The organism is Pantoea coffeiphila (assembly GCF_016909495.1).
Lineage (GTDB): Bacteria > Pseudomonadota > Gammaproteobacteria > Enterobacterales > Enterobacteriaceae > Erwinia > Erwinia coffeiphila.
This window is the reverse complement of record NZ_JAFBFW010000001.1, coordinates 460,466-517,080: the sequence shown is the minus strand read 5'-3', so window position 1 is coordinate 517,080 and position 56,615 is coordinate 460,466. Positions and strand designations below refer to the sequence as shown.

Genomic DNA, 56,615 nt, shown 5'->3' with positions numbered 1-56,615 from the left:
ACTTAACGCCGCTTTGCAACCTCCCGACGCTATCTTCATCACTCTGCGGTGAAGCCATTCTGTAACCGCGTATCGAACCCGGTTTCATATTTTGGTTAATTATCACTCATTCCTTTTTTATTTTTTTATTATCAATTGGTTGCCTGGCAATGGCGGGCTGGCGCTTCTGCTCTATTGCACACTTCAATGACATCGCAACGTTTTCTCAGCGAAAAAGTTCCGCGACAAATTGTAAATAATTATTAATTTGAGATTGATAATGGTTATCATTTATATATGATGTCGCAAAATATAAAGATTCACCTGCAATACCCTTTTAGATTCGTTACACACCCGTTTGTACAGGAAGCCGATGCCGGGCAAATACCAATAAAATAGATCAGGGTATTTGACATGCTCAAATTTTCATCCCGCAGGGGATTGCTGCAGACGTCTCTCGTTATGGGAACGTTTTTTACCGCTGCCGTTAACGCCGCAGAAGCGCCTGCTGCGCAAAACGACGTAGCGACCAGCGCTAACACCAGCCAGAAACAGAATCTGGTCAAACCGGTTAAAAACAACGAGCCGGTAATGACCGTGACCGCCCCGGAGATCAAAAAAGTCGCCGGGACCAAAACCACCATCACCGCTGACGAGCTGCAAAAGCGCGGCAGCAACGATTTCGGATCGGTGATGCGTAACCAGCTGGCGATTAGCGCCACCGGTTCCAGCGGCGGTTCTTCCGACGGTAAAAGCGGCTTCGACCGCGGCGGCTACACCGGCTACAACATTCGCGGCCTGGAAAGCAACCGCGTGGCGCTGGACGTTGACGGCATTCCACAGCCGGATGCGACCGGCCGCAGCTACGCCAGCCGTGCGGGCGTGAACACCTTCGGGATTGGCCGCGACTACATCGATCCTTATGTCTACGGGCAGATCGATATCGTTGCCGGTGCCACCGAAACCTCCTACGCCAACAACGCCATGGGCGGTTCAGTCTCCTTCCAGCCGAAATCTGCCGATGATTATCTGCAGCCGGGTAAAGATACCTATTTCGGCTATCAGAGCGACTACGATTCTTCCAGCCGCAGCTGGCACAACGGCATTACCGCTGCCGCAGGCGATCAGACCCTGCGCGGCCTGATTGCCTACAGCCGACGCGATGGTCAGCAGACCCGCAACAACAGTGATGAACATGATGCCTACCCGGCTAACTGGCACTCCGACGCGGTGTTAACCTCGGGCATCTGGCAGCCGAACGACGAGCACAAATTTACCGGCGTGCTGGATTTCTACAGCAAGGTTAAGCACACCAACTACGACAGCTGGAACAGCAGCGGTTCTGCGATCCTCGGCCCGGCCAACCAGCAAAGCAATACCCGCCGCTGGGGTGCTTCGGTGAAGGATGAGTGGACGCCGTCGAGCCAGTGGGTCGACAGCCTGACCACCAAAGCGTACTGGCAGAGCACCGAAGCCCATGACAACACGCTGATGCCGGATGAAATGACCGGCAACATGCAGCGCGTCTACTCCGACTACAATGTGAAAACCTACGGTCTGGAAACGCAGCTGGCGAAAACTCTGGGCCGTCATAACCTGAGCGCCGGTCTGAACGGCCGCATCAGCGATGCAGAACGCCCGTTCAGCCAGTCTCCGGCACCGGGTCCGTTTAGTGTGGTGATGAAGCCGCAGGGCGACAGCCGCACCACGGTACTGGGTGGCTTCGTGCAGGACGATATCCAGTTTGACCTTAGCGGACACAACTTCTCGGTGGTGCCAGGCGTACGCGTGGCCCATCAGGAAACCAAACCGCAGAATCTGGATAATCTGACCGCCAACAGCACCGCGCTGAACGGCGCGTCGGTGGAAACGCTGTACGGTAAAACCAATAAAGATACTCAGGTGCTGCCGTCAATCAGCTTCAACTACGATCTGACGCCAACCCTGATGACCTATATCCAGTACAAGCGCGGCGCGCAGTTCCCGAACGCCAGCCAGCTTTATGGCTCATGGAACCTGGGTTCAAGCTATGCCGGTCCGCAGCAATATGCATTAATTGGCAATACCGATCTGGATACGGAAACCAGCAACAATTTCGAGTGGGGCGTGAAGGGGGAAGCGGTTGAAGGCGTAACGCTGAACACCTCGCTGTACTACAACAGCTATAAGAACTTTATTGCCTATTCCCGCTACCGTCGTGCGGCGAACCCGGACAAGTTCGTTAACGTACCGTCTAACATCTACACCACCTATCAGGCTGAAAACCGCGATAAAGCCTATATCTGGGGCGGTGAGATCAGCACCAAAGTTAACTTTGGTACCTGGTTTGAAGAGGTTAACGGCCTGAGCGCTAACCTTGGCCTGGCGTACAGCAAAGGTCAGTCGAAGTCGAGCTACAGCGGCGACAAGTACATCGACATGGAAAGCGTTGCACCAATGAAAGCGATTGTTGGCGTGGCGTGGGATGACCCGGCCCAGCGTTACGGTGCTGCGGTGACCGCTACCTTTGTTAAAGGCAAGCAGGCTGAAGCCACCAACCGCGAAAGCTATACTAACGTGGGTACGCCAATCACCGATTCCACCGCAAAATATATGCGCGTGCCGGGCTACGGCATGGTGGATATGACCGCATGGCTGCGCGTGAGCAAAAACGTGAAGCTGAGCGGCGGCGTATATAACCTGACCGATCGCAAATACTGGGATTATCTCAGCAGCCGTGAGCTGACGGAAAACACCGCGCAGGATGGCTACGACAATGCGCTGGCCGTGATGCCGGGCCGCAGTTTCCAGCTGGGCGTAAACGTCGATTTCTAATCGTTGTTAGTACCGCATTAATACTCAACCCCGCGTTTACACGCGGGGTTTCTTTTTGTGGGGCAAAAAATAGAAATAGTTAATTGTGTGGCGTTAACATATAACTGTGCGGATAATCTTAATTTTTTAAAAATCCTGTACAAGACGGAACCCAGAGGGTAGTTTTTCACTTTTCACGGAGACGCTTACCTTCAGGGTCAATTCATCATCAGTCTCTGTCAATAAGGACTGAAAAATGAAACCCCGCTCAAAAATCACCCTCGCTATTTCTGCCGTTATTATTATTTCCGCTGCATCAGCGATAACCTACAAAATCAAAGCAGACAATAAGCAGCGCTATATTTTTCAGCAGGCTGAATCCGGCGTATTGAAATATCAACTTGCGCTGGGGAATCGGTATTTAAACGACCATGATATGCAGCATTCAGCGTACTGGCTGAACAAAGCTGCGAAGCAGGGAAGTCATGAGGCGATGGATCAATTGGGGATTATTGCCTATTACCTCAAGAGCAAGACCCATCCTTCAACGGAAGATAAGCAGCTTTTTACTGACGTGGAGCAGACGCTCAACGCCAGCCGTCGGCCGCAAACCATGCTGGACGTTTATCAGCAGCGGGCCGAAGACGGCGATATGGAAGCGGTGCTTTCTCTCGGGCTTATGTATAAGCGCGGTAATGGCGCACCGGAAGACTATGCTCTGGCGCGAAAGTATTTCGAACGCTATGCGGCAGCGGATAACACCGCTAACCCCGGCAACGGTGAATACTATCTTGCTTCGATGTATCTGGCAGGGAGTGGTGTTGCGGTTAATGGCAAAAAGGCGCTGGCATTACTGCAAAAATCCTGCGATTTGAAATTCAAACTCTCCTGCTATGAACTCGGCGATCTCTATTATCAGGGCGGAGAGTCCTGGGCGAAAGATTATAGAAAAGGAACGGAACTGCTGGATGTCTACGCTGAGGGAAACAGCCCTGATTCCCGCGCCATGACTTACATTCAAAGTTTATTTACGATGTATCGCGAAGGGGGATATGGCATTACGTCTAATCCGCAGCGAATTCAAGCGATTAAAACCCAGCTGTGCCGCTCCGACGATCTTTACGGGAATGATTGTGAGGGGATAGCACAGCAGTAGAATTAACAGTGGCAGTGGCAGTGGCAGTGGCAGTGGCAGTGGCAGTGGCAGTAATTGTGACGCAGGCTCGCCTCTAAAAGCCGGGTATTTATCCACCCGGCTTTAACGCCTGAGCGACGTATTATTCCGCAGGTTTGGCGTGCTGATCGATATGGCCGAGATCGCGTTCCGGGAAGCAGATAGCCCGCAGCCGACGCTTAATCTCGGCGGCATCCGGGAAGCCATTATCGGTTTTACGGTTCCAGATAACCTCATCGTTGACGGTAATCTCATAAATCCCACCGGTGCCCGGCACCAGAGTAACGGACGCCAAATCGGTGCTGAAGGTGTGCAGCAGCTCCTGGGCCATCCAGCTGGCGCGCAGCATCCAGTTACACTGGGAACAGTATTGAATTTTAACAGCGGGCAGGGTGCTCATGGTTGCGGGCCTTCCAGTCGGTAAGAGATAAGGTGAAGTGGTTACCGGCATAATTTTATCCCGAAGCCTGGGTTTTGTCCTGCTGATTGTTATTTCAGACAGCTCTTAAATGGATTGAATAGACTATTGGTTAATATCAAAGGAGAGTGTTCAGGGAAAGAAAAATGAAACCATTTAATCAATCACTGTTATTAATCGCCTGTCTGGCGCTGTCTTCCTGTTCTACGATGCATAAATACGCCACCGGTCGCTATTACGAAATATATCGCGCGGATGATTTGCACGCCTGTGAGTTTAAAACCAGATTTAACGCCTGCGCTGAACCTTACACCTTCGATTTGAAAATTTCCGATGATACCAATCGCATTGCGCTGGCTGAATATTTCAGCCCGTCGCAAAATTCCAGCTATTTTGGTTTTATTCGCGGCGACTATGACAGAGAGACGCAGCCCATCCGCGACTTTATCATCTGGTCGAAGGCGAACAGCGCAGGCGGCAAGCGAGTTACCGTCAAACGCAAGGCGGGAAATGCCGTAGGTTACCTGTTTGAACACAGCGATGTGGTTTACGTTTTCGACTATATCCACTCGAGGGAAGATATACCGATGCTGATGCTGAATATTGAAGGCAGAGGGCGCTACTTTGGTTTTACCACTGAACAGGCGGAGAAACTACTGCAGGTACTGGATGCCTGGTACGCCGGGAAGTTCACCGGTGAAAAGCTCACCGGTTAAACGCTCACTTGTTAAAACCTGACGCGCTGGTGAGGGTTAAAACTTCTGGAATCTGAAGCTACCGTCGTCGCAGTTTTTTAGCTGTAAATCGGTGACCGGTTTTTTATCGTAGTATCCTTTTTCGGTCTTATAGACTTCATAAACAAACACCTCGCCGGTTTTATATGATCCGGTCACGTAGTAATAAGAAGTCAGATTGGGCTTAAACGAAACCGTATGGAAACTGCCGTTATCGGCAATCATACGGATAGCGATACTACCTTTGGCGCTGACCCAGAACTCGCGCCGCATCACTGACGTTTCCGGGATCTCCGGGAAACCAAGCAGCTTGTTATTCAGCCTCGTCTGGAAGCCAATCGCGTTATTCGTATAGCCATTATCTGGGGAGTCAAGATTAATGCACTCTGCAGTATTCGGATATACGCGCATATAGTCGAGATTTCTGTTATCAAAACTTATTCCCACGCGATCGCCGGATTCAACGTCCTGCAGTTTGTGGCTATAAGTCGCCACGGAACATCCGGTTAATGTGGTGAGAAACATTCCCACAAGTAAGGTTTTTTTTATCATAACTATTCCGCTGTCATATTGATAAGGGTGTGAATAATAACGGTAGGAGGATTATTGCTGGCCGTTATTAATATGTATAGCAAAAGATGATCGAGGGATATTCTTGCACCAGAAAGTGGATTCAAAAATAAGATGTCTCTGATTACAGAGGTCATGGTCGGTAGACGACGACGCTTTTATGCGCTTACCGCTTCTTCAGGGATCGCCGATCGATAATTAAATGCTCCGTTAAATGGCGCCCGAATCCAGGCGCTGTGTATAACTCAGGGATACTGTTCGTCGCTGACGTGCTCCAGCCAGTCCACCACTTTACCGTTTTCGGCTTCAGCAATGGCGATATGGGTCATTGCGCTGCCTGCCGATGCGCCGTGCCAGTGCTTAACGCCGGGGCGTATCCAGATGATATCACCGGTCGCGATCGGCTGAACTTCCTTATCCCACTCCTGCACCCAACCCTGACCGGCGGTGACGATCAGCGTCTGGCCAAGTGGATGCGTATGCCATGCGGTGCGTGCACCGGCGCTAAACGACACGGTCGCGCCGCCTACACGAGCAGGTTCGGTCGCCTGGAAAGGGGCATTAATGGTGACTGAACCGGTGAAATAGTCGGCGGGTCCGGCTGCGGGGGCTTTGCTGCCGTTTTTAATGATATCAATCATGGCGATTCCTCTGCTCGAATGAAAATCGGGCATCCGTTAACGGATACCCGACAATAATAGGCCATTTAGCCGCAGAGATTGAGGCGGCAGCCCACATAGCAGTTATGAGTAAATCTCATTAATAGCGAGGTTAAATCGCTTCGTACTCACCTGTACCGTCTGGCCACGGCGTCAGCAAATCAAACCCGGTTTCGGTGACCGCCACGGTGTGCTCCCACTGTGCCGACAGCGAGCGATCTTTCGTCACGACCGTCCACTCATCGGCCAGCACGCTGACCGCCGCTTTACCGGCATTAATCATCGGTTCGATGGTAAAAATCATGCCCGCCTTCAGTTCCGGCCCCTGGCCCGCAATACCGTAGTGGAGGATCTGCGGGTCATCATGATAAATCTGACCGATGCCGTGGCCGCAGTATTCGCGCACCACGCTGAAACCCGCACCTTCGGCGACTTTCTGGATTGCTGCGCCAATGTCACCCAGGGTACTGCCGGGGCGCACGGTCCTGATTCCGGCCACCATTGACTGATAGGTGACTTCCACCAGACGTTTAGCGCGAATTGACGGGGTGCCAACGTAGTACATGCGGCTGGTGTCGCCGTACCAGCCGTCGCAGATCAGCGCCACGTCAATATTGACGATATCGCCATCGCGCAGCGCTTTTTTCGAGTTCGGAATGCCGTGACACACCACATGATTCACCGAGGTGCAGGTGGTTTTGGTGTAGCCGTGATAGCCGATATTGGCCGGGATGCATTTGAGCGTATTCACAATGTAATCATGGCAGATATCATCGATTTGCTCGGTAGTGATACCGGGTTTAACGTGCTCACCGATCATCGCCAGCACTTTTGCCGCAAGGTTTCCGGCGATCCGCGCCTTCTCAATTCCCTCGGCCGAGTGAATTTTAATATTTCGCATAACGGTTCCTGAAGTTAAGTATCTGATAGCTATTCTAGTTTCCGATCAGCGATGAAACAATCACTGACGTAATGAATCTCGTTTCAATCGGCAACGGTTTCTGTTTATCCAGCCGTGCTGCACCGAATACGTCAGCACGACAGGCGGCTACCGGATGGTTTATTCTGGTTTCTACCTAGTCACATCACGCTCATCGAGAAAATTTATGAACGAATTTATTGCCCCTGTAGCGCTGGAAAAAGCCTACCGCCTGATTAACCATGGCCCGACTGTGCTGGTTTCAGCCCGTCACGATGGCGTACAAGATGTGATGGCCGCCGCCTGGGCCACCGGGTTGGATTTCTCACCGGCCAAGATCCTGGTGGTACTGGATAAGATTGCTAAAACACGGCAGCTGGTCGAGGGAAGTGAAAGCTTCGTCATCCAGGTTCCTACCGTGGCGCAGATAACGCTGACTCACGCGGTGGGCACCCGCAGTCTGTTTACCGAACCCGATAAGCTGGCGAACTGCGGTGTTGAGCTGTTCTCGTTTGACGGTTTCGATTTGCCGTTTGTCGCGGGCTGCTCGGCGTGGCTGGCCTGCCGGTTGATTAACGAACCGCATAACCAACAGGCCCACGATCTGTTTATCGGCGAAGTGGTCGGTGCATAGGCCGACAGCCGGGTGTTCAGCGAAGGGCACTGGCATTTCGATCGTGCCGACCCGGCGCTGCGCAGTCTGCACTATGTTGCAGGCGGGCAGTTTTACGCGACGGGTGAGTCGCTGAACGTGCTGGACGGCTGCGAAGGGAATTAACTGGCGGGCGGTTCACAAACAGGGAGTGCCGTTCAGTGGTTCAGCACTCCCGTTTCAAGAACGATGTGCCCAACTGGCCGCAGCGATAAATTCGTGATTCAGGCTCTGCTCAGTTCGCCCAGCTTCGTTTGCGTAATACGTTGCCAGGCCGCGGCGACGTCCTGCGGGATAGCAACATGGCCGATAAACCCGGCACCTTTCGGCCCGTAGCCGCTGGCATCATTATTCAGCCGACGCATCTCGCCCAGCGCCATTGAAATAAAGCGTTCGACATCCCAAATCCCCGCGCTCTGCGCGCCGGTAATTAACGTGCTACCGGCAACAGAGACGAGGCGGGGGACAAAGACCGGCCAGTTAATAAACCCGGCCTTCATTTCTCGCTGTTGCCAGCTAAATTCGAACGTTTCCCGCGTGCGGCGCTGCATCAGCGGGTCCTGCGACAGGATAATTTTTTCCGCCTTCAGCCCCAGGTCGGCAATCATATCGCGAGTAAAATCCGCGTTCTGCCCGCAGTTTGCTGAGCGGTTCTCAACGTAAAGCTGCGAAGGGGGAATAGCGAAGAACTCGGTGGCCAGGGCGAAAAAGATATCTGCTTCGCCCTGCTGGTCGAAGGTGGCGTTTCGGGTTAACGCGTTTTCAGCCAGCGCCTGCTTCAGTAAAACCGTAGAGTGCCCCACGCCGCCGGTAAACAGTAGCGGAATGCCGGTTGAGGCCGCCAGCTGCAACACGCCCAGGATCGCCGGTACTACGGCATGCCCGGCGAGCACGATCAGATCGGCATCAAAGTGGCCCGCCAGCGGCAGTTCATCCCACGAAAGCCACTCGCTGATAAGGTTGATATCGCTGTGAGTGCGGTTATCTTTCTGCATTGGTACTTCCCCGATTAACTTGAAAGCCGCTGAACAAACCGCCACGCCAGCCGCGATCGCTCCGGCGGTCCGGCGGGATCGTTAATCTTATTCAGCAGCAGCATGACCGCCTGGCGGCCAATCTGATGCGAGGGCTGCTCGATGGTGGAAAGCTGCGGGGAGGTCATCTCGCCCAGTTCGGTGCCGTCAAAACCAATCACGGCAATATCCTGCGGGATGCGCAGCCCGGCCTCGTCAATGGCGCGAATCGCCCCGGCGGCCAGCGTATCGGAAATGGCGAATACCGCATCGGGCCTGACTGGCTGTGCCAGCAGGTTCTGCATCGCTGCTTTTCCGGCGTTAAAGCTCAATTCCTCTGCGTATTCCACCGGGAAGCCGTCGAGCTGATGTTCGTGCAGCATATCGCGATAGCCCTGTTCGCGCTGGCGGGCATATTTGTAGGTTAAATCGTGGTTGATCATCGCCACGTTACGGCGGCCGCCCGCAATAAACTGACCGACCACATGGCGCGATGCCTGATAATCGTCAATGCCAACGCTGGATACCGACGAGTCTTCATCATACTCCGCACACTGCACCCAGGGCGCATCGGCAATCAGCGTGCTGAGCTGCGGCAGGGCGGAGATGGCATCCATAGTAATGACGCCGTCAACCATCTTGCCGGAGAGCAGCTGCAGGCTGGACTGCGAACGTTTAACGTCGGAACCGGAGTTGCACAGCAGGATACGATAGCCGTTGCTTTCCGCTTCGGCCTCAATGCCTTTCACCACGTCGGCACAAAACGGGTTGCTGATATTGGACACCATCACCAGCAGCATATTGCTGCGCGCGGTGCGCAGCTGGCGGGCGAGCAGGTTGGGCTGGTAATTACTCTCTTTGATTGCGCTAAGTACGCGCTCGCGATTCTGCGGTTTGACCGTACCCTGGTTATTTAACACGCGGGAAACGGTGGCTACGGATACACCGGCAAGGCGCGCAATTTTCTGAATCGACATCCCATCACTGTCCACGCTGATCGTTATTCGGCACAGATTAACACAGTTTCAGCAGGCTGTGCCGGGGCGGCATCACCCTGGGTGCCGGATGGAGAATCTGTTTGAACAACGGAAATAATCACCTCACGGTTTAGCGATGGTGTACGCCTTAATCCAGCCTCATTTCTACATTGCACGCATTCATTCTCAGGCGGGAAAGATTTATGCGCACCATCATTGCGCACCAAATTTTTGCACTGCATCACATTTATTCCTTGGTGAAATCTCTTTCTTACTGATTTTTATCATCTTTTAAAACTGGCACGCTTCCTGCTTTATCGCTCTGTATACACAGCGGTGTATCCAGATGAAGACAGCAGGGATTTGGCATTAACAGGCATCGATTGGGAAGTGTGCGAAACAAATAAGCGCCCGTAAGAACAGTGGCCTGACCACGGCGGGATAACAGAGCGTAATTTTGGAGATATATCAATGACCTCGATAAGCGAACCGGTGGTAATAGCGAAACACAGTAAGTGGGTACAGCTCCTGCTTGGGTTACTTTGCATGGCGGCGATTTCCAGCCCGCAGTACGTCTGGACACTGCTGACCAAGCCGATGATTGCCAAACTCGGAGTCGGGCTGGCTGAACTACAGGTCACGTTCTCGCTGCTGATTATCCTGCAAACCTTTTTCTCTCCGTTCCAGGGGCGCCTGGTCGAACGCTTTGGTCCGCGTCTGCTGATTTCCATCGGTACGCTGATGGCCGGTTTCAGCTGGGTGATCGCCGCCCGGGTGGACAGCCTGACGTCACTGTATCTGGTGTATGGCTGCCTTGGCGGGCTGGGCACCGGTATTGTTTACATCGGCGTGGTGGGGCTGGTGATGAAGTGGTTCCCACAGCAGCGCGGTTTTGCCGCCGGAACCGTGGCGGCGGGTTACGGCATGGGGGCGATTTTTACCACCTTCCCGATCTCTATTTCTCTCGGCAGCTACGGGCTGGAACAGACGATGACGATATTTGGCCTGATCTTCGCCGCCGTCGGTTTCCTCGCCAGCCAGGGGTTGAGGCTGCCTGAAACCAGCGCGATGATGCCGGTCAGCACAACGCCGTCACCGGTGTCGGGCCAGCGCCAGTTTAAATCCGGGGAGATGCTGCGCCAGCCGCTGTTCTGGCTGATGTTTTTGATGATGACCATGATGTCGACTTCAGGGCTAATGGTGACCTCGCAGATGGCGATTTTTGCCGAAGACTTCGGCATCAGCAAAGCGGTGATCTTCGGTATGGCCGCGCTGCCGCTGGCGCTGACCATCGACCGCTTCACTAACGGCCTGACCCGCCCGCTGTTTGGCTTTATCTCCGACCGCTACGGCCGCGAAAACACCATGTTTATTGCCTTCGCGCTGGAAGGCGTGGCGATGACGCTGTGGCTGGCCTGCCGCGAAGATCCGCTGCTGTTTGTACTGCTTTCCGGCGTGGTTTTCTTCGGCTGGGGTGAGATCTTCTCGCTGTTCCCGTCCACACTGACCGACACCTTCGGCAGTGAAAACGCCTCAGCGAACTATGGCTGGCTGTATATTTCGCAGGGTATCGGCTCAATTTTTGGCGGCCCGCTGGCGGCGCTGATGTATCAGCATACTCATAACTGGCATCTGGTATTTGGCTGCGCAATTACCTTTGACTTTATCACCGCCGGTCTGGCGTTGTGGATTCTCAAGCCCTGGCGCGCCCGCTTTATGCGCGCGCAGAAATAATCTCACGCATTGATTAACGAGTAAGGAATTTCGGTAAATGGCATCAGAACTGACCAGGCTTCTTCCGCATTCTGTCCGCGTTTATCGCCAGCTCAGGCAGGAGATTTACGAGTTTATTCTGATGCCGGGTGACCGCTTCACCGAAGTGGATATCGCCAGCCGCCTTGGGTGCTCGCGCACGCCGGTGCGCGAGGCGCTGCTGACTCTGCAGAACGACGATCTGATCCGTCGCTGTTTTCGCAACGGCTGGGAGGTTTGCCCGATTGATTTCGACGTTTACGAAGATCTCTATGCCACGCGTATCCTGATTGAGGTCGACACGGTGGCACGCCTGTGCAGCTCCGACTCGGCAAAAACAGACCGCAGCGTGCTGGCCAGGCTGCGGGCGCTGTGGATCATTCCGCCAGAACAGCAGGAGCAGGCGGGAGAGAAAATTGCCACCATGGATGAACAGTTCCATATCGCGCTGACCGAGGCCGCGGGCAACCGCGAGCTGACGGCCATCCTCAGCAATATCACCGACCGGATACGGATTATGCGGCGGCTGGATTTTGAATATGACACGCGCATTGCACAAACCTACGCCGAGCACGCAGAACTGCTGGAGGCGATTGAAAACCGTGAGCAGGAGCGGGCGGTCGGCCTGATGCGCGAACATATTGAAGATGCACACACCGGTGCCTGCGCCATTACCCTTCGGCGTCTGCAAAAAGTCAGGGCAAGAAATCTGCCCTGATGTAACGTGCAATGCGCTGGCGAGCGGGGCAATCAATCCAGCGTGGCCACCTCCACCCAGCGCTGCTGCTGATGGCTTTGCAGCATCGCTTCAACGATCAGCAGCACGCTTGCTCCCTCATGGAAGGTGGCGAAGTTAGCGGCATCCACGCCAGGCCGTTTACCCTGTTGAATAAAGCGGTAGTAGTTCAGCATCATATTTTTAAACGCATCCGGCCAGCCCTCAATATGTCCTCCGGGGAAGTGCACGGCGGCCGCCACGTCGCGGTTTACCAGCGAAGGATCGTCACTCAGCGTCTGATTCGCACTGTCGCGATGCCCCAGCCACAGCTGCTGCGGTACTTCCTGATCCCAGGCTATCGACATCTCGCTGGCGTTCACCTCAAACGCCAGGCGGTTTTTACGCCCGGCGCTGACCTGCGAAACCGTCAGGCTGCCCCGGCTACCGTCGTCAAAGCGCAGCAGGATCGAGGCGAAATCTTCGGTGTCCACGGCCACCTGGTCATACCCGGCATTCTCCTCAGCGGCGGCAAAGGTGGTACTGGCTCCGCGCGCCACCCGGCGAACGGGATGAACGATTGAAAAATCCGCCATCACCGCACTGATGCGTCGCCCGGTAACGAACTGTAGCGTATCGCACCAGTGGGAGCCGATATCCGCCACCGCCCGGGATGCGCCACCCTGGGTTGCGGATACGCGCCAGTTGAAATCGCTGTCGTACAGCATCCAGTCCTGCAAATAGCTGCCGTGTACGGCAAAAATACGACCCGCCTGCTGCTGGCGGATCAGGCTGGCTGCCTGCTGCACCATCGCGAACTGGCGATAAACAAAGCTGACGCCGTGCACCACGCCAGAGTCCTCCGCCAGCTTCACCAGCTCGCGCGCCTCCTCGCCAGTCATGCACAGCGGCTTTTCTGAAAACAGATGTTTGCCCGCCGCCAGTACCTGGCGATTGATCGCCGCGTGCAGATGATTAGGGGTGCAATTATGCACCACCTGTAGCCCGTCGTGGCGCAGCAGTTCCGCCACATCGGCATAAGCGTGGGGCACGTTAAGCTGCCGCGCTTTTTCCTGTGCTTTTTCCAGCGAGCTGTCGCAGATGGCCACTACCTCGACGAACCCCAGACGGCGGATTGCTTCAAGGTGCGCCGGGCCGATAAAGCCCGAGCCGATAATCGCCGCCTTAATCATTTTTTGGCTCTACATCCAGCCCCAGCATAGTGCGGATACTGTTGTCTTCGCTGCCGGTGGCGGCAAAGTCATCAAACGCGCGTGCGGATACCGGAATAATGTGCTCGCTGATAAACTGCGCGCCTTCCCGTGCGCCGCTCTCTGCATCCTTCAGACAGCATTCCCACTCCAGCACCGCCCAGCCGTCATAGCCGTACTGCGCCAGCCGGCTGAAAATGCCTTTGAAATCGATCTGACCGTCCCCCGGCGAGCGGAAGCGGCCGGGGCGCTCGCTCCATGGCTGATAGCCGCCATACACGCCGCTGCGCCCGGAAGGGGTGAACTCGGCATCCTTAACGTGGAACGCTTTAATGCGCGGGTGATAGAGGTCGATAAAGGTCAGGTAGTCCATCTGCTGTAACAGCATATGGCTTGGATCGAACAGAATATTGCAGCGCGGATGATGGTCGACCGCCGCGAGGAAGCGGTCGAAGGTCACGCCATCGTGCAAATCTTCCGACGGATGCAGCTCGTAGCACACGTCGACGCCGTGGCGGTCGAAGCAGTCAAGAATCGGCTTCCAGCGGGCGGCCAGCTCGTTAAAGGCCGTATCGATCAGCGCCTCTTTGCGCGGCGGCCACGGGTAGAAGTAGGGCCAGGCCAGCGCACCGGAGAAGGTGGCATGGGATTTCAGCCCCAGCTTTTCCGATGCCGCTGCCGCCTGCTGGAGCTTTTCAGCTGCCCAGAGCTGGCGCGCTGCCGGATCGTCACGCAGCGCCGCCGGGGCGAAGTCGCGGAACGCCAGTTCGTAAGCCGGATGCACCGCCAGCAGCTGCCCCTCAAGGTGGGTAGACAGCTCGCTAATCACCAGCCCGTAGCGCGCCAGCAGGGCAGTGACCTCATCACAGTACGACTGGCTGCTGGCCGCCTTCTCCACATCAAAAATTGCCGGATGATTACAGGGGATCTGCAACGCCCGGAAACCCAGCCCCGACGCCCATCTGGCGAGGTTTTTCAGGGTATTAAACGGTGGCATATCACCGATGAACTGGGACAAAAACAGGCCAGGCCCTTTTAACGTTTTCATTGCTTACTCCTGAAGTTGATCAAAAACTATTCCTGCTCTTTGTACTTGAAGGTGAAGAGGAATATGACCGCGATAACCGCAGCGGCAACCGCCGGGATCAGCCAGAACGTGGTCCAGTTTTCCGGTTGATGCACGCCGCCGTGGTTAATTAACTGGTTGTACAGCGCGCCGGAGATCTGCGATCCCAGCAGCATGCCGATACCGTAGGTGAACATCACAATCAGGCTCTGCGCCTGGCCTTTTACCTGGCTACCGGCGATGCGGTCGGTATAGATAAAGCCGATAACAAAGAAGAAGTCGTAGCACACGCCGTGCAGCAGGATGCCGATGTACAGCAGCCAGCGCGTTTCTTCATTCACGCCGAAGGCGAACAGCGCGTAGCGCACGAACCAGGCCGCCATGCCGATCAGCAGCATGTATTTCACCCCCAGCCGACGGAACAGCAGCGGGATAATCAGCATAAAGAAGATTTCGGACATCTGGCCGAACGACATCGCGGTACTGACGTCCGCAATGCCCACGTCAGACAGGAACGACGCGGTAAAGGCGTAGTAGGTGCCCAGCGGGATGGAGATCAGCGTGGCGCAGATGGCGAAGATCAGGAAGTGGCTTTTCTTCAGCAGCGCGAAGGCATCGGCGCACAGCAGATCGCGCAGGGCAAACGGCTGGCCCTTAGCCGGAGCTGGTGTGTGCGGCAGCGTCAGGCTGTAGGCGGCCAGCACTGCGGAACATGCAGCAGCGAGGCGGAAGATATCGGTGCTGGCGGCAATCCCGCTGACGCCGATACAGATCCCGGCGACGATCCAGCCGATGGTGCCGAACACCCGCACCACCGGGAAGCTTTTCTCGCTGTTGCTCAGGCTGTGGAAGGCGATGTTGTTGGTCAACGCCAGGGTGGGCATGTAGCACAGCGTGTAGGCAAACAGCAGGGCGATCAGCAGCGAGCCGTTCTCGGCCAGCAGCGCCTGCGGTACGAACCACAGAATGACCGCACCGGCCAGATGCAGCAGGGCTACCACCTTCTGCGACGGGAAGAAGCGGTCAACCACCATTCCCAGCACGAACGGCGAGAGGATCGAGGCAATCGGCCCGGCCGAGAAGGCATCGCCGATGATGCTGCCGAGATTATGCTGTGTCATCACCAGGCCCAGCGTGACCGACCAGGTTCCCCAGATAAAGAACTGTAAAAACATCATTAATGACAGCCGTGGAACCAGCATCACATGCTGCTGCCGCGAGCCGTTGCCAGCGGTAAGTGAAGAAACCATCGTCAGACCCCTTCCTGAAAAGTAATCGATTACATTATTGTGTCAGATGAATGTAATCGATTACTTTTCAGGTTTCCTGGATCTTTTATCGATCTGCGAGGTGGCTCACAAGCTTAATTTTTTACAGAAGGATCGTCCGCTACGGCTCAGACTTGCCGCCCTGGAAGGTACGCCGCCATTCGCTGGGGCTGACGGTATAGCGCTGCTTAAAGCTCTGGCGGAAAGAAATCACCGACTGGTAGCCGCTGAGAGTGGCGACGGCCTCAATGGAATGTTCGGTCAGCTCCAGCAGCTGCTGGCTGTTGTGCAGGCGTTCGGCGTTCAGCCATTCACCCACCGACATGCCGGTGGCGCGCAGAAAGTGGCGGGTAAAGGTGCGGCGGCTCATCATCACCCGGGCCGCCAGCGAATCGAGATCGTGCTGGCAATCAAGACTATCGCGCAGATAGCCGAGCAGGGCGTTGATGCGCTCATCCTGGGTAGTTTGCGGAATAGGGTGAGAAATATACTGAGCCTGACCGCCGTCGCGGTGCGGCGGGATCACCATTCGCCGTGCGACCCGGTTAGCCACGGCGCTGCCGTAAAACTGGCGCAGCAGGTACAGGCAACAGTCCATCGCTGCGGCGGTCCCGGCGGAGGTGATCAGGCGCTGCTCGTCAACATAGAGCGCGTTGGTATCCAGCTGCACCTGCGGGAAGCGCGCACTGAAGTCCTGCTCGAACTCCCAGTGGGTTGAGGCCCGCTTTCCTTCAAGCAGACCGGCGTACGCCAGCACATAGGTGCCGAGGCACAGACCCGCCACTCTGGCACCGCGCTGCCATGCCTCATTTAATGACTGACATAATGCCGCAGAGGGCCGCTCGCCGGGATGCGGCCAGTAGGGCACGATAATTAAATCGGCCTGCGCCAGTGCTTCCAGCCCGTGCGGAGTTTCAATGCTCATGCCCATCAGCGATTTCAACGTGCCGGGCTGCTCGGCGCACAGCGTCAGCTCAAACAGCGGGCGATCGGCCAGCACCGGGCCAAAAATCGTGCAGGGCACCGAGAAATGGAACGGGCTGAATCCTGGCGTCACCAGCACGGCAACGGACGGTAACGACATGTTTTTCTCCTGATGACGGCGCAAGGACGGCTATCTTACCACTCAGAACGCCCGGCTTTCGCCATCTTCCGCTACCCACAGGCGATGGGCGAAGCCGTTGCGCTGCGCATAATCGCGCAGCTGCTGGCGGCCAAGCAGGCAGTGATTAATCGCCTCCATATGGCTGGCAACGATATGGCTTTCCGGCAGCAGGCGGTGAACGCGCAGCGTATCCTCCTCGCCCATGATAATTGCGCCAAAGCAGTCAATCTGTGCACTTCCGGCATTCAGCACCACCACGTCGGGTTTGAACGCTGCCAGCGCCTGCTCAACGGCCGGAACCCAGACGGTATCCCCGGCGATAAACAGCGTGGGTTCTTCGGGGTGCTGGAACACCAGCCCGCAGGCCTTGCCCAGCCTTTTTGCCAGCGGCGGCAGCGCGTAGGCGGCGTTGCTGCCGTGCTGGCCGTCGGTTTTCCATACGGTGATGTCGCCAATCTCTGTGCGATCGTCCAATACCGTCACCGCGCTGAAGCCCTGCGCGCGGATCTGCTCGGCATCCTGCTGATTCTGGCTGAACAGGGGAATAGTCGAAGCAATCAACCGCCGTGCCGCCTCATCCCAGTGATCTTCGTGAGTGTGGGTAACGATGACCGCATCGGCGTTAATGATGTCTGCAACCGGCAGCGGCAGCTCGACCAGCGGGTTGCGCAGATGGCTGCGGGCGGTGCCGGGGAAACCGGGCAGCGCACCTTTATCCGCCAGCATCGGGTCAATCAGAAAGGTTTTACCGGCATAGTCCAGTTTGAGCGTGGCATTGCGAATTTGGGTGAGTTTCATCGGTGGCTCTCCATCTGAGCGGCAGCGGAATACCGCCGTACCGCGCCAGTATAGAGAGGCGGGAAAACCGCAATAAGTAGCCTGATGGACAATAAACGATGGGATTGGGACAAACTTATCCCTGGGCCGCGTCGATCGGAGGGGACAGTGTCTGCCCCTCAGGCGTAGCGACGAACGGCGGGCGCGCGCAGCTGGGCGAGAATACAGGCGCAGTTCTCGTACAGCGTGCGAATACGGCGCTCCAGCACCTCCGGCGGATGGGTTTCCACTTCCGCATACATACTGAGAATTTCGCTTTTGCAGTGCGAGCGGCAGCTGCGCTTTTTCTGCCGGGCGTCCAGCCAGCGCAGCAGCATCAGCTTTTTCTCTGCATCACGATGCAGCATGCTGCCTCTGATGCTGCGAATGGCCTGCAAAAAATCCTGATAGAAGTCGGTGATATCCTGCATTTTATCGATATTCATCATCGTTGCATCATCCTGCCCGGTTAAGCGGCAGCCGGATTGTTCGCGGCTGCCGGGTCGTCAGTCAGCGGCACGTGCCGCCGTTGATGGAGTCATGATTGTTCTGCTGCCGTTCAGCGCTTTGCGGGCGGCTCGATGGCGTATCCGGCTTTGGTCAGCGAAGATTTCAGGCTGGCATAGCCAATTCGCGCGTATTCCAGCGGCGGAGCCAGCGCCGGATCCTGCTCGGCCTCGACCACAAACCAGCCCTGATAGCCGATACCGGCCAGCCGCGCGATCACCGCATCGAAGTCAATGCTGCCGTCGCCTGGCACGGTGTAAACGCCTTTCAATACCGCATCAAGAAACGAGTCGCGCTGCCAGTCCAGCCCGGCGCGCACGTCCGCTCGGATGTCTTTGGTATGCACGTGGTTGATGCGTTTGCCATGCTTGCTCAGCACGCTCAGCGGATCGACCCCGGCAAACACCAGATGCCCGGTATCAAACAGCAGCCCCACCTGCGGGCAGGTAGCCGCCATCAGCAGATCGATATCGCGTTCGTCTTCAATCACCGTGCCCATATGGTGATGGAAGGCCAGCGGTACGCCGAAATCCCGGCACCAGCTGGCGAACAGGTTCAGCTTCGCGCCGTACTCGCGGATCTGCTCCTCCGTCAGCCTGCGGCGCTGGCTCAGCGGCACCTGCTGTTGGTTCTGAATGGTGCCCGCCGTTTCGCCGTAGACCAGGCAGGCCGCACCGCACTCTTTAAACAGCTGCATCTGCGGCGTCGCTTTGGCGATTTCACTCTCCAGATCGTTATCCAGCAGGGTGCCGGAGTACCAGCCGGAGACCAGCTGTAGCTGATATTCCGCCAGCTGCGGCTGCAGTTCAGCGCGGGTTCGCGGGAACTTGCCGCCGGTTTCTACGCCGGAAAAACCGGCCAGCCGGCTTTCGGCCAGGCAGACGGAAAGCGGTGTGTCGCCGCCGAGCTGCGGCAGATCGTCATTGGACCAGGCGATAGGGGCAATCCCCAGTTTTGCGTGCAACGTCATGTTCTGATTCCTCTGGCTGAAAGTTAAATACCTGTACGCTGTTTTTTACGGCCCGCAACGTGTTCGGCCCGCGCCTGATTCACGCTTTCGCGCTGGCTGACTTCCGGCACGCCGACGTCCCACCAGGCATCGCCCGGCGTCCATTCGTGTGGGTGCGTGTCGATGCAGATGACCGTGGTGCGATCGTTACCCTTCGCCCAGTCCACGGCGTCGGCCAGTTCATCCAGGCTGCTGACCTTGCGGGCGAGCGCGCCCATCGACTGCGCGTTGGCAACAAAATCAACGTGGAAAGGTTCGGTAACCCGGCAGTCCTTGAGCAGGTTGTTAAACGACGCGCCGCCCTTGGCGTTTTGCAGACGGTTAATCACCGCGTAGCCGCCGTTGTCGCACACCAGCAGGATCAGCTTGTGGCCGGAAAGCACGCTGGAATAGATATCGGAATTCATCATCATGTAGGTACCGTCGCCGATCAGCACGAATACATCGCGATCCGCGTCGATCATTGCCGTACCCCAGCCCGCAGAGATTTCATAGCCCATGCAGGAGAAACCAAACTCACAGTCGAAAGTACCGGGATTTTTTACCTTCCAGCCCTTCACCAGCTCGCCCGGCAGGCCGCCCGCCGCGCTGATCACGTAGTCTTCGGCAGCGGCGCGTTCATTGACCACGCCAACCACCTGCGCGTAGGTCGGCACGCCGGTTGTTACCGTGCGCTGCTGGCGTGCGGCGATCAGCTGATTCCACGCGGCAAAGGCGGTTTTGCCGCTATCCAGCCAGCCCGCATCCGCCGCATAGTTGCCGAGTGCGGCATTGAGTTCGCGGATACCTTCGCGGGCATCGGCGACCAGCGGCAGCGAGAAGTGCTTATGGGCGTCAAAGCGCGCGGCGTTAATGGCAATAAAACGCGCCTCGGGTGAAAACACCGTCCAGGAGCCGGTGACGAAATCCATCAGTCGGGTGCCGATGGCGATAATCACATCGGCTTTTGCCGCCAGCGCGTTGGCGGATGTTGACCCCAGAATACCGACCGGGCCGATATGCAGCGGGTGATCGTGGGTCAGCGTGCCTTTTCCTGCAATGGTTTCCACCACCGGGATGCCGCGCTGGCGGGCGAAGGCTTCCAGCTCGGCCTCAGCCCGCGAGTAGCGTACGCCGCCCCCGGCGATAATCAGCGGATGCCGGGCGGAAGCCAGCAGTTCGGCCGCCTGCTCCAGCAGCTGCTGGTCCGGGCGAGGGCGCGGGATAGTGTGAACGCGGCGGGCGAAAAACGCCTCGGGATAGTCGAAGGCCATCTCCTGCACGTCCTGGCACAGGCCGATGAAGGCCGGGCCGCAGTCCGCCGGGTCAAGCATGGTTGCCACCGCCTGCGGCAGGGAAGAGAGGACCTGCTCCGGCCAGGTGATGCGATCCCAGTAGCGGGTTACCGCTTTAAAGGCGTCGTTGACCGTCTGGCTGGGATCGCTGAAGTGCTCCACCTGCTGCATGACCGGGTCCGGCACGCGGCGAGCGAAGGCATCACCGCAGATCATCAGCATCGGCAGGCGGCTGACGTGAGCAACACCGGCCGCCGTCAGCAGGTTTGTGGTTCCCGGGCCGATAGAGGCGGTCACCACCATAATCTGCTGGCGCAGGCGCGCTTTGGCAAAACCGACGGCGGCGAAGGCCATCGACTGCTCGTTCTGACCGCGCCAGGTCGGCAGCACGTCCTGTACGCTTTCCAGCGCCTCACCAATGCAGGTGACGTTGCCATGGCCGAAGATGCCGAACACGCCCGGGAAAAGCGGCACTTCTTCACCGTCTACGTGAATAAACTGATTGCTCAAATAACGGACCACCGCCTGCGCAGTGGTGCAACGATAGGTCGACATAGTTTCTACCTGCTGTAGGGCCCGTAATCAGGCTGGTTATAGAAATTAATTTGCTAAAAACACAAACAAGCAATTTTAGTTGCAAATCCGGACGTAGCCCTCCCCAAAGGGAGAGCGTTAAACCGGACTGCGGCTATTTATGGCTGCTTTTCTTACCTTCCTCGCGGATTTGCGTGCGTTCCGTCAGCGTGGCAATGCGCGGCTGTTCCTCTTCAGGATGCAGCTCGGCGGCCAGTGCCAGCGCGATGCACTGGACCAGGCACACCGGTGCGGCCAGCGAACGGGAAAAACTGTATTCCTCTTCCGGGATGGTAAACAGCACCCGGGCGTCCTTTGCCAGCGGAGACAGCACGCTGTCGGTAATCGCAATCAGCGGCACCTTTTTCTGCCCGGCAATGTCGGCAATCTGCACCACTTCCTGCGCGTAATGGCGGAAGGAGACGGCAATCAGCGCATCGCGTGGAGTCATGTTCATCGCCATATGCGGGGCCAGTCCGCCGGACATATCCAGCAGCACGACCTTGCGGTTAAGCATGGTCAGCAGGTAGCGTAGCAAAATAGCCACCGGCTCAGAACGCAGCTGCCCGGCGATAAAAATCGTGTCGGCGCGGCCCATCAGCTGAGCGCTGTGGTCGAGATCGGCGGCGGTAACGCTTTCCAGCATGCCCTGGAGCGTGGCGATATCCCGCACCACTAAATCCTGCAGAAAACCGAGGTTGCCGAGCTGCTGGTTTTTTTGCAGATCGTTTTCCAGCGCCACAATGCGCTCGTTATAACCGGGCGCGGTGGTCGCCAGCCGGGTCTGAAACACCGCCTGCATCTGTTTAAAGCCGCTGTAGCCAAAGTGCTGGGCAAAGCGCACCAGCGTTGACGGGTGCAGCGCGCAGCGGGCGGCAATGGCATTAATTGACTCCAGCGCCACGGCGTTAGGATTCTGGGTAATAAAACGCGCCACCTGCTGAAAACGATCCGACAGCTGCGGATAGCGGGCGGTGATGTCGTTCACCACCTGCTCGTAGTTTTTATGCGGCGGTGGGATATCTTTCCTGTATGTTTCTTTACGGCTCGCCATCGGCTTTAACCCTTAACTAACGTTTTGTTCTGACCGCAGGCTATCGCAACTAAAATTGCATTACAATTTTCATTGCAATTGAAATTTCCAAAAGCGTGATCTGACTCAGAAGTTGCGCATTTCATTCTCTTCGAAAAAACGCAGAAACTCCCTCAGCGAGTGAGTTTGACTCTTTATAAATTCATTAAAAATCATATTGATAATTCATTTTACATGCTGAGAAACCCAGCATGGTCAGCGCTAAATCTGCCATTGCAATTTTTATTGCGTTTTTTTCTTGTTTGCAATTAAGTTAATAACCGGTGGCGGTGAGCAGGCAACGACATCCGCCGAATTAACATCTCCGATCCCGGTCAGGGCGGCAGGAAAACAGGGTCAGGCTATGTATAACGACTACGGGCAGTTTATTAACGGCGACTGGCGACAGGGCCGCAGCGGCGAAACTATTGTGGTTACCGATCCGGGGCGCGACGAACGGCTGGGCGAGATCGCCGCCGCCTCCCGCGAGGATACGCTGGAGGCGATCGCCAGTGCGGAAGCGGCACTGGCACCGTGGCAGGCGCGTGCCGCCTGGGAACGTGCCGATACGCTGCACCGCGTGGCGGCAGAAATGGAGCAGGCCCGCGATAAGGCGGCCCGGACGATCTCCCTCGAGAGCGGAAAACCGCTGGCGCAGGCCAGTCGCGAATGGACGCTGGCTATCGATCAGTTCACCTGGTACGCCGAAGAAGCACGCCGGGTGTATGGACGTATTGTGGAAAGCCGCGTGCCGGGCGGGCGCTGTGAAGTCTCTCATCAGGCTGTGGGCGTAGTGGCAGCCTTTACCGCATGGAACTTCCCGGTGGTGCTGATCGCCCGCAAGCTGGCCCCGGCGCTGGCCGCGGGCTGCACCGTGGTGCTGCGCCCCTCCAGCGAAGTGCCCGGGTCTGCAATGGTCATCATGACCTGCCTGCAAAAGGCCGGGCTGCCAGCGGGCGTGGTCAACATGGTAGTCGGACCCACGGCCAATACCTATCAGCCGCTGATTGAATCACCGGTGGTGCGCAAAGTGACGCTGACCGGCTCCACGGCGATTGGGCAGCAGATGATCCGTGATTCGGCTGCCACCCTTAAACGCGTCAGTATGGAACTGGGCGGCAATGCGCCGATGATCGTTTTTGACGATGCCGATATAGAGAAAGCGCTGGATCTGGCGGTACCGACTAAGTTCGCCAACTGTGGGCAGGTATGCGTCACCGCCGATCGCTTCTATGTTCATAAATCGGTTGCGCAGGCCTTTATCGATGGATTCGCCCGTCGCGCCGCGGCAATTAAGGTCGGCTACGGCCTGGATGAGGGCAGTGAGATGGGACCGCTGATCAACGCGCGGCGGCTGAAGGCGATTGAAAACATCGTCGAGGACGCGCGACAGAAGGGTGCGCGCGTTGTGACCGGCGGGCAGCGCATTGCCGATAAGCCGGGCTTTTACTTTGCGCCCACCGTGCTGGCCGATGTACCGGACGATGCGCTGGCGCTGGCTGAGGAAAACTTTGGCCCGATCGCTGCCATCACCACTTTCACTGACGAAGCCGACGTTATCGCCCGCGTGAACCGCAGCGAGCTGGCGCTCTCCGCCTATGCCTTTACCCGCGATGCCGCACGCATTCGCCGCATTTCTCAACAGTTGCAGGCGGGCATGGTGGGTATCAACAGCTTTGCCCTGGCCTCGGCCGACGTACCGTTTGGCGGCATTAAAGCCAGCGGTATGGGCAGCGAGGGCGGCGCGGAAGGTATTTTCGAATATATGAATGTCAAACTGACGCAGGTGGTCCTGTAAGGAAGCCACAATGATAAACAGCAACGTTAAGCGTTTATGGGCAGAAGGGCACAGCGTGCTGAACGGCTGGCTGTCGGTTGCCAGCCCGTTCACCGCTGAGATTATGGCGGCGCAGGGCTACGACGCGCTGACCATTGATATTCAGCACGGTCTGGTCGGCTACGAGACGGCCACCACCATGCTGCAGGCAATGCGTGCCAGCGGCGTGACGCCGATGGTGCGTGTGCCCTGGCTGTCGCCTGGCGACATTATGAAAGCGCTGGACGCCGGGGCCTGGGGCATTATCTGCCCGATGATCAACAACGGCGAGGAAGCCCGACAGCTGGTGTCCTGTGTGCGTTACCCGCCGCTCGGTTCCCGCAGCTTTGGTCCGACGCGCGTCACCTTTGCCGCCGGGCCGGATTACGGCCAGCATGCGGACAGCGAAGTGGTGTGCTTTGCGATGATTGAAACCGCCGAAGCGGTGGAAAAAATCGAGGAAATCGTGCGAACCCCGGGGCTGGACGGCATCTATATTGGTCCGGCGGATCTGACCCTGGCGCTGACCGGGCGACGCTACCGTACCGGTTTTGACCGCGAGGAGCCGGAAATCATCGACGCCATCCGTCATATTCTGGATCGGGCGCACGCGGCCGGTATCCGTGCCGGACTGCATAACGGCAGTCCCGAGTACGCCGCACGTGCGGTGGAGTGGGGATTCGATCTGGTTACCGTCTCTAATGATGTTCAGCTGTTGCGCGGTGCGGCGGCGGCCAGCGCCACGCGCTTTCGCCAGCTGACCGGTACTGCGCCACAGGATAAAGTCCAGCAGGGGGGGTACTGAAATGCCACATGTGCTGATTGCCGGAAGTATTCATCAGGCCGGGTTGAGCATTCTGCAAAACACCCCCGGTTTCACTTACGAGCTGGTGAAAGAAGTGAGCACCGCCAGCTATGCGCCGTTTATCGAACACGCGGATGCGCTGCTGCTGCGTACCCAGCCGCTAACCGCCGCAGAAATTGAGCAGGCTCCACGACTGAAGGTCGTTTCCCGCCACGGCGTAGGCTACGACGCGGTTGACGTGGCGGCGCTGAACGAACGCGGTATTCCGCTAACCATCGTCGGTGACGTGAATTCGCTGTCGGTGGCGGAACACACGTTTGCTCTGCTGATGGGTGTGGCGAAGCAGCTGCGGGTTTACGATGAAAATCTGCGCAGCGGCAACTGGAACTGCCGCAACAGCTTCTCGGCGATGGAGCTGTCGGGGCGCACGCTGTTTGTGCTGGGCTTTGGCCGCATTGGGCGGGAAGTGGCGAGAATGGCGCGCTGTTTCAATATGTTCGTGGTGGCCTACGACCCTTACGTGGCCGATGAAATCTTCCATGCCCTTGGCGTGGAGCGGATTACCGAACTGGACGCCGGATTAAAAATCGCCGATGCGCTGACCGTGCATTTGCCGCTCAGCGACAGTAAACCGCTGATTGGCCGCCGCGAGCTGGCGCTGCTTAAACCGCAGGCGATTGTCATTAATACCGCGCGCGGTGGGATTATTGATGAACAGGCGCTGATCGACGCACTGAAAAACGACCGTCTGGGCGGCGCGGGGCTGGATGTTTTCAGTCAGGAACCGCCGTCGCGTGACTCGGCGCTGCTGCATGCGTCCTGGCGACTGATCCTCAGCCCGCACTCCGCCGGGTTGACCGAAGAGGCGGCGATGCGCATGTCGGTTTCCGCCGTGAATAATATTATTCATTATTTCACCGGCGAGCTGGAACAAAACTTAATTGTTAATTACCGACAGATAAATAACACGCACGCTATTTAACGGCTGGCGAATAATAACTTACCCGTCCTCTACAGGAACTGACTATGTTGAAAATAGCCGTGCTCGGTGCTGGCCGCATCGGGAAAATCCACGCCGCGAATATTGCCACGCACCCGCAGGCAACGCTGGTGGCGGTGGCCGATCCTTTTATTAATAGCGCAAACGCGCTGGCAGATTTATATGGTGCTAAAGCCGTATCCGATCCGCTGGAATTAATTAATGACGCTGATATTGATGCGGTAATTATTGCCACACCTACCGATACTCACGTTGATTTAATGCTTGCCGCCGCGCGTAAAGGAAAGAAAGTATTATGCGAAAAACCTGTCGATCTGGATTTAAACCGGGCGGCCGAGGCTTGCCGTCAGCTTGAAGAGCTAAATGCCCCAGTGATGGTGGCATTTAACCGCCGCTTCGACCCCAGCGCCAGCGAGCTGCAGCAGGCCATTGCCAGTGGCGACATCGGCGATCTGCACCAGGTGGTGATCACCAGCCGCGATCCGGATTTTGCCCCCATGGACTACCTGCGCCATTCCGGCGGTATTTTCAGCGATATGGTGATCCACGATTTCGATATGGCCCGCTGGCTGCTGGGCGAGGAACCTGTCGAAGTCTACGCCAGCGCCAGCCGCCTGCTGAAGCCGGAACTGGCGGAGTTTAACGATTACGACACGGTGATGGTGCAGATGACCACCGCATCCGGCAGGCAGTGCCACATCAACTGCAGCCGCCGCGCGGTATATGGCTACGATCAGCGGCTGGAGGCCTTCGGCTCCGCCGGCATGCTGCTCAATAACAACCAGCGTGCCAACAGCGTGCGTCGCTATACCGCCACCGCCACGGAAGTGCAGGCCCCGCTGGAAGCGTTCTTCCTTGAGCGCTATGAGCAGGCCTATCGGCTGGAGATGGATGCGTTTATCCAGGCCGCGCTGGGCAAGCGCGCCATCCCAGTTACCCCCTTTGATGGTCTGATGGCGCTGAAGCTGGCGGAGTGCGCCGCGCGTTCTGCCGCCAGCGGCAGGCCGGTAAGTGTTGACTGATTCCTGACGGAGAACGAAAAAATGAAAAAGATTGGCATTGGTATTATCGGCACCGGCTTTATGGGGTTATCACACGCGCTGGCCTATCGCGCGGCGGCGGGCATTTTCCCGACTGACGGCGTGCCGGAACTGATTGCGGTAGCTGATGTGGACGGTGCAGCGGCAGAGCGGGCGGCAAAACGCTTCGGCTTTCGTCGCCACACCGATGACTGGCAGTCGCTGATTAACGATCCGGAGATCGACGTGGTGTCGATTACCACGCCGAACCGTTTCCATCTGGAGCAGGCGCTGGCAGCAATTAAAGCCGGTAAGCACGTGCACTGCGAAAAGCCGATAGCGCCGACCAGCGAAGAGGCGCGGATCATGACCGATGCCGCCGAGGCGCAGGGGGTGATCACCCAGGTGGGCTTTAACTATCTGAAAAACCCGCTGATCAAGCTGGCCAGGGAGATGATCGACAATGGCGATCTGGGCGATATCGTTAGTTTCCGCGGTATTCACGCCGAAGATTTTATGTCCTCGCCGCTGACGCCATGGTCATGGCGGCTGGACCCTGCCGGCGGCGCGGGGGCGGTTGCCGATCTTGGTAGCCACATTGTGGCGATGGCGCGTTTCCTGCTGGGGCCGGTGGTGGCGGTGCAGGCGGATCTGGAGACAGTAATCAAGCAGCGCCCGGTTGCGGCAGGTGCGCACGAGCTGCGAGCGGTTGAGGTGGATGATATCGCCCGCCTGACCGTAGAATTTGCGCGCGGCTGCAAGGGTAGTATTGAGGCCAGTTGGGTGGCGATGGGGCGCAATATGCAGCTGGGCTTTGAGGTTTACGGTACGCGCGGGGCGCTGCATTTTACTCAGGAGCGTTTTAACGAGCTGCACTATTATCGTCACGATGCCGCCGGTGGGGTGCGCGGTTTCCAGAAGATTGAGGCCGGTCCGCAGCAGCAACCATACGGCGCGTTCTGCCCGGCGCCGGGTCATCAGTTGGGCTTTAATGATTTGAAGACGATTGAGATTGCGGAGTTTCTGCGGGCGGTATCCGGTGGGGAGTTCAGCGGTCCAGGGTTCCGTGATGCGATGGAGATCCAGCAGGTGATTGATGCGGCGATTCGGTCTTCGCGGGAGCAGCGGTGGGTGGCGGTTTGATTTTGGGATGAAGGTATGGCGATGGCTGAAGGTATGGCTGGACGATCGGCGACGCTGGACGTTTGGCGATCGGCTTGAGCGGCTGTGCCCTCGCTCGGGCGGGTCCTCGCGCCGCTTCGCGGTTCCCTCACTTCGTTCGTCAGCCTTCAGGACCAGTACAGACGGGGCGTCCTGCCCCGGCTGTACTTTTTGTCCGCGTCCATGCGGCCAAATCCTGGTTTCCTTTCTGCGTTCAGCGCTGCGGATTGCCCGTTCGAGGGCACAGCCGCTCAGCCTGATGGCTCAGCGTGGTCTGCTAGAAAAGCTGGGATTTTGGTTTCTTATCCGATTCCCTCTGGCGAATCCTGGCTTCCTCCCTACGTTCAGCGCTGTGGATTGCCCTCTCGGGGGCACGGCCAGCCTGCTTTCTGACTTCTGCGTTGCCTGCAAGAAGCGATTGCCACTCAGGCAGCCAGATGGCTTCCGTTTTGCCGCGATCGCAATCTGATTGTCTGCTCTTTAAACAGGCTGCATGCGGAATCACACTTTGTTAGTAGATGTGGCTTTTGTCCAAATCTGAAAGCGATGAAATTATAAATTGGGACAGCCTCTGCTGCTGCGTAAGGGTATCCGCAGCGCTGAGGTGGAGCCATTGCGCCAGGAGACGACAGCAGGGATGCTGGCGTCAGGCCGGGTTTGAACAGGGATGTTCAATCCTGGCCGATCCGTCGGCGAAATGGCGTAACCGAAGGCACCGCAACGCGGCGCGAGGACTCGCCCTGAAGCAGCAGCAGAGGCTGAACCTCAAACACCCATTTCACAGCACCCTCTGATTACCAAACTCAAGAGCGATAAAATTATCAAAGGCAGCAGTAACAGCTGCACCAGGACATCAATTCCCCTGCGCAATCTGCCAGTGGTTCAGCCAGGGTTGTTTCTTACCTGTTTCATACCTGTTTCTTCCCATTAGTCGAGGTGCCTTCCAGTTTTAAACTGGCACTCAGCCCGATGAAGATTTAACCTTGTGTTTTATGGTGTTAATAAGGAGAAGTTATGCGCCAGAGGACGATCGTTTGCCCGATTATTCAGAACGAAGGTGAGTATCTGTTATGCAAAATGGCGGCGGACCGCGGAGTGTTTCCCGGCCAGTGGGCGCTTTCCGGTGGAGGAATGGAACCGGGAGAAACGATGGAGGCCGCTCTCAGAAGGGAAATTCGTGAAGAGCTGGGGGACGAGCTGGAAATCACGGAGGTCAGGCCGTGGGCTTTTCGCGATGACATTCGTACAAAAACCTATGCAGACGGCTCAACCGAAGAGATTTATATGATTTATCTCATCTTTGACTGCATCAGCGCTAACCGCACAATTTCGTTTAATGAAGAGTTTCAGGAAGTCCGTTGGGTGCCTGCGGAGAAGATAGGGGAGCTGGATCTGAATGAAGCCACGAGCGTGACCTTTAGCCAGAAAGGGCTGATTTAAATCGCGGGTCTGGGGTCGGTACCGCGCTATAATTTGCGCACGGGGCTGCTTAAGGTGCGTGATCGACAGGAAATGTAACCCTGTTTTTGCTGGTACAAAGTTTTGTTGGTACAAAGGCCCATCTGCGGGCCTTTGTTGTTTTTAAATTCGTCTAATCGAGTGTTGTTTAGCCAGGCATACGCTCAAGAAAGAAGTCGCGCCCTTTTTTAACCATACGCATGCCTTCGCGGCCAGAAGCGCTGGCGATGCGGAAAAACTCATCACTGCTGATATCCCAGGCCAGACGGACGCGCTCGCCGCCGGACTTAATGAAATTCCTTGCTTCATCCACGTTCAGTGCGTTGGTTTCAATAGCCTGGGTTGAATGACGACTCATAATTCTTCCTTAGTGACGTATGCAATGCCGTTCTCTTCGAGTGAACAGCATCTGATTTAGCTACAGGAAAACGTTTGCTCTGCGCTAACTGTCAATTTCCTGAAACATTTCCTTCATCTTACTCAGAAAATTTATTGCCTCAACTGACGATAACCTGCTGAAACTAAGATTATTCCTACCAGCCTCTGAAAGGGGTTGCAATGATAAGAGTAGCTCGATTAATTGTTATATTATAACATATCAAAAATTATCATCACGGACCGACTTATGCAGCGTATTCCCCTGACCATTCTCAATGGTTTCCTTGGCGCAGGGAAAACCACCTTACTGAAAAGTTTACTGATGCAGGCGCAGAATCAGTGGCTGAACGTTAGCGTAATCGTGAACGATATGAGCGAACTGGATGTTGACGGCGTGCTGATTGCCAACACCGAGCTGGTAGGGCAGCAGCGGCAGAATTTTATCTCCATCTCCGCCGACAGCATCAGCAGCCCCACCGGAGTTAACAAGCTGGCACAGGCACTGGAACAGCTTGCTGTAAATCAGCCTGATATGATCCTGCTGGAAACCTCCGGCAGCAGCCATCCGCTGCCGCTGATTAAGCTGTTGCGCGATCATCCGCTGGTACAGCTAAAGGGCTTTCTTTCACTGATTGATGCCGTGATGCTGCAAAGCGACTATGACGGCGGTGAACAGCTGATCCCGCGCTGGCAGCGCAACCTTAAGCAGAGTCGTGGTGGCGTTGAAAACCTGCTGGCAGGGCAGATCCTGTTTTGCAGCCATCTGATGATGACCAAGGTCGATCGGCTGAATGCCGATGCCGTACTTGATATAGCTCATGCAGTGCATCCCATTAACCCTGCGGTGGCGGTTATGGCGCTGCCGTGGGGAAATTTGCCGATAAGCGAGCTGCTGGCGTACCCCGAATATGATTTTTATCGCGTGGCAAAGCTCGTCGAGGAACTGGAGGAAGAGGTCGAGCAGTTCACCGATGCCGGCGCACCGTACGACATTGAATCGCGGGTGATTGCGGACGACCGTCCATTCCACCCGCAGCGGCTGTGGGACACTTATCAGCAGTTTCTCGGGGCCGGAATCCACCGCAGCAAGGGTTTTTTCTGGCTGCCGGGGCGGGACGATCTCGCTCTGCTGTGGAATCAGGCGGCGGGCAGCATCAGCCTGGAATTTATCAGCTACTGGAAAGCAGGCGTACTGCGACATGAAAACAGCCTGCTGAATAGCGAAGAACGGCGCATCCTGCAACAGCAGCTGGATGACATGCCTGGGCGTTTTGGCGATCGGCGATGTCGCCTGACGGTGATTGGTTTGTCCGGGCAGCTCGATCCCTTTGTCACGGCGCTGCGGCGCTGTTTCCTCAGCGAGGAGGAAATTGACTGGTGGCAGAAGGGTGGAACTTTTGCTGACCCCTGGCCGAAAAGCGTTGCCAGACTGAAGTCGTAAACTCGACCTGAATACTCATTATGGAGGCCCGCGTGCCACAGAGCAGTAAAGAAGAGCAGAAGCTACTGGCGATGTCGCCCGCAGATTATATGAATGCCCAACAGCTGGCGTTTTTTCAGCAGCGTTTATTGCAGGATAAACAGGATCTTTTGGCGCATATCGACCAGCTGAAAGCCAGTTTGCAGTGGGGAGATAACCAGGGTGATGAAGCCGATAAGGCAATGCGCGAAGAAGAACTGAGGCTGCTGCTGCGCCAGATCGATCGCGAAAGCCGCCTGCTACCGAAAATCGATGCCGCACTGATTCGTATCAGAAAGGGTGAGTACGGCTACTGTCAGGAGTCCGGCGATCCTATCGGCCTGCCGCGCCTGCTATTGAGGCCAACCGCCGAGCTGAGCATAGACGTGAAAATGACCCACGAAATGAAAGAAGCCGCCTGGCGTAAATAGCGTTGGAGGCTTATTTTAGCTGCGCGAGATAATTAATCGTCGGGGTCAGCATCTGTCTGACCGCCAGCACCTGCTGATGCAACAGACCACGGTGGGCGTGCGACACTGGGGGACGTAGTGCATCTCGTCCTTACTTTGTGGATAAGCGGAAAAATCCAGCCCTTCGGCATTGACCAGAACAAAAGATTCACTGCGTGCAGGAAGCTGACTGTATTTCCACTGATCCAGGCATTCTCCTAAACTGTTGGCCATGGCGTTCAGGCCTCTGAGAAATAGGAATTTTTACCTTTTACACTGTTCGCACTGGCAGTAGATTTCAGCTATCGACAGCGCGGGTCAACACCGGGGATGCTGTCGGGAAAAAAACAATCATAAACACTATTTCTACCTGCCATTGTTGCTGATGGTAATGAGGTTAATCATGCTTTTAAAACGCAGCTTTTCGGTAGCAGTCGTGGTACTGCTGACGCTGTCAATCACTGCCTGTGGACATATGTCTAATCGGGGCAGAAACACGGCGATTGGTGCAGGTATTGGTGCGATTGGCGGTGCGGTACTGACCGGAGGAAGTTCTCTCGGCACCGTAGGCGGCGCGGCGGTGGGGGGCATTATTGGCCATCAGATAAGCCGCTGATTAATTCGCTGCGTCAGTCAGTTCGCAGAAAAAAACTAACCTGCTGGTTAACGCTGGCGGGTTAGGTTGCTAAAACCAGCAGCAGTTCAATTTCCCTTCTTTTTCGCCAGCGCTTCCTCAATAAGTTGATCGATACCGCGAGCAGCGGCCATATCCACCGCTTCACTGCGGGTAATTTCATTGAGTCTGGAGAGACGGTTGATTTTGCGCAGCAGCGACATGCGTAGCGAAAGCGATATCGCCTTTTTCTTATCCTTATCGAGAAAGACACGACTGACCGTTTCAGCAGGTTTTGCTTCGGCATTTTCAGTCAGCGCTTCATTCATCCGGCGCAGTGCCTTTTTATCCAACTGGCCAATACCGGTTAACTGATAAGAGTGGCCTGCTTTACTGTATTTAATTTCAGCCGCGTAGGATTCGCGCAGTTCTTTCAGCGCACGAGTCAACGTGGGTTCGGAACAGTTCAGGGCAGTAATAATCGTCTCGGCAGCCACCGGTTTTCCAGAACCGAGAAGGATTGCCAGCTTATAAATTCGGGCCTGTCGCGTGCTGAGATACATAATAAGTCGCTGCCTGGATTCATCATTATAGTTTTGGCCTGGCAGCATAGCACGGGAAAGGCATTTGCTGGCAGTATCGTCTGAGGGTTAGCTCAGCTTTTGGTCAGTGCGGTCATCAGCCTGATCGCATCCTGGTTTTTCTCGCTAACAATGCCGTATACCTGAGCACGAGCAAGGATGGCTGAGGCCCAGCGGCGATGGGTGGCCGGTTCGCACATCGCGCCCTGCGACTTAAATACCGCCTGACTGGAATTAAGGATGCGCAATGCATCAGCGTGATCGCTGGCCGACACCATTAGCGCAGCTTCGATGATGCCAATCTGGCTGGGGTGAATGGCGGTTTTACCCACCAGTCCGTGCAGCATATCCAACGCCAGTTCACGATCCATGATTTGCCGATCGTCAATGTGCTCACAAACCGGCGCGGTCAGGGCAAAATCCCGCGTGGCAAAGACCGAAACCAGCATTTTAATCACGTAGCCCATCGGGCCGTCGTACAGGGTGAACTCTCGCGAACGGCGCAGTGAGACGACATTCATTAAATCATTACCGCCGATGCGCAGGGCAATAATACGCTGACGACACGGATGATTCGCCAGTGCAGCAGCCAGCTCCCGCATCTGCACCACGTCGAATACTTCTTCAGTTTCCAGCGTTGGCATCATGCACAGGTGAGAATCCTTGAGCATTGCCCACCAGACAGGCAGGCAGTGGCGCGTGAATTTAGGCAGTACAAGACCATCGACACCGCTCAGGTCCCAGTCGGCAGCCAGTTCCGCCCCCATAGTGATATCGCGCGGGCGGACAAATACCAGCGGCCAGTTTACGTTACCCTGTAACTTTTTAGCCGCTGCAAGGTGCGTCAAAACCTGGCGCAGGTTGCGGCGGGCCAGGGGAATATCGGCGTCGCTGACGGCATCTTCAAGACAGATAACCAGCGAACGCAACCCAGCAATCTTATTGTGCAGCACGGCGTCAGCGATATCGGTGCGGGTAGCGGGCATGTACAGCGTTGCGCCCAGGCGCCAGGGAGAAAGCCGTTCGTTCATCAGAGTACCTTCTTGATAATGGTGACCGCCCGATACTGGCCAATGGCCTCGCCCACGGCGGTTACCGCGATGCCTTTCTCATGTGCCAGATGCAGTAGCAGCGCGACATCGGCATCGTCGGTCGAACGCACCAGCACGTGATCCGGCACGCGGCGCAGCACGGCTCGTGTGGCTTCAGCAATGCCGGGTTTGATGCGATTAATACTGGTGATGTCGTACTGCTCCGCCAGTTGCTTAATGACCGCTTCACTCTGCTGCCGCAGTCCGGCATTCTGCTCGGGAGCCCACGCGCAGGCTTTAACCTCACCCAGCAGGCGGCGGCGAGCGGCGACCGTCTCCACCAGGTGACGGCTGCATTCGAAGCGTTCGAGATGATGGCAAATCACGCAGCCGTGGAACCCTTCGCTACGCCAGATCGAGCGTGAAATCATGCCAGAAACCGGCGCGCCCATAATGCCAAACGGAATCAGCCAGTCGTCGTCACTGGCCGACAGCCAGGAGCGACCACAGGGATCGGCCAGCACCACAAGGCGCGGATAAGCCGGATAGCTAGGGCGATCCTTGAGTGAACGAATTAACTCACCGGTGATAGCCCCTTTGCCGGTCCAGCCGTCAACGAAAACAAGGCCTTCCGTACCGTGGCGCTGTTCAATCCAGTCCAGCGCGGCGCTATCAATGCCGCGATCGCGGATAATGCTGATACCGTAATGATAAGATTCTTTTCCGCAATCACGCAGCGCCTGCTGCAGCATCACGCCCAGCGGCACCCCGGCACGCACCAGACTTGCCAGTACTACCGGCGTATCGGGAAAGCGCTCAATCAGCGACCTGGCCAACATCGCTACTTCTTTTGCCAGCCGCTCCGCTCCGCGATCCAGCGCGCGGGCAAACAAATCCAGATGCCATTTGGTTGGCTCCGGCTCCTGGCTCAGCATTTCTGAATAGTGCTTCGCCCCGGACTGGATCAGCGCTTCTTTGCGGTCGACCGGCGTCATTTCCATTTCCACCGGCGTCAGCAGAAAATGAACGTCATGCGGCTGGTAGGAGCCTGAAAACGGCACAAAATCAGTCATGGTCGGCCTCCCTGAACAGCGCTTCGTTAATATGATCTGCAAACTGGCTCTGACGCGGCAGGCCGTACCAGCTGCACAACTTCATAAAGCGATGATCGCTCAGGCTGTCGCCGAGACCAATCACCGGAAACACGCCGCGCTCGGCGCGCAGTCGTTCCAGCAGGAAACTGACCGCCAGCCCTTTTTCCACCACAACCGGCAGCCAGGCCACGTTGTTGCTGTTGCGATGGATATACCAGCCTGCGGTGGGGAACCGCTGCTCGATCTCATCGGCGATGGCGTACAGCTCATCCAGTTTGGTGCTGTCGCGATGCTTCATGACCAGATAGATCGGCGTCTGCTCGTATTCATAGTTGATACGCGCCCAGCCGTTGATATTGCGCTCCGCCATCAGCTCGGTGATCTGCTGCTGCATGGCTAGCAGCTGCACCGCATACGGTGCCAGTTTTGCCAGCATCAGCGCCTGCCATTCGGCATCCGCTTCACCCTGTGGATTAAGGATCACTGCACCGTGCGTAGCAACAGCCCAGGAGCGGAAGGGGATTTCAACGCGGGCGATCTCTTCGGTGCCGCGTGCGGTGACGGGAATTAAATCGCCGTGTTCCAGCATCCAGTCAACCAGCATTGCCTGTTCTTCGGTCATAAAGCTGCGCGGTTGCAGACTGCGGTCCAGCGCGCCGGTGCGAAACGGCTCCAGAGCCAGCTCATCGACCATTTTGCGGCGGGTCTGAAACAGCGTGTCGTCAAGATCGGAGAAAATTACCGGCTTATTCATAGCTGAGTACCTCAACCTGAGGTGCAACCCGGGAGAGTGCGGCAATCAGCGCAGGATCGAGGCTGTCGGCAGGCGTTTCGCTGCACAGCAGAATGCGGTCAAACTGCTGATGGGCCACATTGTAAACATAGTTCGGAATGCCCAGGCCATAGTTATCGCTGAAAGCAATTGCCGACTGAATGGCAAATCCGGTCGCTATCGGCGAGCGGGTGGTGGAGCTGTACTTCACCTCGGCACCCTGACGCTCCAGGCGTTCCGCCAGCAGGAAGGGTTCCCAGATAAACTCACTGGTGCCGAGCACGAGGATCTTTTCCCCCACGGACGCGACGATATCTTTGCCCAGATCGCCTGCCGGAGCGTCCATGCCCAGACGGCCCCAGTTTTGCCGCCCGGTGACCGGTACGCTGCCACTCGCGGTTACATTCACCGCCGGCATAATCGGGATCGGCGCATCCGGGTTTTTCTCCCAGTGCCAGTCGCCGCGCACCAGCGCCACGGTGGTCACCGGTAACGGGCAGGCTCTGGCAATCGCTTCGCCGCTCCAGTCAGTGAGTGTCACGGTAATAACCCGCTCGATACCGGTCAGTCCGGCGTCGTTTCTCAGCGCGGCCAGCAGATTAATAAAGGTGTTGCCGGTGGTGGCTTCATCATCGATCAGTACCAACGTGCGGGCATTCTGTACCCGGCGGCGTAACTCAACGTCAGCAGGTAAGTAGAGCAGGTGGTCGGTTGCGTGGCTGTGGTCTTCTTTAAACTCACACAGCAGCTCGCCGCTAACCGGATGGCGCGTTGAACTGAGATAGACCGACTCCGGCGCGCGCTGGCGCATCTCATCAAACACGCCCGCGCCGAGGCCCACGGCGGTTTCCGCCATGCCGATAAACAACACCGGGCCTTCAGGCAGCGCGGGGAACTGCGCGGCCAGCTGGCGATAAACACCGCGCATGGTGGCCGGGCTGACCGGAATATGGCGCCCCAGCACTTTACTGACAAACAAAAAGGCGCGTTTCGGATTACGGCGTTCGGCTACGTCAAACAAATCATCCAGCGGGATGGTGTTACCGTTTGGCGTGACGCTCAGCGTGCCGCAGGTTAAGGTTTTGCGCCACAGTGGCGAAGAGATTGCAGTCATTCTTGTTTCCTTACGGGATCAGATTGGTCAGCGGTTGATAACGCACGACGTCAGTTATCGATCGCACAGTGACAGGCGAAAAATCACGGATAGCGCTGTCACGTACCTGCTGTGCGGTCATCAGACCCAGGCGTCGCATGGCGAACAGGCCGGGCAGATTGACACCGCTAAAGCGGGTGTAGCCGATACCGCCGGAAGGGCGCATATTGATTTCCAGCAGCAGCGGTTTTCCACTGGCATCATGGCGGGTTTGAACATTCACCAGCCCGTCGGCCTCCATCGCTTCGGCGCAGGCGCGTCCGAGTTCGTAAGCTTCACCACTGTTTTCCAGATGTTGCAGCGCGCCGTCCTTGCGACGTGCTACCGCCGCCAGCACAGAACCTTTTTCAACCAGCATATCAACGGAATACTCCGGACCGGGCAGCCAGGGCATCAGCACCAGCGGCTCAACGCGATCGGTGGCGTCCAGCGCCTGTAAATAGAAATGCGGATGGACCCGGCGACTATCGGGGTGGGTAAATGCAGCCATCGGCGGGGCAGATTCATCAAAACGCCAGAAACCCATGCCATAAATACCTGTAACCGGCTTCACGCAAAGAGGCGCATCGCCAAACGGCGAGTCCAGCAGCAGCTGGCGCAGCTGCGATGTGGAGTCAATGCGCATGGAGGGGACGACCGGCAGCCCGCGCTGCGCCATCGACTCAGCAAAGCTGACCTTGTCATCGGCGAGATCCAGCATTTCAACCCGGGTAGCGCCGGTGGTCAGACTGGCTCCACTGGTTTCAATCTCCGCGCGGCGGGATTCGAACCAGCGGGCATTGCGCCCGGTATGAATCGCCCGAATACCGTGCTGTTCGACCGTGGAAAGAATAAACGCCAGCCGCCGCTCGTCTTCCGCAGGTTCAATCAGAGCAAAGTCGGCCTGCGAAAGAATTTCATTACGTTGATGACGATGTGACGCGAAAACGAAAATCGGCTGCTGCGATGCTTCAGCAGCAGCGGAGATACCCTGAATAATATCGCGCTGTGAGGACAAACCTTCCATCAGCCAAATGTTCATTGTCATTCTGTATTTATCCACCGGGAGAAAAGTTGCACAGCAAATGAGCATCGAGTGTAGGGAGCCAGAAGAATGTTGTCAATCATATTATGATTAACGTAAAGACGTACCAGTTTCATCTAAAGAAGTGTAAATAATACGAGAGTATATTTATTTTTTAATCATTAAAAATGATACAAATCAATGCGTTAAATTAATGTCATAAATGAACAAAAAAAAGGATCTTGTGCAAGAACATCATCATGATATGATTTTCTACCTCAAGGATTGTGACGTAAAAGTCAGTCGCCTTTTTCATTACTCATCTTAAGGAATTATGACCATGGTTTCATTAAGCAAGAACCAGACTGTATCACTCAGCAAGCAGTCTTCCGCGATTAATAAACTGCATTTCGGCCTCGGCTGGGACCCAGTAAAGAAGAAAGGCCTGTTTGGTAAGATCTTTGGCGGCGATGGCGACATCGACCTCGATGCAGGCTGTGTTTTGCTGGATAAATCAGGTAGCGAAATCGACACCATCTGGTTCCGTAAACTCAAATCCGACTGCGGCTCAGTGGTTCACAGCGGTGACAACCTGACGGGCGAAGGCGACGGCGATGATGAAATCATTAACGTTGATCTGTCTCGTCTGCCTTCCGACGTTGAGTATCTGGCTTTTACCGTTAACAGCTTCCGCGGCCAGTCGTTTAACGATGTTGAAAACGCCTTCTGTCGCGTAGTGGATCAGGCGGGTAAAGAACTGGCACGTTATCAGCTGACCGAGCAGGGCGCTCATACCGGTATCGTGATTGCCTCTCTGCACCGCAATCACGGCCTGTGGGACTTTACCGCTCACGGTAAAGCGTGCAGCGGCCGCACTATCGATGCGATGCATACCGACATTGTTGCCGCAGTGGTGCGCTAATGAATATGACTCCGGGGGGCAATGCCCCCGTTCCCGCTCAGATCCTGACAGTGCGCGTGCTGTCGGGCGCATCGGTAGACGCCTCCGCTTTCCGCCTGTTTGAAAACGGCAAGGTGCAGGGCGATGCCGATATGGTGTTCTACGGCCAGCCTCAAAACAACGATGGCACCATCAGCCTGAATACGCAGGGTAATAACACCGCTTTCACTGTCGATCTCAGCCGATTGCAGGCTGCCGTGCAGAAAGTGGCGTTTACCGTCACCTGCGACGGCACGCAAACCGTCGCGGGCCTGCAACGTCTGGCGATTCAGGTCGAGTCTTCAGGCGAAGTGCTGCTGAATGGCAATGTGGATATCAGTGGACGTCAGGAAGCGGCTCTCATTCTCGGTGAGTTTTATCGCCGCAATGCAGAGTGGAAATTCCGCTTTATCGCCCAGGGCTTTAACGGCGGGCTGAAGCCGCTGGCCGAACATTTTGGCGTGGATGTGGCGGATACCCCGGCACCAGCTCCAGCGCCTGCTGCTGCTCCGGCTCCAACGCCAACGCCCGCACCGGCCAGTAAAATTAACCTGAGCAAAGTCACGCTGACGAAAGAAAAACCGGCGATCAGTCTGACCAAGCGCGATAACTTCGGTGAGATCCGCATCAACCTGAACTGGCATCGCGCCCCGGCTTCATCGGGTGGACTGAAAGGGTTCTTCGGCGGCAATAAAGGCATCGACCTGGATATCGGCGCGTTTGTTGAGCTAAACGACGGCAGCAAGGGAGTAATTCAGGCGCTGGGCAACACCTTCGGTTCGTTTAACGACAAACCTTACGTGCACCTGAAGGGCGACGACCGCACCGGTTCGATCAGCGACGGTGAATGGATGCATATCAACGGCCGCGAGTGGAAGCATATTCGCGAGGTGCTGATTTATGCCTTCATTTACGAGGGCGTACCGAGCTGGGATAAAACCGACGGTGTAGTGACACTGCATATCCCGGACCAGCCGCCGATTGAAACGCGTCTGACCGAAGGGCAGGACCGCCGTAATATGTGTGCGATCGCCCGCCTGGTGAACGAAAACGGCAATATTAAAGTCGAACGTATTAACCAGTTCTTTAAAGGCCACTCCGACATGGATGAAGCCTTCGGCTGGGGATTTCGCTGGAAAGCGGGTTCTAAATAATTATTCACAGAGGAAAGTAGCGATGGGTTTCTTTGACAAGGTAAAAGGGGCGTTTAACGCCAGCCGCGACGAGCTGACCAAACAGGTTGGCCGTTTTAAAAATAAAAAATTCATGCAGGGGACCGTGGCCGTCTGTGCGCGTATTGCGGTTTCCAGCGACGGCGTTAGCGCGGAAGAGAAACAGAAAATGATCGGCTTCCTGCGTGCTTCGGACGAACTGAAAGTGTTCGATACCGCTGAAGTTATCGAGTTCTTCAACAAACTGGTGACCAGCTTCGATTTCGACATTGAGATCGGTAAAGGTGAAACCATGAAGTACATCCTGGCCCTCAAAGACCAGCCGGAAGCAGCTCAGCTTGCGCTGCGCGTGGGTATCGCCGTGGCGAAGAGCGACGGCAACTTTGACCAGGATGAGCAGCACGCCGTTCGCGAGATTGCTCTCGCGCTCGGCTTTGAACCGGCTGAATTCGGCCTTTGATGTCACACCTTTAAGGGTTAACTATGGTATCCACGCATATCGGCTTTCCGACAGAGACAGTCATTGTTTTCGTAGTACTGGCTGTCGGGGCCATTCTTATTGACCTGTTCATGCATCGCGATGACAAGCCAATATCGCTGAAAAGTGCAGCGTTGTGGTCTCTGTTCTGGGTTGCTGTTGCCCTGGGCTTTGCCGGTTTCCTGTACGTGCACCACGGCGCAGAAGTGGCCAGCCTGTTTGTTACCGGTTATGCGCTGGAGAAAGTGCTGTCGGTTGATAACCTGTTCGTGATGATGGCGATTTTCTCGTGGTTTGCCGTACCGGACCGCTACCGTCACCGTGTGCTGTACTGGGGGATCATTGGTGCCATCGTCTTCAGGGGTATCTTTGTGGCGATTGGTACCGGGCTGCTCAGCCTGGGTCCCTACGTTGAGGTTGTCTTTGCCATTATCGTGGCCTGGACCGCGGTGATGATGCTGAAAAGCGGCGATGACAGCGAAGAAATCGAGGACTATTCGCAGCATCTGGCCTACCGCATGGTCAAACGCTTCTTCCCGATCTGGCCGAAAATCAAAGGTAACGCCTTTGTTCTGAGCCAGAAAGAAGTGGATGCCGAACTGGCAAAACCGGAAAACAAAGACGTGACCATTGGTCGCGGTGCGAAGGCCTGGCGCTATGCAACGCCGCTGTTCCTGTGCGTGGCGGTGGTTGAACTTTCCGACGTGATGTTCGCCTTCGACTCTGTACCGGCAATCATTGCCGTCAGCCGCGAGCCGCTGATTGTGTACAGCGCCATGATGTTCGCTATCCTTGGTTTGCGTACTTTGTACTTTGTTCTGGAAGCGTTAAAACAGTATCTGGTACATCTGGAGAAGGCGGTTATTGTCCTGCTGTTCTTTATCGCGGCGAAACTGGGCCTCAATGCCACCGATCATATCTGGCATCATGGTTACAGCATTTCGGCGACAACCAGCCTGTTTGTGGTTCTGGGCGTACTGGCGGTGGGGATTATCCTCAGCGTGATGTTCCCGGGCAAACCCGACGCCGAGGAAGAAAAGTAAGGGCGGTAGTCCACGTCTACTGAAAACGAATTCGAAAATCTAATTATGAGGAAAATATAATGAGCGTTTCTTTATCCAAAGGCGGCAACGTATCCCTGAGTAAAGCAGCACCAACCATGAAAAATGTTCTGGTCGGTCTGGGTTGGGATGCACGTTCTACCGATGGTCAGGACTTCGACCTGGATGCGTCAGCGTTTCTGCTGGCCGCCAGCGGCAAAGTTCGCGGCGATGCTGACTTCATTTTCTACAATAATCTGACGTCTGCCGACGGTTCCGTTAGCCACACCGGCGACAACCGCACCGGCGAAGGCGACGGCGATGACGAATCACTCAAAATCAAACTGGATCTGATCCCGGGCGACGTCGACAAAATCGTCTTCGTGGTCACCATCCACGATGCGCAGGCACGCCGTCAGAGCTTTGGTCAGGTTTCCGGTGCGTTTATCCGCCTGGTTAACGACGACAACCAGAGCGAAGTGGCCCGTTACGATCTGACCGAAGATGCCTCTACCGAAACCGCAATGCTGTTCGGCGAGCTGTATCGCCACGGCGCCGAGTGGAAATTCCGCGCGGTCGGTCAGGGTTATGCCGGTGGTCTGGCATCCGTGTGTGCCCAGTACGGTATCAACGCATCCTGATAGTTTTATTCATTGTTCCAACCGGGCAGTAAGACGCTGCCCGAATCACCCATTATCAGCAGGAGCATTAAAATGGCAGTTTCTCTCGTAAAAGGCGGCAACGTATCCCTCACCAAAGAAGCACCAACCATGAACATCGCCATGGCCGGTCTGGGCTGGGATGCTCGCGTAACCGACGGTCAGGACTTTGACCTGGATGCTTCAGTCTTTATGGTTGGCGAAGATGGCAAAGTGCTGAGCGACAGCGGCTTTATCTTCTTCAACAACAAGCTGAGCAGCTGCGGCTCCGTTGAGCACCAGGGCGACAACCGCACCGGTGCGGGTGATGGCGACGATGAGCAGGTGAAAGTTGAACTGAGCAAAATCCCGGCCGATGTGAAAAAACTGGTCTTTGCGGTTACCATCTATGATGCGGAAGCGCGTAAGCAGAACTTCGGCATGGTCAGCAACAGCTTTATGCGTATCTACAACAACGATAACGGCAGCGAAATCGCCCGTTTCGACCTGTCTGAAGATGCCTCTACCGAAACCGCGATGATCTTCGGTGAGCTGTATCGCCACGGCGCAGAGTGGAAGTTCAAAGCAGTAGGCCAGGGCTTTGCCGGCGGTCTGTCCGCGCTGGCTTCCCAGCACGGCGTTAACGTCTGATCATCAGTTAATAAAAAACCCGGCGAGTCCGGGTTTTTTTTCGTCCGCCTGCGGTGGCTGTGGTCAGGAGCGAACCTGGGTTTCAGGCGGCGAATGCGGCAGGCAGTGCCACTCAGCGCAAACTTTCCCCCAGCCACGCTGCCAGCTGCAGCAACTCTTCCCGCTGCTGCGGAAACTCAGCAATCAATTCTTCCGCCTGGCGAGAAACGCTCTGCGGCTGATATTTCTCGCCCTGTAGCTTCTCCTGTAACGCTTCCAGCGGGGCCGGGTTCAGGCTGTCGGTGTAAATCCGGCAGCGTTGAATGATGCCGCGCTCAACGTCAACGTGGATCTCCACGCCGCCCCAGCTGAAGCGGGTATCCAGCTGATGGGCGAAATCCGGGGCCTGGCCAAAGTTCCACTCCCAGCTGCTCTGGCGGGCAAAGGTTTCGGCAAAGCCGGGGAGGTCGGGGAACGCTTCCGGTGAAATCAGCTCCGGCTCACAGCGGTCTCCGTAGTAGTCGAAGAAGGATTTTGTGACAGCGTCACAAATTCGTTCGTAGCTGATATCCGGCTGAAGCTCCTGCAGATTCGCCACGCGGGAACGTACCGAGGTGATGCCTTTGGCCTGTAGCTTTTTCTCGTCAGGGTTCAGATAATCGGCCAGCCGTGACAGATCGGCGTTCATCAGCAGAGTACCGTGATGGAAGCCGCGATCGCGGGTTTCACGATAGGCCGAACCGGAGACTTTTCGCATCCCGTCGGCGGTGCTGACCACCAGGTCGTTGCGTCCTGAAGCTTCCGCCGTCATGCCCAATGCTTCCAGCGCGTGCAGGATAATCCCGGTAGACACGCTTTTGTCGTACTCCGGCTTACCGGCCATAAAGGTAAAGCAGCAGTTGCCGAGGTCGTGAAACACCGCGCCACCGCCGCTGCTGCGGCGCGCCAGGCGAATGCCATCTTCGTCCATGCGGCGGGTATTGCACTCTTTCCACGCATTCTGCGCCCGGCCAATGACCACCGTTTCCGCGTTACGCCACAGGAACAGCACCCGCTGAGTGGTGGGCATCTGGCGGAAGATGCACTCTTCCACTGCAAGGTTAAACCACGGGTCCCAGGATTCAGATAACAGCAAACGCAGTGAGGACATCAGTAACTCCATTTCCATATTAAGGCCGCCGGGCAGTGCGCGACGGCGGGAGTGCGGCGCAGGGATCATACTCTGGCGGCGACCGACGTGTCACCTTCGTCCGTATACCGGGCTGCACCGAAGTGATGCAACCTGCCTGATCGTGAGGCAGAAAAAGATGACTGGCGCGTTCTGATTATCGCAACTCATTGTTTAAAATGAAATTGAACTTCTGGCATAGCTTTTGCTTTTATCTCTCTAAGCAGCAGCGTTACCCAGATAACTAACAAAAAATAGCAGGCTAGGGTTCCGGTCCACCAACGTGGATGTCTGGTCCGAGAGCTGGCGACCTCGGTTGAGGTTACACGGCGGGACAAAAGCCCGGGAGACAGCAACACCGCAGGTGTAGCGCTGCTCCCGTATTTTTTCCGCCGACACCGAGGTCCGATATGAAACTATCCCGTTTGCTGGGCGCCTGTCTCCTTACCGCCACCGCGCTTCTCAGCCTGCCGACGCAGGCCGCCGCTAAGAAAGAATTCAACGTCTGCTGGACCATCTATGCAGGCTGGATGCCCTGGGGGCAGATTTCCAGCTCCGGCATCATCGATAAGTGGGCCGCTAAGTACGGCATTAAAATCCACGTCACCCAGCTCAACGACTACATCGAGTCAATCAACCAGTACACCGCCGGGCAGTTTGACGGCTGCACCATGACCAATATGGATGCCCTGACGATTCCAGCCGCCGGCGGCGTGGACAGCACCGCGCTGATCCTCGGCAGCTATTCCGAAGGCAACGACGGCGTGGTGCTGAAGGGCAAAGGCAAAACCCTGAACGACCTGAAAGGCATGAAGGTGTATCTGCCTGAGCTGTCCGTATCGCATTATCTGCTGGTGCGCGGCCTGGAGAAAGCCGGACTGCAGGAGAAAGACGTCACCGTGGTTAACACCTCTGATGCCGATATTGTTTCCGCCTTCGCCACCCCTGGCGTGCAGGCCGCCGTGGCCTGGAACCCGCAGCTTTCGGTAATCAAAGCCACTCCGGATACCACCGAAGTGTTTGGCTCGCAGCAGGTTCCCGGCGAGCTGATCGACATGATGGTGGTGAACACTGCCGTGCTGAAAGACAACCCGGCGCTGGGCAAGGCGCTGACCGGTGCCTGGTTTGAAATGATGGCGCTGATGAAGGCCGGGGATAACAAAGCCCTGACTGAAATGGCGACCGCCTCCGGCACCGATCTGGCGGGCTATCAGGCTCAGCTGAAAACCACCCATCTGTTTTATACCCCGGCCGATAACCTGCAGTTTATAACCGGCAGCGAGCTGGCAAAAACCATGCAGCGCGTGGCGCAGTTCTCCTTTGATAAGGGGCTACTGGGCGACGGCGCGCAGAGTGCGGACTTTATCGGCATGCAGTTCCCCGGCGGCGTAACGCAGGGCGACAGCGGCAACCTGAAACTGCGCTTCGACGACAGCTATCTGCAGATGGCCGCAGACGGCAAGCTGTAACCGATGACGCAAGGAGTAAACGCAATGCGGCAAATTAACCGCCACCCGACGCCGGGCGCACGCCTGATGCTGATACTGCTGCCGTTTGTGCTGGTGATCGCCGCGTGGCTGATCGGTTCGGCCATCCGTCTGGAGGCCAACCCGCAGGACAAACTTCTGCCGGGTCTGGGACAGATGATCGATGCCGTGCACCGTATGGCCTTCGTCGCGGACAAACGCAGCGGCGATTACCTGTTCTGGACCGATACGCTGGTCAGCCTGGCGCGTCTGCTGGTCGGGCTGGGCATCGCCGCGCTGTTGGGGCTGTGCTTCGGCATTGCCTCCGGGGTTTTCCCCATGCTGCGCGCACCGCTTTCGACCTTTATGACGGTGATTTCGATGGTGCCGCCGCTGGCGATACTGCCGGTGCTGTTTATCGTGTTCGGCCTGGACGAGCTGTCGAAGGTAATGCTGATTGTCATTGGCGTCACGCCGATGCTGGCACGCGATCTGGAGCAGCGGGCGCGGGAGATCCCGGTAGAAATCCTGATTAAAGCGCAAACGCTGGGGGCCAGCAGCTGGACGCTGGTCCTGCGCGTGGTGCTTCCGCAGCTGCTGTCTCGACTGCTGGTCTCACTGCGGTTAATGCTGGGCGCGGCGTGGCTGTTCCTGATCTCCGCAGAGGCGATTTCCGCCACCGCCGGGCTGGGCTACCGCATCTTTCTGGTGCGCCGCTATATGGCGATGGATGTGATCCTGCCTTATGTGGTGTGGATCACTCTGCTGGCCTGGCTGATGGATCTCGGCCTGCGCTATCTGAATCGCAAATGGTTCCCGTGGTCGACAGGAGCACAGTCATGAGTTTTATCGTCATCGATAACATCTGGCAGGAGTATGGTCGCCATGTGGTGCTGGAGCGCCTTAATCTGAACATTGCCGAAGGGGAGTTCTGCACCATGGTCGGGGCATCAGGCTGCGGAAAATCGACCTTTCTGCGCCTGCTACTGGGACAGGAAAAGCCCAGTCGAGGGCAGATTCTGCTGGCCGGAGAACCGCTCAAACCGGAGCCGGATATCACCCGGGGCGTGGTGTTCCAGCGCTATTCCGTTTTTCCCCATCTCAGCGTGCTGGACAACGTCACCATCGGGCTGGAGCTACCGCGCTCACGCTGGAGCGGCCGCCTGTTCGGCCAGCAAAAGCGGGAGGCTAGGGAAAAAGCCGCTGCACTGCTGGTACGGGTGGGGCTTGGCCACGCGCTGAACAAATATCCTGCCCAGCTGTCGGGCGGCATGCAGCAGCGGCTGGCGATTGCCCAGGCGTTCATTATGCAGCCGCGCGTACTGCTGCTCGACGAGCCTTTTGGCGCACTCGATCCCGGCATCCGTAAAGATATGCACCAGCTGCTACTGGAACTGTGGCAGGAAACCCGCCTGACGGTGTTTATGGTCACTCACGATCTGAGCGAAGGGTTTCATCTGGGCACCCGGCTGCTGGTGTTTGACAAAGTGCGTATCGATCCCCACGAACCGGAAGCGTACGGCGCCCGGATCACCTATGACATCCCGCTGAACGAGCAGCGCCAGCCGCCACGCGATATCGTGACGACCGCTGCGTCGTCTTCAGCCGTAAAGGAGTTTTCCCTGTGAACACCACTCAACACAATCATGCCGATACTGAGAGCGAAGTTCTGCCGGGCGGCGGACACACCTCATTTATCCTGCGTCGCGGACAGGTCCTGCGCATCACTGATACCACCGGCGGTGCCAACGTCAGCCTGATGATGCTGAACGCCGCAGAGAAAAGCGACCGCCTGAATCTGCCGGATACCCTGAAAGCGCAGCACACGGCGAAGCTGACCACCGGCCACTGCCTGTATTCCGATATGGGCCGGGTGCTGGCCGCCATCGTTGCCGATACCTGCGGCTGGCACGACAGTTTTGGCGGCGTGCTCAATGCGGCTGAAACGTTGGAAAAATACGGTCAGGGGCGTTATCAGGAACTGAGAAACGGCTTTTATCGCAACGGCACCGACAACCTGCTGGTCGAGATGGGTAAATGGGATTTGAACCTGCAGGATCTGCTGATGACCCTGAACCTGTTCAGCAAAGTCACGGTGGATGAGAAGGGCCAGTTCCATTTCGAACGCGACTATTCCCGCCCCGGCAGCTATATCGAACTTTACGCGCCGCTCGACGTGCTGGTGATTATGACCGCGCTGCAGCATCCGATGGACCCGGCGACCGAGTATGCTCCGCGCCCGGTCAGCCTGAGCTGGCGGGAGGCGGACGATCCCGCCGCGCTGCTGTCCTGTACCGAAATCCGCGCTGAGAACGCCCGCGCGCTGATCAACACCACTAAGTTTTGCCGCCATGGAGCCCCATTATGAATCCCGTTGCCAGCACCCGAGATATCCACGATGCGGTTTACCGCCACACTATCCCTGCGGGTGAACCGTTCCTGTTCGAAGTCCGCCAGGGTCAGACGGTGCGCCTGCACGATCTTGAGGGCAATCAGGCGGTGGATACGCTGTTTTACAGCGCCCGCAACCCCCGTGAGCGCTACGATGCCCAGCGCACACTGCGCCGACAGAATAACGTTTACCTCACCACCGGCAGCGTTCTTTACTCCAACCTCGGCAACCCGCTGTTGACTATCGTTGCCGATACCTGCGGCCGCCACGATACGCTGGGCGGTGCCTGTTCACAGGAGAGCAACACCGTGCGCTATGCGCTGGATAAACGCCATATGCACAGCTGCCGCGACAACTTCCTCTGCGCCAGTCTGCACGATGGTCGCCTGCAAAAGCGCGACCTCGCTGCGAATATCAACTTCTTTATGAACGTGCCGGTGACCCCGGACGGGGGATTGACCTTTGCCGACGGTATTTCGGCCGCCGGAAAGTACGTTGAACTGCGTGCGGAATGCGATGTGATCGTGCTGATCTCAAACTGCCCGCAGTTGAACAATCCCTGCAACGGCTGGAACCCGACCGCGGCTGAGGTACTGATATGGAATTAATTTTTCAGCGCTTGCGATTAGTGATGCCGCTGCGTTTCTGGCAGAAAGCGGGGCTGCTATGCCTGCGGCTGCTGGAAGCCCGCACCGCAAATTATGCGGTGTTGTCCGATCCGTCGGGCCACCTCAGCGGGCGCGCATCATCCCGCTCGCGTTAAGGCGATTTTTCTCCGGTGGACGACCACAGGAGATCGAATTGATGGCGGGACGGCCCGCCAGAGTGTGAGTCTCAACCATGTTTACAAAAGTCCTTATTGCCAACCGTGCCACGCTGGCCTGTCGCATTCTGCGCACCCTGCAAACCATGAACGTCAGCGGCGTTGCGGTGTTTTCCGAAGCGGATGCCGGCAGTCTGCATATCAGCCAGGCCGATGAGGCCATCAGCCTTGGCGACGGACCTGCGGCGCAAACCTATTTAGTGGTGGAGAAAATCATTGCGGCCGCACGTGAAAGCGGAGCACAGGCCATTCATCCTGGTTACGGCTTCCTGTCGGAAAATGCGGCGTTTGCCGACGCCTGCGAAGCGGCAGGTATCACCTTTATCGGCCCGACCCCGGAGCAGCTGCGGCTGTTTGGCCTGAAACATACCGCCCGCGATCTGGCCCGCCGTCAGGGGGTGCCGCTGCTGGAGGGCAGCGATCTGCTGGACAGCGTTGATGATGCGCTAAACACCGCAGAAAAGGTTGGCTATCCGGTGATGTTGAAAAGCACGGCGGGCGGCGGCGGCATTGGTATGCGCGTCTGTGGTGATGCCCGCGAACTGGCCGACGCGTTTGCCACGGTAAAACGACTGGGCGAAAACAACTTCAGCGACGGCGGCGTGTTTATTGAAAAATACATTACCCGCGCGCGCCATCTGGAGGTCCAGGTCTTCGGTGATGGTGCCGGAGACGCGATCGCTCTTGGCGTACGCGACTGCTCGGTTCAGCGCCGCAATCAGAAAGTCATTGAAGAAACCCCGGCACCGCATCTGCCGGAAGGGATGGCAGATGCGCTGTGCAGCGCTGCCTTACAGTTGGCGAAAGCGGTTAACTATCGCAGCGCGGGCACCGTGGAGTTCGTTTATGACAGTGAAGCGCAGCAGTTTTACTTCCTTGAAGTCAATACCCGTCTGCAGGTGGAGCACGGCGTAACCGAGCAGGTGTGGGGCGTGGATCTGGTTCGCTGGATGATCGAACTGGCCGCCGGAGCGCTGCCGCCGCTGGCGGAGCTGGCGGCAGGATTGCAGCCGCAGGGGCATTCGATTCAGGCGCGGCTGTATGCGGAAGATCCCGCCCGCCAGTTCCAGCCATCGCCGGGGCTGCTGACCGAAGTCAGTTTCCCATTGGCAGACGGTCAGCGGCTGCGCATCGACAGTTGGATTGAAGCGGGCTGCGAAATCCCGCCGTTCTTCGATCCGCTGCTGGCAAAAGTCATCACCTGGGCCGACAGCCGTGAAGAAGCGACCGCCGCGCTGAGCGACGCACTCGGCGACATCCGCCTTTACGGCGTAGAAACCAACCGTCAGTACCTGCAGCAGATCCTTGCAGATCGGCCTTTCGCCAGCGGCCAGCCGTGGACGCGCTGCCTGGAACAGCTGGTTTATCTGGCCGAAACTATCGAAGTGCTCCAGCCCGGCACGCAAACCACGGTACAGGATTATCCCGGCAGGCTGGGGTACTGGGCGGTCGGCGTGCCGCCGTCGGGACCGATGGACGACCGCGCGCTAAGGCTGGGCAACCGGCTGCTGGATAACGCACCGTCCGACGCGGCACTGGAAATCACCCTCAGCGGCCCGACGCTGCGCTTTAATACCGCCGCCGTTATCGCCATTACCGGCGCAGAAATCGGCATCGAACTGGACGACGTGCCTCAGCCGATGAATACCACGCTGGCGGTTTCCGCCGGTTCCGTACTGAAGCTGGGCGAGATCGCCAGCGCTGGCGCACGTAGTTATCTGTGCCTGCGCGGCGGTATTGCCGTGCCGGAGTATCTGGGCAGCAAAAGCACCTTCACCCTCGGTCAGTTTGGCGGCCACGCCGGTCGTGCCTTACGTACCGGTGATGTGCTGCATCTTGCTGCCTGTGATGGCGGTGTCGCTGGAGCCACGCTTCCAGCTGAACTGTGCGCACCGCTGCCGGAGGTGCGTACCCTGCGGGTGATTTATGGCCCGCACGGCGCACCGGAATATTTCACCGCCGACTGGATCGACGTCTTCTTTGCTACCGAGTGGCAGGTTCACTTTAACTCCAGCCGTACCGGCGTGCGGTTGATTGGTCCCAAACCGGAGTGGGTACGTGAAAGCGGCGGTGAAGCGGGGCTGCATCCGTCAAATATTCACGATAATCCCTATGCGGTGGGCGCGGTGGATTTTACCGGCGATATGCCGGTGATCCTCGGTCCCGACGGCCCAAGCCTGGGCGGATTTGTCTGCCCGGTCACCGTAATTGAGGCGGACCTCTGGCAGCTAGGACAGCTCAAGGCGGGCGATCGCCTGCGCTTTGTACCAGTCGATATCACTACCGCGCGGCGGTTGGTGGCCGCGCGTCAAACCGAACTGGCAACGCTTCAGCCGCAGGAGAACCGCTGGATGACTGCACCGATTGCGTCCCCGGTGGTGCTGGACTGCGGCAGCGACGATTGCAGGCTGGTTGCCCGCCTGTCCGGCGACACGCATCTGCTGCTGGAAATCGGCGCGGCGGAGCTGGATCTGGTGCTGCGCTTTCGTGCACACGCCCTGATGCAGGCGCTGGAGGCACTACAGAATCCGGCGATCATTGACCTCACGCCCGGTATCCGCTCGCTACAAGTCCACTACCGCCCGGATGAGTTGTCACTGGAATCGCTGCTGGCGATGATTGCGCCGCTGTGGCAGGACGTCTGCCAGCAGCGCGATCTGCGCGTGCCGTCGCGCGAGGTCTGGCTGCCGCTCTCCTGGGACGATCCGGCGTGCCAGCAGGCGATTGATAAATACATGACCACCGTGCGCCGCGATGCCCCCTGGTGCCCGAGCAACCTGGAGTTTATCCGCCGGATTAACGATCTACCGGATATCGATGCGGTTTATCGTACTGTGTTTGAAGCCAGCTATCTGGTGATGGGGCTGGGCGACGTTTATCTCGGCGCACCGGTGGCCACGCCGCTCGATCCGCGCCACCGTCTGGTGACCACCAAGTACAATCCGGCACGCACCTGGACCGCCGAAAACTCAGTCGGTATCGGCGGTGCCTATCTGTGCGTTTACGGTATGGAAGGGCCTGGAGGCTATCAGTTTGTTGGCCGCACCCTGCAAATGTGGAACCGCTATCGCAATGTGGCGGACTTTAACGGAAAACCCTGGCTGCTGCGCTTCTTCGACCGTATTCGCTTCTTCCCGGTCAGCGCCGCCGAGCTGGAAACTATCCGCCGCGACTTCCCGCTGGGGCGCTATCCGTTAAGAATCGAGCAAAGTGAACTGGCGCTGGCCGACTATCAGGCGTTTCTGACGCAGGAAAGCCAGACTATTTCGGCATTCCGCGACCATCAGCAGTCTGCGTTTGATGCCGAACGCCAGCGCTGGATCGCTTCCGGCCAGGCACACTTCGACAGCCAGGAAGAAGCGACCGTTGAGGATGAATACCAACCGCTGGCGGCGGGGCATCAGGCGGTGGAAAGCAGTATTGCCGGTAATCTGTGGCAGGTCAGCGCAAATGTGGGTGACACTGTCACTAAAGGCCAGTCTCTGGTGATTCTGGAATCGATGAAAATGGAGATCCCGCTGCTGGCGCCCTGCAACGGCGTTGTGCGCGAGGTGCGTGCCGCGCCGGGTTCCGCCGTCAGGGCCGGGCAGTGCGTGGTGGTCATTGAGCAGGACTGACCGCGCAGGCATCCTGGTACAGGTGCCGTTCTGTGTGGCGCGGGTATTCACGCAGGAACGGCGATCCTGTCCGGTTCTGTCCGTTTGCTGTCCGAAAACGGTATTTCGCCGACGGCAAACGGACGGTATGCTGACTAAAAAACGACGACGAGGATGGGGTAAATGCTGGAACTACGACCGGGATGTGAATACTGCGATATCAACCTGCCGCCGGAGTCGCTGGATGCGGTAATCTGTTCGTTTGAATGTACCTTTTGCCGCGACTGCGCAGAGAAACATCTGCAGGGCAAATGCCCGAACTGCGGCGGGGAACTGGTGCGCAGACCCATCCGCCCGGCGATCAAGTTGGAGAAGTTCCCGGCTTCTACCGTGCGGGTGCTGAGGGAAGGATAAAGCGAGGAGACCTGTGGCTAAAGACAGCTTACATGATGAGGCAATGATTGAAATTCTGCGCGAAGATCCCCTCTTTGCTCAGGACTATCTTAATCAGGCTTTGCTGGATATTGATGAAGAGGGTGGCCAGCAGGCATTTCTGCTGGCATTACGCCATGTTACAGCCGCGCTTAAAAGCGCGGATGCTTATATTTCGGCACGCCGTTGAGCACCAGTCGCCAGGAATCGTTCACCAGCTGTTCGATCAGCCCGGCAGTGATTTTCTCGCCCGGATGAACCGAAATCCAGTGGCGTTTATTCATGTGATAGCCCGGGTGGATCGAGTCATAGATCGCCCGGTGCAGCTCGCCCTGTTCCTGCTGGCACTTCAGGGTGATAATTTTTTCCCCGCGCAGCTCGGTAAGCAGCAGAAACATTTTATCCGCCACCTTGAACACCTGATGCTCCGGGCCAAAAGGGTAGCTGCATTCTGAACCGGAAAGCAGTTCAGCGGCCGCAATAGCCGCCGCATGAATTTGTCCACCGTCCATGATTAAGACTGCCGATGCTGTTGGATAACCGCCACGATATCTTCAACGGTATCCGCCAGGCGCTCGCCCTGCTTATAGGAGGAGAGCGTGTCTTCATCACCGTTGAGCACCGACTGCGGGCGCTCAATAAAGGTGCCAAGCGGATTCAATTCTGCATCAAGGATCGCCGCAAACGGAATCTTCACTCTTTCCACGCCAAACTGCTGTTGGAACAGCACCGTCGCCTGGTCGCGGGTAATGATACTCATCTTCATATCCGGTGCCAGACGGCACAACGCCTGAAAAGCCGGCACGTTACGCAGGCAGTCAGGGCACCACATTTCTGCCGCAACCAGCAGCGTGTAGCTGCCGTCCAGCCGTTCGATTTCGCCTTTCAGCTCGTCAGAGAGAAAGCCGACTCGTTCGGTTTTCGCCTGCTCGCGCAGCAGATGCTGTATCTGCTCATCATTGCCCTGGCGGATAAACTGCGGATAGTCGACGCCAAGTTCGATCAGTGTATTGAAATCTGTCACCTGCTGCTCCCAAAAGTAAAATAGTAGGGTATCAACGTGCTGGACCAGGCTGAAATATCAGCCTGGCGTTGGGTATTGCCGTTATGACGCTGCCGTCTGTGAAGATGCCTGTCGCTGAAGCAGGTACACCTGCAAATTGACCCATACCGCATTCAGCAGCGGCTTCGCCAGCTGATGGCGTTGGGCGCGCTGTACCAGATCGCCAATAATCTGATCGGCTTCAATATCATATCCCTGCATCAAATCGCGATACATCGACGATGTTAACGGGGTTTCAGGATTGCTGAGCCAGGTTAAAATGCCGTCGGTCTGCGCCTGACGATGCTGATAACCCTCAGCAATCAGGGTAGAGAGTACCTCATTAAACAGCCCGGTTAACATAGCCTGACCGCCTCCGGAGGCGACGACCTGGCGGGTATCACCGCGCGCCAGGCAGGTTACCGCCCCCAGGGTACTCAGCAGCAGCCATTTTTCCCACAGCTCACAGGCGATAGCATCGCTGAGGAAGGCGTCAAAGCCACAGTCACGCAGGGTAGAATCCAGCTGCTGTAGTCTTTCGCCGTTATCGCCGTTGAGCGCGCCGTAATAAAGCTGATGCAGCGGCGAGAGCTGGACAATCTCGCCCTCTGGCCCCAGCGTAGCGTGGATTTTGCACAGTCCGCCGATAACATGACGATCGCCAAAGCGCTGGCGCAGTAAATCGATATGCCGCATGCCGTTGAGGACAGGGAGGATCAGCGTATTCGGTCCCACTGCCGGAGCGATATCCTCCATAGCCTGGTTCAGCCCAAAGCCTTTAACCGTCAGCACGATGAGATCGTAAGGGCTGCTGATTTCAGCGGCGAGGAGGGTTACGGGGTTCAGGGTTTCACGCCCCTGCGGGGTTTGCAGGATCAACCCGTTTTTTTGTAGCTGCTGGCTGCGATGCTCGCGCAGCAGGAAGGTGACATCACGCCCGGCCTGCGCCAGTCTTGCACCAAAGTAACCGCCGGTTGCTCCCGCGCCAACAATCAAAATACGCATAATCCACTCCATCGTTGCGAAACATAAAGATTCAGACTCCGTGAACCGGTATGCTATCAATCTCCCGCCGAGATGGGCAACAAAAAAGCCGGTGACATTGCTGTCACCGGCTTTCGATTAAGTCCCTGAATCGGGCAGAAATTACGCCGCGATCTGCTCGGCGGTTTTTTCTACCAGCGCCAGCAGCACTTTGATGTCTTCCAGCGTGACCGTCGGGTTCAGCAGCGTCAGCTTCAGGCAGGTTACACCATCAGCTTCCGTCACACCCACGTTGGCGCGGCCAGATTCCAACAGCACATCACCGATTTTCTGGTTGAACAGCGCCAGGGCAGTATCACCCGCGTCGGAGAGCTGCTGCGTGCGGTAGCGGAACAGCACGCTGGCCAGCTGCGGCTGCATCACCAGCTCCAGCGCCGGCTGCTCGCTGACGTACTGAGCCACGTCCTGCGCCAGCGTGACGCCGTGATCGATGATCTCCGCGTACTGTTTCTGGCCTAACGCTTCCAGACCCATCCACAGTTTCAATGCATCGAAGCGGCGGGTGGTTTGCAGCGATTTAGACACCAGGTTTGGTACGCCCTGGGCTTCATCAAACTCGGAGTTCAGGTAAGCCGCCTGATAGCGCATCAGCTCGTAGTGGCGCGCTTCCTTCAGCAGGAAAGCACCGCAGCTGATGGTCTGGAAGAACTGCTTGTGGAAGTCCAGAGTAATGGAATCCACCAGCTCCAGGCCGTCCAGGTAGTCGCGATACTTCTCGGACAGCAGCAGCGCACCGCCCCAGGCCGCATCAACGTGAACCCAAATCTGGCGCTCGGCAGCCAGCTCGGCAATCGCCCGCAGCGGATCGATTGCACCCGCATCGGTAGTACCGGCAGTGGCTACGATAGCCAGAATCTGCTCGCCGTTAGCCTCCGCCTGCGCCAGTTTCTCCTGCAGATCGTTAAGATCCATACGGGAGAAGCGATCGGTTTTCACCAGCGTGACCGACTGATAACCCAGCCCCAACAGCGCCATGTTCTTCTGCACGGAGAAGTGCGCATGCTCGGAGCAGAGAACACGGATTTTCTTCAGGTTGCCAACCAGGCCATCCTGCTGAATTGAGTGTCCCTGGCGGGCAAAGAAGGCATCGCGTGCCAGCATCAGGCCCATCAGATTGCTCTGCGTACCGCCGCTGGTGAATACCCCGGCATCGCCGGGCTGATAGCCAACCTGGGTGCGCAGCCATTCAATCAGCTTCATCTCGATGATGGTCGCTGACGGGCTTTGATCCCATGAGTCCATGCTCTGGTTAGTGGCGTTGATCAGCACTTCCGCCGCCTGGCTTACCACCAGGCTAGGGCAGTGCAGATGCGCCACGCACTGCGGGTGATGGACCGCAAGGCTGTCTTTCAGGAAGTACTCAATTGCACGCTCAATCGCGGCCTGATTACCCAGCCCCTGCGGATTGAAATCAAGCGTAATTCGCTCGCGCAGTTCGGCAACGGTTTTACCCTGATACATCTCGGGCTGCTGCAGCCACTGGGCTACCGCTTCGCTACTCTGGGCAATCGCCTGGCGATAGGCTTCAGTGCTTTGCGCTGAACCTGCCAGAATCGGGTTTAACCTGGACATCGAATTCACTCCACTCAGACCGGTTTTACGCCGCTGGCAAGCAGGGCGTTTTCAAATTTATCCAGGAACACTTCCAGCTCGCTGTCGCTGATCAGCAGGGAAGGCAGCAGGCGCAGTACGCAACCATCGCGTCC

General features: G+C 56.9%; 56 protein-coding genes, 2 pseudogenes and 1 riboswitch (1 of these 59 cut by a window edge). Of the genes and pseudogenes, 30 read left to right on the top strand and 28 right to left on the bottom strand.

The window, feature by feature from the left end:
• Positions 1–393: 393 nt before the first annotated feature.
• Entirely contained in the window at positions 394–2,793 is a 2,400-nt protein-coding gene (locus JOE09_RS02410; protein WP_205064658.1) for a TonB-dependent receptor domain-containing protein, read from the top strand.
• Between the two features lie 235 nt (positions 2,794–3,028).
• Complete coding sequence (locus tag JOE09_RS02405; RefSeq protein WP_205064657.1) at positions 3,029–3,928, top strand: tetratricopeptide repeat protein; 900 nt, start codon at positions 3,029–3,031, stop codon at positions 3,926–3,928.
• Positions 3,929–4,049: 121 nt separating this feature from the next.
• Here the strand turns inward: JOE09_RS02405 and JOE09_RS02400 are convergent, their stop codons facing one another.
• Positions 4,050–4,346, bottom strand: coding sequence for an Rdx family protein (locus JOE09_RS02400; RefSeq protein WP_105595663.1), 297 nt, complete (start codon positions 4,344–4,346; stop codon positions 4,050–4,052).
• 164 nt (positions 4,347–4,510) lie between these two features.
• On the opposite strand from JOE09_RS02400, the gene JOE09_RS02395 reads away from it, so the two are divergent.
• Positions 4,511–5,080 carry a hypothetical protein gene (locus JOE09_RS02395; RefSeq protein ID WP_205064656.1) on the top strand — a complete coding sequence of 190 codons (570 nt, stop codon included), beginning with the start codon at positions 4,511–4,513 and terminating at the stop codon, positions 5,078–5,080.
• A gap of 36 nt (positions 5,081–5,116) precedes the next feature.
• Here JOE09_RS02395 and JOE09_RS02390 read toward each other — a convergent pair whose 3' ends face one another.
• The 3 genes from JOE09_RS02390 to map all read right to left on the bottom strand — a co-directional run bounded on the left by JOE09_RS02390 (position 5,117) and on the right by map (position 7,228).
• A complete protein-coding gene (locus JOE09_RS02390; RefSeq protein ID WP_338049275.1) occupies positions 5,117–5,593 on the bottom strand; it encodes a hypothetical protein in 477 nt (158 codons plus the stop codon).
• A gap of 320 nt (positions 5,594–5,913) precedes the next feature.
• A complete protein-coding gene (locus JOE09_RS02385) occupies positions 5,914–6,306 on the bottom strand; it encodes a (R)-mandelonitrile lyase (RefSeq protein WP_205065095.1) in 393 nt (130 codons plus the stop codon).
• Between the two features lie 133 nt (positions 6,307–6,439).
• The gene (gene map / locus JOE09_RS02380) at positions 6,440–7,228 is read right to left on the bottom strand and encodes a type I methionyl aminopeptidase (RefSeq protein WP_200546363.1); all 789 of its coding nucleotides are present in this window, start codon (positions 7,226–7,228) and stop codon (positions 6,440–6,442) included.
• A 205-nt stretch (positions 7,229–7,433) separates the two neighbouring features.
• Between map and JOE09_RS02375 the strand changes: the two are divergent.
• Positions 7,434–8,024, top strand: a pseudogene (locus JOE09_RS02375) (flavin reductase family protein).
• Positions 8,025–8,122: 98 nt separating this feature from the next.
• Here JOE09_RS02375 and JOE09_RS02370 read toward each other — a convergent pair.
• Together JOE09_RS02370 and JOE09_RS02365 are read right to left on the bottom strand one after the other, a co-directional pair.
• Complete coding sequence (locus JOE09_RS02370) at positions 8,123–8,893, bottom strand: YdcF family protein (RefSeq protein ID WP_205064654.1); 771 nt, start codon at positions 8,891–8,893, stop codon at positions 8,123–8,125.
• A 14-nt stretch (positions 8,894–8,907) separates the two neighbouring features.
• Positions 8,908–9,888: a LacI family DNA-binding transcriptional regulator gene (locus tag JOE09_RS02365; RefSeq protein WP_205064653.1), complete on the bottom strand. Its 981-nt coding sequence runs from the start codon at positions 9,886–9,888 to the stop codon at positions 8,908–8,910.
• A 471-nt stretch (positions 9,889–10,359) separates the two neighbouring features.
• On the opposite strand from JOE09_RS02365, the gene oxlT reads away from it, so the two are divergent.
• Together oxlT and JOE09_RS02355 are read left to right on the top strand one after the other, a co-directional pair.
• Positions 10,360–11,622: an oxalate/formate MFS antiporter gene (gene oxlT, locus JOE09_RS02360; RefSeq protein ID WP_205064652.1), complete on the top strand. Its 1,263-nt coding sequence runs from the start codon at positions 10,360–10,362 to the stop codon at positions 11,620–11,622.
• 37 nt (positions 11,623–11,659) lie between these two features.
• Positions 11,660–12,358: a GntR family transcriptional regulator gene (locus JOE09_RS02355; RefSeq protein WP_105595654.1), complete on the top strand. Its 699-nt coding sequence runs from the start codon at positions 11,660–11,662 to the stop codon at positions 12,356–12,358.
• Positions 12,359–12,390: 32 nt separating this feature from the next.
• Here JOE09_RS02355 and JOE09_RS02350 read toward each other — a convergent pair whose 3' ends face one another.
• The 9 genes from JOE09_RS02350 to JOE09_RS02310 form a co-directional block, all read right to left on the bottom strand.
• A complete protein-coding gene (locus JOE09_RS02350; RefSeq protein ID WP_205064651.1) occupies positions 12,391–13,548 on the bottom strand; it encodes a Gfo/Idh/MocA family protein in 1,158 nt (385 codons plus the stop codon).
• Positions 13,541–14,614 (bottom strand): sugar phosphate isomerase/epimerase family protein, encoded by a 1,074-nt coding sequence (locus JOE09_RS02345; RefSeq protein ID WP_205064650.1) that lies wholly within the window; start codon positions 14,612–14,614, stop codon positions 13,541–13,543. Before JOE09_RS02345 ends, JOE09_RS02350 begins: the two co-directional genes overlap by 8 nt.
• 26 nt (positions 14,615–14,640) lie before the next feature.
• Positions 14,641–15,882, bottom strand: a complete 1,242-nt coding sequence (locus JOE09_RS02340) for an MFS transporter (protein ID WP_200558765.1) — start codon at positions 15,880–15,882, stop codon at positions 14,641–14,643.
• 139 nt (positions 15,883–16,021) lie between these two features.
• On the bottom strand, positions 16,022–16,984 hold the full coding sequence (locus JOE09_RS02335; RefSeq protein WP_205064649.1) for a GlxA family transcriptional regulator: 963 nt from the start codon (positions 16,982–16,984) through the stop codon (positions 16,022–16,024).
• A gap of 42 nt (positions 16,985–17,026) precedes the next feature.
• Positions 17,027–17,803 carry an MBL fold metallo-hydrolase gene (locus tag JOE09_RS02330; RefSeq protein WP_205064648.1) on the bottom strand — a complete coding sequence of 259 codons (777 nt, stop codon included), beginning with the start codon at positions 17,801–17,803 and terminating at the stop codon, positions 17,027–17,029.
• A gap of 158 nt (positions 17,804–17,961) precedes the next feature.
• A complete protein-coding gene (locus JOE09_RS02325; RefSeq protein WP_105595644.1) occupies positions 17,962–18,270 on the bottom strand; it encodes a hypothetical protein in 309 nt (102 codons plus the stop codon).
• A 110-nt stretch (positions 18,271–18,380) separates the two neighbouring features.
• Positions 18,381–19,292 (bottom strand): myo-inosose-2 dehydratase, encoded by a 912-nt coding sequence (iolE, locus tag JOE09_RS02320; RefSeq protein WP_205065094.1) that lies wholly within the window; start codon positions 19,290–19,292, stop codon positions 18,381–18,383.
• A 29-nt stretch (positions 19,293–19,321) separates the two neighbouring features.
• Positions 19,322–21,166, bottom strand: coding sequence for a 3D-(3,5/4)-trihydroxycyclohexane-1,2-dione acylhydrolase (decyclizing) (gene iolD, locus JOE09_RS02315; protein ID WP_205064647.1), 1,845 nt, complete (start codon positions 21,164–21,166; stop codon positions 19,322–19,324).
• Positions 21,167–21,299: 133 nt separating this feature from the next.
• Positions 21,300–22,238 (bottom strand): MurR/RpiR family transcriptional regulator, encoded by a 939-nt coding sequence (locus tag JOE09_RS02310; RefSeq protein WP_205064646.1) that lies wholly within the window; start codon positions 22,236–22,238, stop codon positions 21,300–21,302.
• Positions 22,239–22,620: 382 nt separating this feature from the next.
• Between JOE09_RS02310 and JOE09_RS02305 the strand changes: the two genes are divergently transcribed.
• The 6 genes from JOE09_RS02305 (at position 22,621) to nudI (ending at position 29,497) form a co-directional block, all read left to right on the top strand.
• The gene (locus tag JOE09_RS02305) at positions 22,621–24,054 is read left to right on the top strand and encodes an NAD-dependent succinate-semialdehyde dehydrogenase (RefSeq protein WP_205064645.1); all 1,434 of its coding nucleotides are present in this window, start codon (positions 22,621–22,623) and stop codon (positions 24,052–24,054) included.
• Between the two features lie 10 nt (positions 24,055–24,064).
• Positions 24,065–24,877, top strand: a complete 813-nt coding sequence (locus tag JOE09_RS02300) for an HpcH/HpaI aldolase family protein (protein WP_205064644.1) — start codon at positions 24,065–24,067, stop codon at positions 24,875–24,877.
• Position 24,878: 1 nt separating this feature from the next.
• Positions 24,879–25,859, top strand: a complete 981-nt coding sequence (locus tag JOE09_RS02295; protein WP_205064643.1) for a hydroxyacid dehydrogenase — start codon at positions 24,879–24,881, stop codon at positions 25,857–25,859.
• Positions 25,860–25,903: 44 nt separating this feature from the next.
• Complete coding sequence (gene iolG / locus JOE09_RS02290) at positions 25,904–26,899, top strand: inositol 2-dehydrogenase (protein ID WP_205064642.1); 996 nt, start codon at positions 25,904–25,906, stop codon at positions 26,897–26,899.
• Positions 26,900–26,920: 21 nt separating this feature from the next.
• Positions 26,921–28,039: a Gfo/Idh/MocA family protein gene (locus JOE09_RS02285; RefSeq protein ID WP_205064641.1), complete on the top strand. Its 1,119-nt coding sequence runs from the start codon at positions 26,921–26,923 to the stop codon at positions 28,037–28,039.
• A gap of 1,032 nt (positions 28,040–29,071) precedes the next feature.
• On the top strand, positions 29,072–29,497 hold the full coding sequence (gene nudI / locus JOE09_RS02280) for a nucleoside triphosphatase NudI (protein ID WP_205064640.1): 426 nt from the start codon (positions 29,072–29,074) through the stop codon (positions 29,495–29,497).
• A 166-nt stretch (positions 29,498–29,663) separates the two neighbouring features.
• Here nudI and JOE09_RS02275 read toward each other — a convergent pair whose 3' ends face one another.
• Positions 29,664–29,873 (bottom strand): hypothetical protein, encoded by a 210-nt coding sequence (locus JOE09_RS02275; RefSeq protein WP_205064639.1) that lies wholly within the window; start codon positions 29,871–29,873, stop codon positions 29,664–29,666.
• A gap of 267 nt (positions 29,874–30,140) precedes the next feature.
• Here JOE09_RS02275 and JOE09_RS02270 point away from each other — a divergent pair, with 267 nt between their 5' ends.
• The 3 genes from JOE09_RS02270 to JOE09_RS02260 all read left to right on the top strand — a co-directional run bounded on the left by JOE09_RS02270 (position 30,141) and on the right by JOE09_RS02260 (position 32,417).
• Positions 30,141–31,334, top strand: a complete 1,194-nt coding sequence (locus JOE09_RS02270; RefSeq protein WP_205064638.1) for a CobW family GTP-binding protein — start codon at positions 30,141–30,143, stop codon at positions 31,332–31,334.
• A gap of 71 nt (positions 31,335–31,405) precedes the next feature.
• Positions 31,406–31,783 carry an RNA polymerase-binding protein DksA gene (gene dksA, locus JOE09_RS02265; protein ID WP_105595671.1) on the top strand — a complete coding sequence of 126 codons (378 nt, stop codon included), beginning with the start codon at positions 31,406–31,408 and terminating at the stop codon, positions 31,781–31,783.
• A 421-nt stretch (positions 31,784–32,204) separates the two neighbouring features.
• Complete coding sequence (locus JOE09_RS02260) at positions 32,205–32,417, top strand: glycine zipper 2TM domain-containing protein (RefSeq protein ID WP_105595629.1); 213 nt, start codon at positions 32,205–32,207, stop codon at positions 32,415–32,417.
• Positions 32,418–32,503: 86 nt separating this feature from the next.
• On the opposite strand, the gene JOE09_RS02255 is transcribed toward JOE09_RS02260, so the two are convergent.
• From JOE09_RS02255 to JOE09_RS02230, 6 genes are all read right to left on the bottom strand, one after another.
• Positions 32,504–32,977, bottom strand: a complete 474-nt coding sequence (locus tag JOE09_RS02255; RefSeq protein ID WP_205064637.1) for a phenylalanine--tRNA ligase subunit alpha — start codon at positions 32,975–32,977, stop codon at positions 32,504–32,506.
• A 92-nt stretch (positions 32,978–33,069) separates the two neighbouring features.
• A complete protein-coding gene (locus tag JOE09_RS02250) occupies positions 33,070–34,026 on the bottom strand; it encodes an HpcH/HpaI aldolase/citrate lyase family protein (RefSeq protein ID WP_205064636.1) in 957 nt (318 codons plus the stop codon).
• On the bottom strand, positions 34,026–35,099 hold the full coding sequence (locus JOE09_RS02245; protein WP_205064635.1) for a cysteine protease StiP family protein: 1,074 nt from the start codon (positions 35,097–35,099) through the stop codon (positions 34,026–34,028). Before JOE09_RS02245 ends, JOE09_RS02250 begins: the two co-directional genes overlap by 1 nt.
• Positions 35,092–35,874, bottom strand: a complete 783-nt coding sequence (locus tag JOE09_RS02240; protein WP_205064634.1) for an HAD family hydrolase — start codon at positions 35,872–35,874, stop codon at positions 35,092–35,094. The genes JOE09_RS02245 and JOE09_RS02240 overlap by 8 nt, the downstream gene beginning before the upstream one ends.
• Positions 35,867–37,006, bottom strand: coding sequence for a phosphoribosyltransferase domain-containing protein (locus JOE09_RS02235; protein ID WP_205064633.1), 1,140 nt, complete (start codon positions 37,004–37,006; stop codon positions 35,867–35,869). Before JOE09_RS02235 ends, JOE09_RS02240 begins: the two co-directional genes overlap by 8 nt.
• Positions 37,007–37,016: 10 nt before the next feature.
• On the bottom strand, positions 37,017–38,072 hold the full coding sequence (locus JOE09_RS02230) for an ATP-grasp domain-containing protein (protein WP_205064632.1): 1,056 nt from the start codon (positions 38,070–38,072) through the stop codon (positions 37,017–37,019).
• Positions 38,073–38,388: 316 nt separating this feature from the next.
• Between JOE09_RS02230 and JOE09_RS02225 the strand changes: the two genes are divergently transcribed.
• The 6 genes from JOE09_RS02225 to JOE09_RS02200 all read left to right on the top strand — a co-directional run bounded on the left by JOE09_RS02225 (position 38,389) and on the right by JOE09_RS02200 (position 42,967).
• The gene (locus JOE09_RS02225) at positions 38,389–38,970 is read left to right on the top strand and encodes a TerD family protein (RefSeq protein ID WP_205064631.1); all 582 of its coding nucleotides are present in this window, start codon (positions 38,389–38,391) and stop codon (positions 38,968–38,970) included.
• Positions 38,970–40,142 (top strand): TerD family protein, encoded by a 1,173-nt coding sequence (locus JOE09_RS02220; protein ID WP_205064630.1) that lies wholly within the window; start codon positions 38,970–38,972, stop codon positions 40,140–40,142. The genes JOE09_RS02225 and JOE09_RS02220 overlap by 1 nt, the downstream gene beginning before the upstream one ends.
• Positions 40,143–40,164: 22 nt before the next feature.
• Positions 40,165–40,620: a tellurite resistance TerB family protein gene (locus JOE09_RS02215; protein ID WP_105595620.1), complete on the top strand. Its 456-nt coding sequence runs from the start codon at positions 40,165–40,167 to the stop codon at positions 40,618–40,620.
• 23 nt (positions 40,621–40,643) lie between these two features.
• Positions 40,644–41,681, top strand: coding sequence for a TerC/Alx family metal homeostasis membrane protein (locus tag JOE09_RS02210; RefSeq protein ID WP_105595619.1), 1,038 nt, complete (start codon positions 40,644–40,646; stop codon positions 41,679–41,681).
• Between the two features lie 59 nt (positions 41,682–41,740).
• Positions 41,741–42,319 (top strand): tellurium resistance membrane protein TerD, encoded by a 579-nt coding sequence (gene terD / locus JOE09_RS02205; protein ID WP_105595618.1) that lies wholly within the window; start codon positions 41,741–41,743, stop codon positions 42,317–42,319.
• 72 nt (positions 42,320–42,391) lie between these two features.
• Positions 42,392–42,967 (top strand): TerD family protein, encoded by a 576-nt coding sequence (locus JOE09_RS02200; protein WP_105595617.1) that lies wholly within the window; start codon positions 42,392–42,394, stop codon positions 42,965–42,967.
• A 112-nt stretch (positions 42,968–43,079) separates the two neighbouring features.
• Here JOE09_RS02200 and JOE09_RS02195 read toward each other — a convergent pair whose 3' ends face one another.
• Positions 43,080–44,096: a lipoate--protein ligase gene (locus JOE09_RS02195; RefSeq protein WP_205064629.1), complete on the bottom strand. Its 1,017-nt coding sequence runs from the start codon at positions 44,094–44,096 to the stop codon at positions 43,080–43,082.
• Positions 44,097–44,365: 269 nt separating this feature from the next.
• Positions 44,366–44,465, top strand: a riboswitch (guanidine-I (ykkC/yxkD leader).
• Positions 44,466–44,524: 59 nt separating this feature from the next.
• Between JOE09_RS02195 and JOE09_RS02190 the strand changes: the two genes are divergently transcribed.
• From JOE09_RS02190 to JOE09_RS02150, 9 genes and pseudogenes are all read left to right on the top strand, one after another.
• Positions 44,525–45,583, top strand: coding sequence for a putative urea ABC transporter substrate-binding protein (locus JOE09_RS02190; protein WP_205064628.1), 1,059 nt, complete (start codon positions 44,525–44,527; stop codon positions 45,581–45,583).
• A gap of 24 nt (positions 45,584–45,607) precedes the next feature.
• Positions 45,608–46,423: an ABC transporter permease gene (locus JOE09_RS02185; protein WP_105593842.1), complete on the top strand. Its 816-nt coding sequence runs from the start codon at positions 45,608–45,610 to the stop codon at positions 46,421–46,423.
• Positions 46,420–47,208, top strand: a complete 789-nt coding sequence (locus JOE09_RS02180; RefSeq protein ID WP_205064627.1) for an ABC transporter ATP-binding protein — start codon at positions 46,420–46,422, stop codon at positions 47,206–47,208. Before JOE09_RS02185 ends, JOE09_RS02180 begins: the two co-directional genes overlap by 4 nt.
• Positions 47,205–47,948, top strand: a complete 744-nt coding sequence (locus JOE09_RS02175) for an urea amidolyase associated protein UAAP1 (RefSeq protein WP_205064626.1) — start codon at positions 47,205–47,207, stop codon at positions 47,946–47,948. The genes JOE09_RS02180 and JOE09_RS02175 overlap by 4 nt, the downstream gene beginning before the upstream one ends.
• On the top strand, positions 47,945–48,580 hold the full coding sequence (locus JOE09_RS02170) for an urea amidolyase associated protein UAAP2 (RefSeq protein ID WP_205064625.1): 636 nt from the start codon (positions 47,945–47,947) through the stop codon (positions 48,578–48,580). The genes JOE09_RS02175 and JOE09_RS02170 overlap by 4 nt, the downstream gene beginning before the upstream one ends.
• On the top strand, positions 48,571–48,735 hold the full coding sequence (locus JOE09_RS02165; RefSeq protein WP_172606625.1) for a hypothetical protein: 165 nt from the start codon (positions 48,571–48,573) through the stop codon (positions 48,733–48,735). Before JOE09_RS02170 ends, JOE09_RS02165 begins: the two co-directional genes overlap by 10 nt.
• A gap of 77 nt (positions 48,736–48,812) precedes the next feature.
• Positions 48,813–52,412: an urea carboxylase gene (gene uca, locus JOE09_RS02160; protein ID WP_205064624.1), complete on the top strand. Its 3,600-nt coding sequence runs from the start codon at positions 48,813–48,815 to the stop codon at positions 52,410–52,412.
• A gap of 162 nt (positions 52,413–52,574) precedes the next feature.
• Positions 52,575–52,805 (top strand): DUF1272 domain-containing protein, encoded by a 231-nt coding sequence (locus JOE09_RS02155; protein ID WP_200558815.1) that lies wholly within the window; start codon positions 52,575–52,577, stop codon positions 52,803–52,805.
• A gap of 13 nt (positions 52,806–52,818) precedes the next feature.
• Positions 52,819–52,974: pseudogene (locus JOE09_RS02150) on the top strand (DNA-binding protein); the annotation flags it as partial.
• 1 nt (position 52,975) lies between these two features.
• Here the strand turns inward: JOE09_RS02150 and JOE09_RS02145 are convergent.
• The 5 genes from JOE09_RS02145 to JOE09_RS02125 all read right to left on the bottom strand — a co-directional run.
• The gene (locus tag JOE09_RS02145; protein ID WP_205064623.1) at positions 52,976–53,335 is read right to left on the bottom strand and encodes an MmcQ/YjbR family DNA-binding protein; all 360 of its coding nucleotides are present in this window, start codon (positions 53,333–53,335) and stop codon (positions 52,976–52,978) included.
• 2 nt (positions 53,336–53,337) lie between these two features.
• Entirely contained in the window at positions 53,338–53,847 is a 510-nt protein-coding gene (locus JOE09_RS02140; protein ID WP_205064622.1) for a thioredoxin family protein, read from the bottom strand.
• Positions 53,848–53,928: 81 nt separating this feature from the next.
• A complete protein-coding gene (locus JOE09_RS02135) occupies positions 53,929–54,870 on the bottom strand; it encodes a ketopantoate reductase family protein (RefSeq protein WP_205064621.1) in 942 nt (313 codons plus the stop codon).
• A gap of 141 nt (positions 54,871–55,011) precedes the next feature.
• A complete protein-coding gene (locus tag JOE09_RS02130) occupies positions 55,012–56,481 on the bottom strand; it encodes a pyridoxal phosphate-dependent decarboxylase family protein (RefSeq protein ID WP_105593833.1) in 1,470 nt (489 codons plus the stop codon).
• A gap of 14 nt (positions 56,482–56,495) precedes the next feature.
• Positions 56,496–56,615: the 3' end of a diaminobutyrate--2-oxoglutarate transaminase gene (locus tag JOE09_RS02125; protein WP_205064620.1), read on the bottom strand. It continues 1,266 nt past the right edge of the window; the window shows 120 of its 1,386 coding nt (coding positions 1,267–1,386); its start codon lies off the right edge, out of view; it ends in the stop codon at positions 56,496–56,498.

Coding starts and splice junctions, on each gene's coding strand:
- JOE09_RS02410 (WP_205064658.1), top strand. CDS start 394: ATGCTCAAATTTTCATCCCGCAGGGGATTGCTGCAGACGTCTCTCGTT.
- JOE09_RS02405 (WP_205064657.1), top strand. CDS start 3,029: ATGAAACCCCGCTCAAAAATCACCCTCGCTATTTCTGCCGTTATTATT.
- JOE09_RS02400 (WP_105595663.1), bottom strand. CDS start 4,346: ATGAGCACCCTGCCCGCTGTTAAAATTCAATACTGTTCCCAGTGTAAC.
- JOE09_RS02395 (WP_205064656.1), top strand. CDS start 4,511: ATGAAACCATTTAATCAATCACTGTTATTAATCGCCTGTCTGGCGCTG.
- map (WP_200546363.1), bottom strand. CDS start 7,228: ATGCGAAATATTAAAATTCACTCGGCCGAGGGAATTGAGAAGGCGCGG.
- JOE09_RS02370 (WP_205064654.1), bottom strand. CDS start 8,893: ATGCAGAAAGATAACCGCACTCACAGCGATATCAACCTTATCAGCGAG.
- JOE09_RS02365 (WP_205064653.1), bottom strand. CDS start 9,888: ATGTCGATTCAGAAAATTGCGCGCCTTGCCGGTGTATCCGTAGCCACC.
- oxlT (WP_205064652.1), top strand. CDS start 10,360: ATGACCTCGATAAGCGAACCGGTGGTAATAGCGAAACACAGTAAGTGG.
- JOE09_RS02355 (WP_105595654.1), top strand. CDS start 11,660: ATGGCATCAGAACTGACCAGGCTTCTTCCGCATTCTGTCCGCGTTTAT.
- JOE09_RS02350 (WP_205064651.1), bottom strand. CDS start 13,548: ATGATTAAGGCGGCGATTATCGGCTCGGGCTTTATCGGCCCGGCGCAC.
- JOE09_RS02345 (WP_205064650.1), bottom strand. CDS start 14,614: ATGAAAACGTTAAAAGGGCCTGGCCTGTTTTTGTCCCAGTTCATCGGT.
- JOE09_RS02340 (WP_200558765.1), bottom strand. CDS start 15,882: ATGGTTTCTTCACTTACCGCTGGCAACGGCTCGCGGCAGCAGCATGTG.
- JOE09_RS02335 (WP_205064649.1), bottom strand. CDS start 16,984: ATGTCGTTACCGTCCGTTGCCGTGCTGGTGACGCCAGGATTCAGCCCG.
- JOE09_RS02330 (WP_205064648.1), bottom strand. CDS start 17,803: ATGAAACTCACCCAAATTCGCAATGCCACGCTCAAACTGGACTATGCC.
- JOE09_RS02325 (WP_105595644.1), bottom strand. CDS start 18,270: ATGATGAATATCGATAAAATGCAGGATATCACCGACTTCTATCAGGAT.
- iolD (WP_205064647.1), bottom strand. CDS start 21,166: ATGTCGACCTATCGTTGCACCACTGCGCAGGCGGTGGTCCGTTATTTG.
- JOE09_RS02310 (WP_205064646.1), bottom strand. CDS start 22,238: ATGGCGAGCCGTAAAGAAACATACAGGAAAGATATCCCACCGCCGCAT.
- JOE09_RS02305 (WP_205064645.1), top strand. CDS start 22,621: ATGTATAACGACTACGGGCAGTTTATTAACGGCGACTGGCGACAGGGC.
- JOE09_RS02300 (WP_205064644.1), top strand. CDS start 24,065: ATGATAAACAGCAACGTTAAGCGTTTATGGGCAGAAGGGCACAGCGTG.
- JOE09_RS02295 (WP_205064643.1), top strand. CDS start 24,879: ATGCCACATGTGCTGATTGCCGGAAGTATTCATCAGGCCGGGTTGAGC.
- iolG (WP_205064642.1), top strand. CDS start 25,904: ATGTTGAAAATAGCCGTGCTCGGTGCTGGCCGCATCGGGAAAATCCAC.
- JOE09_RS02285 (WP_205064641.1), top strand. CDS start 26,921: ATGAAAAAGATTGGCATTGGTATTATCGGCACCGGCTTTATGGGGTTA.
- nudI (WP_205064640.1), top strand. CDS start 29,072: ATGCGCCAGAGGACGATCGTTTGCCCGATTATTCAGAACGAAGGTGAG.
- JOE09_RS02275 (WP_205064639.1), bottom strand. CDS start 29,873: ATGAGTCGTCATTCAACCCAGGCTATTGAAACCAACGCACTGAACGTG.
- JOE09_RS02270 (WP_205064638.1), top strand. CDS start 30,141: ATGCAGCGTATTCCCCTGACCATTCTCAATGGTTTCCTTGGCGCAGGG.
- dksA (WP_105595671.1), top strand. CDS start 31,406: ATGTCGCCCGCAGATTATATGAATGCCCAACAGCTGGCGTTTTTTCAG.
- JOE09_RS02260 (WP_105595629.1), top strand. CDS start 32,205: ATGCTTTTAAAACGCAGCTTTTCGGTAGCAGTCGTGGTACTGCTGACG.
- JOE09_RS02255 (WP_205064637.1), bottom strand. CDS start 32,977: ATGTATCTCAGCACGCGACAGGCCCGAATTTATAAGCTGGCAATCCTT.
- JOE09_RS02250 (WP_205064636.1), bottom strand. CDS start 34,026: ATGAACGAACGGCTTTCTCCCTGGCGCCTGGGCGCAACGCTGTACATG.
- JOE09_RS02245 (WP_205064635.1), bottom strand. CDS start 35,099: ATGACTGATTTTGTGCCGTTTTCAGGCTCCTACCAGCCGCATGACGTT.
- JOE09_RS02240 (WP_205064634.1), bottom strand. CDS start 35,874: ATGAATAAGCCGGTAATTTTCTCCGATCTTGACGACACGCTGTTTCAG.
- JOE09_RS02235 (WP_205064633.1), bottom strand. CDS start 37,006: ATGACTGCAATCTCTTCGCCACTGTGGCGCAAAACCTTAACCTGCGGC.
- JOE09_RS02230 (WP_205064632.1), bottom strand. CDS start 38,072: ATGACAATGAACATTTGGCTGATGGAAGGTTTGTCCTCACAGCGCGAT.
- JOE09_RS02225 (WP_205064631.1), top strand. CDS start 38,389: ATGGTTTCATTAAGCAAGAACCAGACTGTATCACTCAGCAAGCAGTCT.
- JOE09_RS02220 (WP_205064630.1), top strand. CDS start 38,970: ATGAATATGACTCCGGGGGGCAATGCCCCCGTTCCCGCTCAGATCCTG.
- JOE09_RS02215 (WP_105595620.1), top strand. CDS start 40,165: ATGGGTTTCTTTGACAAGGTAAAAGGGGCGTTTAACGCCAGCCGCGAC.
- JOE09_RS02210 (WP_105595619.1), top strand. CDS start 40,644: ATGGTATCCACGCATATCGGCTTTCCGACAGAGACAGTCATTGTTTTC.
- terD (WP_105595618.1), top strand. CDS start 41,741: ATGAGCGTTTCTTTATCCAAAGGCGGCAACGTATCCCTGAGTAAAGCA.
- JOE09_RS02200 (WP_105595617.1), top strand. CDS start 42,392: ATGGCAGTTTCTCTCGTAAAAGGCGGCAACGTATCCCTCACCAAAGAA.
- JOE09_RS02195 (WP_205064629.1), bottom strand. CDS start 44,096: ATGTCCTCACTGCGTTTGCTGTTATCTGAATCCTGGGACCCGTGGTTT.
- JOE09_RS02190 (WP_205064628.1), top strand. CDS start 44,525: ATGAAACTATCCCGTTTGCTGGGCGCCTGTCTCCTTACCGCCACCGCG.
- JOE09_RS02185 (WP_105593842.1), top strand. CDS start 45,608: ATGCGGCAAATTAACCGCCACCCGACGCCGGGCGCACGCCTGATGCTG.
- JOE09_RS02180 (WP_205064627.1), top strand. CDS start 46,420: ATGAGTTTTATCGTCATCGATAACATCTGGCAGGAGTATGGTCGCCAT.
- JOE09_RS02170 (WP_205064625.1), top strand. CDS start 47,945: ATGAATCCCGTTGCCAGCACCCGAGATATCCACGATGCGGTTTACCGC.
- JOE09_RS02165 (WP_172606625.1), top strand. CDS start 48,571: ATGGAATTAATTTTTCAGCGCTTGCGATTAGTGATGCCGCTGCGTTTC.
- uca (WP_205064624.1), top strand. CDS start 48,813: ATGTTTACAAAAGTCCTTATTGCCAACCGTGCCACGCTGGCCTGTCGC.
- JOE09_RS02155 (WP_200558815.1), top strand. CDS start 52,575: ATGCTGGAACTACGACCGGGATGTGAATACTGCGATATCAACCTGCCG.
- JOE09_RS02145 (WP_205064623.1), bottom strand. CDS start 53,335: ATGGACGGTGGACAAATTCATGCGGCGGCTATTGCGGCCGCTGAACTG.
- JOE09_RS02135 (WP_205064621.1), bottom strand. CDS start 54,870: ATGCGTATTTTGATTGTTGGCGCGGGAGCAACCGGCGGTTACTTTGGT.
- JOE09_RS02130 (WP_105593833.1), bottom strand. CDS start 56,481: ATGTCCAGGTTAAACCCGATTCTGGCAGGTTCAGCGCAAAGCACTGAA.